Raw genomic sequence first — 57,671 nt, 5'->3', positions numbered from 1 at the left:
GGGTCACGTGGTCGAGCCCGGCGTGATCGACACCTCGCACGGCACGATTCTGTATCTCGAAGACGTGACCGTGAGCTTCGACGGCTTTCGCGCGCTCAACAAGCTCTCGCTCGAGATCGACGCGGGCGAACTGCGCTGCGTGATCGGTCCGAACGGCGCGGGCAAGACCACGATGATGGACGTGATCACCGGCAAGACCTCGCCCGATTCGGGCAAGGTGTTTCTCGGCCAGACGCTCGACCTCACGCGCATGAACGAACCGGCGATCGCGCGCGTGGGCATCGGCCGCAAGTTCCAGAAGCCGACCGTGTTCGAGCAGCATCCCGTGTGGGAAAACCTCGAACTCGCGATGAAGGCCGACAAGGGCTGGTTCGCCACGCTGCGTGCGCGACTCGGGCGCGACGCGCAGGCGAAGATCGAGCAAACGCTCGAAACGATCCGCCTCGAAAGCGACGCGCGCCGGCTCGCGGGCGAGCTGTCGCACGGGCAAAAGCAGCGGCTCGAAATCGGCATGCTGCTGATGCAGAAGCCGCAGTTGCTGCTGCTCGACGAACCCGCCGCGGGCATGACCGACGACGAGACGATGGAACTCGCCGCGCTGCTCAATCGCCTGCGCGGCAGTTGCTCGATGATGGTGGTCGAGCACGACATGGAATTCGTCGCGGCGCTCGCGGGCGCGACCGGACGCGTGACCGTGATGGCCGAAGGCCGCGTGCTCGCGCACGGCACGCTCGACGAGGTCAAGCGCGACGAGACGGTGATCGAATCGTATCTGGGCCGCTGAGCCTCTCCCCACCGGCCCGAGAAGGGATCGACAAAGCCTCGACAAGGCATCGACATGCTCACAATCGAATCGCTGAACCAGTATTACGGCGGCAGCCACATCCTGCGCAACGTCTCGATGACGGTGCCCGAAGGCGAACTCACGGTGCTGCTCGGCCGCAACGGCGTGGGCAAGACCACGCTGCTGCGCTGCCTGATGGGCGTGGTGCCGACGAAGAACGGCAGCATCGCGTGGCGCGACACCGCGCTCACGAAAATGCCCACGCATGCGCGCGTGGCGCACGGCCTCGCCTATGTGCCGCAAGGGCGCGATATCTTTCCGCGTCTCACGGTCGAGGAGAATCTGCTGGTGGGCGCGGCGAGCAAGAAGCGCATGCCCAAGGGCGTGCCCGAGCACATCTACACGCTCTTTCCCGTGCTCAAGGACATGAAGGCGCGGCGCGGCGGCGATCTCTCGGGCGGTCAGCAGCAGCAGCTCGCCATCGGCCGCGCGCTGATGAGCGAACCGCAACTGCTGATACTCGACGAACCGACCGAAGGCATTCAGCCGTCGATCATTCAGGAGATCGGGCGCACGCTGCGCAGGCTCGTCGAGGAAATGAATCTCACCGTGCTGCTGGTCGAGCAGTATTACGACTTCGCGAAGGCCATCGCCGACCGTTACTGGGTGATGAGCCGCGGCGAAATCGTCGCGGGCGGCGCGGGCGCGCAGATGGATGCGGACGGCGTGCGCGAGTTGATCGCCGTTTGAGCGGGAAATCAAGCGGCGAGATCGCGCGGATTGTGGACCGGCCGGAACGCGCGGCCCCGCGTGCTATCCTCCACGCCAACTTCCGCACTGGTCCGCACGAAATCCGCATGTCGCTTCACGAAGATCACGCCGCGCTCGCGAACACCACGCTGCGCCAGGTCGCGCAACCCGAATGGGCCGCGAAGCTCGAACTCGGCTTCGAACTTCAAAAGGCGCGCACGGCGCTCACGCATCGTCTGCACGTGGGACCGTTGCGCGTGCAACGTCCGCTCTATCCCGAAGGCGACGCGATCTGCCACGCGGTGATCGTGCATCCGCCGGCGGGGATCGCGGGCGGCGACCGCCTCGACATCGACGTGAATGTGGGCGACGGCGCGCACGCCGTGCTCACCACGCCGGGCGCGACCAAGTGGTACAAGTCGAACGGCCGCGTCGCGCGCCAGCGCATCAAGGTGCGCGTGGGCGACGGCGCGAAACTCGACTGGCTGCCGCAGAACAATCTCGTCTTCGATCACGCGCACGCGGAACTCGACTTCGCGCTCACGCTCGGCGCGGGCGCGACGGCCATCGGCTGGGACGCGACGCAGCTGGGCCGCCAGGCGGCGGGCGAGCGCTGGTCGGCGGGCATGCTGCGCGCGCTCACGCGCGTCGTGCGCGCGGCCACGCCCGAGGCCGAGGAACAATTGCTCTGGTTCGAGCGCGCGCTGATCGACGCCGCCGATCCGCTGCGCGACGCGCCGCAAGGTCTCGCGGGCTTTCCGGCGTTCGGCGTGCTGTGGGCGATCGGCCCCGCCTGCACCGACGCGCTCGCGCAGGATCTCGCCGCCACTCTGCCTTTCGACGACGCGCTGCGCTCGGGCGCGAGCTGCATCGCGCCGGGCGTGCTGCTCGTGCGCGTGGTGGGCCGCTCGATGGAGCCGCTGCAAACCACGCTCGCGCAGTGCTGGACGCAACTGCGCCCGTTCGTGCATGGCGTGAAGGCCGCGCCACTGCGACTGTGGACGACCTGATCCGCATCGTTCCTGCATCGCTCCTGCTGAATGTCGCACCATCCTGGCGCGCGTTCGCGCGTCCACGCACAAACTCGCGACATCGAAACGCCAACGCGGTGCATGAACACCGCGCAGATGGTGCATCCACGCTGGCCCCTTCATTGGCACACACCTTGCTGTGAGCTTGCAGCGAATCGTGCGCGCCGCGCGCGAGGCAGCAAGCTGTCCGTAACCTGGCTCCCGTAAGCTGGTCCGCGCCCTTCCCGCGCGCCTGGCCGCTTCGGCTGCCACGCGTCCAGACTTGCCCCAACCGAACCAGAACGATGAAGCTCACGCCACGCGAGAAAGACAAGCTCCTGATCTTCACCGCCGCGCTGCTCGCCGAACGGCGCCGCGCGCGCGGCCTCAAGCTCAACTATCCGGAAGCGGTGGCGTTCATCAGCGCCGCGCTGATGGAAGCCGCCCGCGACGGCAAGACCGTCGCCGAGGTCATGCACTACGGCACCACGCTGCTCACGCGCGACGACGTGATGGACGGCGTGCCCGAAATGATCCCCGACATTCAGGTCGAAGCGACCTTCCCCGACGGCACCAAGCTCGTCACCGTCCACCATCCGATTCCCTGAAGGACGCGCCCATGATCCCCGGCGAAATGCTGATCGACGACGGCGAAATCGAACTCAACGTGGGCCGCGAGACGCTCAGCGTGACGGTCGCGAACACGGGCGACCGCCCGGTGCAGATCGGCTCGCACTACCACTTCTACGAAGTGAACGAAGCGCTCGTGTTCGAGCGCGAGGTTACGCGCGGCTTCCGGCTGAACATCGCGGCGGGCACCGCCGTGCGCTTCGAGCCCGGCCAGGAGCGCACCGTCGAACTCGTCGCGCTCGCGGGCGAGCGCGCGGTCTACGGCTTCAACGGCAAGGTGATGGGCCCGCTCTGAGCGGCGCGTCACGCCCCGAATTCATCAGGAATCCGATATGACATTGAAGATCGGCCGCCGCGCCTACGCGGAGATGTTCGGCCCCACGACCGGCGACCGCGTGCGTCTCGCCGACACCGAACTGCTCATCGAGATCGAGCGCGACTACACCGTCTACGGCGACGAAGTGAAGTTCGGCGGCGGCAAGGTGATCCGCGACGGCATGGGCCAGTCGCAGCGCCTGCACGCCGAAGTCGCCGATACCGTCGTGACCAACGCGGTGATCATCGATCACTGGGGCATCGTGAAGGCCGACATCGGCATCAAGGACGGGCGCGTCTGGCGCATCGGCAAGGCGGGCAATCCGGACGTGCAGCCGGGCGTGACGATTCCCATCGGCGCCTCGACCGAAGTGATCGCGGGCGAAGGCCAGATCGTCACGGCGGGCGGCATCGACACGCACATCCACTTCATCAGCCCGCAGCAGATCGACGAGGCGCTCGCGAGCGGCGTGACGACGATGCTCGGCGGCGGCACCGGCCCGGCGACGGGCACCAACGCCACCACCTGCACGCCGGGCCCGTGGCACATGGAACGCATGCTCCAGGCCGCCGACGGCTGGCCGATCAACCTCGGCTTTCTCGGCAAGGGCAACGTGAGCCTGCCCGCGCCCGCCGAGGAACAGATCGCCGCGGGCGCGATCGGCCTGAAGCTGCACGAGGACTGGGGCTCGACGCCCGCGGCCATCGATAACTGCCTGAGCGTGGCCGACGACACCGACACCCAGGTGGCAATCCACACCGACACGCTCAACGAATCGGGCTTCGTGGAAGCGACCGTGGGCGCGTTCAAGGGCCGCACGATCCACACGTATCACACCGAAGGCGCGGGCGGCGGCCACGCGCCCGACATCATCAAGGTCTGCGGCGAGGCGAACGTGCTGCCCTCCTCGACCAATCCCACGCGCCCGTACACCGTCAACACGCTCGACGAACACCTCGACATGCTGATGGTCTGCCATCACCTCGATCCGTCGATTGCCGAAGATATTGCTTTCGCCGAATCGCGCATTCGCCGCGAAACCATCGCTGCCGAAGACATCCTGCACGACCTCGGCGCGCTGTCGATGCTTTCTTCGGATTCCCAGGCAATGGGCCGCGTGGGCGAAGTCATCATCCGCACGTGGCAGACCGCACACAAGATGAAGGTGCAACGCGGCGCGCTGCCCGAGGACAACGCGCGCAACGACAACTTCCGCGTCAAGCGGTATGTGGCGAAGTACACGATCAATCCGGCGCTCACGCACGGCATCGCGCATGAAGTGGGATCGATAGAGCCGGGCAAATGGGCCGATCTGGTGTTCTGGGATCCGGCCTTCTTCGGCATCAAGCCCTCGCTGATTCTCAAGGGCGGCATGATCGCGCTCGCGCAGATGGGCGACCCCAACGCGTCGATTCCCACGCCGCAACCCGTGCATTATCGCGAGATGTTCGGCACGCGCGGACGCGCGCTCACGCAGACCTCGCTCACCTTCGTCTCGCAACTCTCGCTCGACAAAGGCATCGTCGATCGTTATGGTCTGCAAAAGCGCGTGGTCGCGGTGCGCAATTGCCGGAGCGTGACGAAGGCCGACATGATCCACAATGCATGGCAGCCGTCGATCAGCGTCGATCCCGAAACCTACCAGGTGGTCGCGGACGGCCAGTTGCTCACCTGCGAACCCGCCACGGTGCTGCCGATGGCGCAGCGGTATTTTCTGTTCTGATCTGTTCGGTTTACGCGAACAGCAAGTACGAAGTTTGAAGTATTGATATGCGCACGATCGACAAACGACTCAACGCCAAACTCGCGCCCGTGCTGGTCAAGCGCGCGCCCACCCTCACGCTCGCCTACGACGAGCGCTGCAAGAGCCGTCTCGCGGCGAGGCTCGACACGGGCGAGGACGTGGGCGTGGTGCTGCCGCGCGGCACGGTGCTGCGTGACGGCGACATGCTGGTCGCCGACGACGGCGGCCTCGTGCGCGTGATCGCGGCGGCGCAAAGCGTGCTGCGCGTGCGCGCGCACAACCGCCTCACGCTCACGCGCGCGGCGTATCACCTCGGCAATCGCCATACGCCCGTGGAAGTGGGCGTCGACGAACTGAAGCTCGAAGCCGATCCGGTGCTCGAAGACATGCTCAAGCGCCTCGGCGCGCAGGTCGAGCGCGCGGAACTGCCGTTCCAGCCCGAGTCGGGCGCGTATGGCGGCGGGCATCGTCACGGTCATGACGCGACGTTCGCCGAAGACTATGCGCTCGCGCAGCGCGTGTACGACGAGCATCACGGCCATTCGCACGATCACGGCCATTCGCACGATCACGGCCATTCGCACGATCACGGCCACGCACACGATCACGCACACGGCCACGATCATTCGCACGATCACAAACATCCGCACGGCGACGAACACACGCACGACCACGAATGCGGACACGACCACGGTCATTGCGACGGCCACGCGCACGACCACAGCCATGAACATCGCTGAACTCACCGCGCTGCTGCATCTCGCGTCGCCGGCGCTGCCGATCGGCGCGTTCAGCTATTCGCAGGGACTCGAAGCGGCGATCGACGCCAGACTGGTCGAAACCGCCGACGACGCCGCGCACTGGATCGCCCACGGCCTCGCCAACGTGCTCGCGCCCGGCGAGTTGCCGTTCCTCGCGCATCAGCTCGAACGCTGGCGCGCGCACGATACGGATAACGCCGCCGCTGCCACGCAAGCGCTGATCGACGCCAACGCGGAGTTCATCGCGAGCCGCGAATCGGCGGAACTCCGTCGCGAGACCGCGCAGATGGGCTGGTCGCTGCGCCAGCTTTGCGCGCAACTCGAATGGGGCGACGCCGCGCGCCGCGCCACGCTCGATCGCATGACGCCCGTCGCGCAGCCCACGGCGTTCGCCTTCGCGGCTTACGCGCACGATGCGTCCACGGAAGCGACGCTCGCCGCCTATGCGTTCAGCTGGGTCGAGAACCAGACGGCCGCCGCGCTCAAGGCGGTGCCGCTCGGCCAGGTCGCGGGGCAACGCATCGTCGTCGCGCTGCGGCCTGCGATCGCCGATGCCGTGGCGCGCGCGCTCGCCACGCCGCCCGACTCGCTCAACACGTTCGCGCCGCAGCTCGGCATTCTGAGCGCGCGCCATGAATCGCAATACTCGCGGCTGTTTCGTTCCTGAGCGCCGCGCCCTACCTTAATTCGCGCCACTTCGCGTTCGCACTCACTCATGAATTCGCCCAACAATTCGTCCAATAAGCGCACCAAGAAACTGCCGCCGCTGCGCGTCGGCGTCGGCGGCCCGGTTGGCTCCGGCAAGACCACGCTGCTCGAAATGCTCTGCAAGGCGATGCGCGAGCGCTACGACCTCGTCGCCATCACCAACGACATCTACACGAAGGAAGATCAGCGCCTGCTGACCGTCGCGGGCGCCCTGCCCGCCGAGCGCATCATGGGCGTGGAAACGGGCGGCTGCCCGCACACGGCGATCCGCGAGGATGCGTCGATCAACCTCGAAGCCGTCGACCAGATGCTCACGCGCTTTCCCGATGCGGACATCGTGTTCATCGAGTCGGGCGGCGACAATCTCGCGGCCACCTTCAGCCCGGAGTTGTCGGACCTGACGATCTACGTGATCGACGTGGCGGGCGGCGAAAAGATTCCGCGCAAGGGCGGCCCCGGCATCACAAAGTCGGATCTGCTGGTGATCAACAAGACCGATCTCGCGCCGCTCGTGGGCGCGAATCTCGACATCATGGCCTCCGACGCGCAGAAGATGCGCGGCGAGCGGCCGTTCGTGATGTGCAATCTGAAGGCGCTCGACGGCCTCGATCAGGTGATCGGCTTCATCGAGAAGAAGGGATTGCTGGTGGGTTGAGCGCGCGGCTCACGATGCGTGCCGGGCGGCGCGTATCGTGAGAACGCGGTGAGAACGCGGTGAGCACCTGGTGAGTACGTCGTTCAGAGATCGAGCGTCGTCGCCGAGGCGCGCTCGGGCAACAGCGTCGTGAGCACGTCGACCGTGCGCGCGGTCGCACCGCGATGGCGCGAGGCGAAAGCCGACGCCGCCGCGCCCATCGTCACGCGGCGCGACTTGTCCTTGAAGAGTTCGCGCAACACGCGCGCGAGGTCGGCCGGATCCTGCACCTGCAACGCCCCGCCTGCCGCCACGGCATCGGCCGTCGCCTGCGTGAAGTTGAACACGTGCGGGCCGATCAGCACCGGCGTGCCGACGGCGCACGCCTCGATCAGATTCTGCCCGCCGAGCGGCAACAGACTTCCGCCGATAAACGCGACATCGGCGGCCGCGTAGTACGCGCCCATCTCGCCCATCGAATCGCCGAGCAGCACGTTCACGTCCTGCGGCAAGGCCGGCACATCCGCATGCGCGGTGACGGTGGACGCCGGCGCCCACTGCGAGCGCCGTTCGAGCTTCAGATTCCTGCGCGCGACCAGCGCGGCCACTTCGTCGAAACGCTGCGGATGACGCGGCACGAGAATCAGCAAGGCGTCGGGCACGTCGAGCGCCGCGAACGCCTGCAATACCAGTTCCTCTTCGCCCTCGCGCGTGCTCGCCGCCACCCACACGGGACGCGCGCCGATCGCGCGTCGCCAGTCGCGGCCGCGCGCGACGAGCGCGGGCGGGCTCGCCATATCGAACTTCAGATTGCCGAGCACGGCCACGTTGCGCGCGCCGAGCGCGGTCAGACGTTCGGCATCCGACGGGCTTTGCGCGAGCACGCGCGTGAAGCCGCCGAACACCTCGCGCGCGCCCGCGCCGAACTTCGCCGCGCGCTTGAACGAACGCGCCGACATGCGCGCATTCGTGAGCACGAGCGGCACGTCGGCACGCCTGCATTCGTCGATGAGCGTGGGCCACACCTCGGTTTCCATCACGAGGCCGAGCGATGGCCGCCACGTGCGCAGAAAACGCCGCACCGCGTGCGGCATGTCGTACGGCAGATAGCAGCGCAGCACGCGATCGCCGAACAGTTGCTCGCCTTGCGCGCGCCCGCCGGGCGTCATGTGCGTGAGCAGAATGCGCGCGTCGGGACGCGCCGCCAGCAGCGCGTCGATGAGCGGCTGCGCCGCGCGCGTTTCGCCGACCGAAACCGCATGCACCCAGATCAGCGGCGTGTCGTCCTCGGGCAGACGGCCGGCCGCAAAACCGAAACGCTCGCAAACGTGTTCGCGATAGCCGCGCTCGCGACGCGAGCGGATGAACAGGCGCAGCACCGCGAGCGGTGCGATCAGCCACCAGGCCGCGCGATAAACCGCCCTCAGCATCGGGCCTCCGCGATCGCAGCCCGCGCGTCCGGCTCGACGTTGAAGTCAGCGCTCAAATCGACGCTCGAATCGACGCTCAAATCGAAGATCAAACCAGTTCCTTGCCCTTGAGGCGTTCGAGAATGCCGAGCGGCGCCCATTCCGGATGCACCATGTCCTTCGCCGGCAGGAAGAAGGTCTGCTCCATCATGAACTGGCCGGACATCACAGCGTGCGAGGTGTGATCGGAGAAACACACCCAGACGCTGCCCGGCGGAAAGTTGATGGTCTGCTGCGGGCTCGACTTCTGATAGTCGAGATCGGCCTTCATGCCGTCGTGCAGATTGAGCATCAGATGGTCGTACTCGCTGCGCGGCGACTTGGTGATGTGCAGCAGATTCTGCAGCCACGCCGAGCCCGGAAACTGCGGCTTGATGTTCGGCAGGAAGCGTTTGGCCATGTCCTCGAACGGCTCGCCCACGCGCCAGACGCGCGGCACGCCGTTCGGATTCACGTTGGTGAAGACGCGCAGGATGCGCTCGCCGTAGTTCGGGCGCGACGGGAACGCATCGACGTGCAGACGCGAATCGTCCTTGCGCCACGAAGTCTCGCGCGTTTCCACCTGATGCAGACGCAGACTCGTCGGCGCCACGCGCAGCTTGCCCGTGTACTCGGGAAAGAGACCGTCGACGAGCGAACGCGCGCACGCCTGATAACGCGCGATCAGCGCGCGCACGGCCGATTGCGTGACGGTGTCGCCGAGCACGCCGTGCAGCGCACCGCCGTTCGGATCGAGGCTGATGTTCTTGCGCTTCGGATCGGCGATGGCCGGATCGAGCAGCGCGCGCTCGCCGCCTTCGACCGCGAATTCGAGCTTCGGAAAGTACAGCACCTTGCCCTGCTCGACGGCATCGAGCAGCGTCTCTCGCGGCATCGCGAGGCCCTTGCCTTGCCAGTCGGCGGAAGTGATTTCGATGATCTGTGATTCTTTCATGGTCGCCCCTGCAAGCGATTGGATCTGGTTGCCCGGCCTGTGTGTGGTGCGCGGCGTGCGTGATATCGACGCGATCGACGCTCTCGACAATATCGTCGGCACGTTCATGGCCCGGCCCGAGGTGGCGCGCGGTGGGCGTTACCTTGCCGCACGCGCCGCTCCTTATACCCCGCGGGCCGCGCGGCGCGCTTTGATGCGACGCAGTCTGTCAGAGATTGCCCTTCGCGCTTCCGGTGCCCTGGCCGTCACAGCAGCCCGAAACCGGCCAGCGCGCTCTTGACCTGCGCGAGCGTGGGCGGCTGCCCGGCGGTGCCGAGATTGACGACGTTCGGCGACCAATAGCCGCCAGTGCGCCAGGCAGTCGCGAAATTGTACAACTCGACGGTCGGCCGCTTCAGCGCCGCCGCGATGTGCACGAGCCCCGTGTCCACGCCGACCGTGGCCGCCGCGCCGTCGATCAGGCCGACCACGGCGGGCAGCGAGAGCTTCGGCGGCACGATGGCCGCCTCGCCGAACTCGCGCGCGAGGCGCTCGCTGGTCGCGCGCTCGGCGTCGCTGCCCCAGGGCAGCACGAGCGACGCGCCGCGGCGCACCAGCGCCTGACCGAGTTCGATCCAATGGGCGTCGGGCCATTGCTTGTCGGCGCGCGAGGTTGCGTGCACGAACACCACGTAGGGCACCGGCAGATTCAGGCCGACGCCCGCGAGCGCCTGCGCGGCGCGGTAGGTGTCGAGGCCGAAGTCGATCTCGTCGGTGGGCTGCGGCGCGGGCAGATCGAGCGCCGCCGCGACCAGTTGTCGCGTGCGCTCGACGACGTGCGTGCGCGGCTCGATGCGGATCGAGCGGTCGTAGAAGAAGCGCACCGGCCATTCGTAGCCCGCGCCGTCCGTGCGGTTACCGAGCCCGACGAGCGGCCCGCGCGCCCAGCTCGCGACCCACGCGGTCTTGATGAGCCCCTGACAGTCGATCACGAGGTCGTACTTCTCGGCGGCGAGCGCGCGGCGGAACGCGCCGATCTCGCGCCAGTTGGCGCCCGACAGCAGGCGCTTGCGCCAGCGCCGCAGCGAAAACGGGATCGGCCGGCGCACGCCCTGCACGAGCTCGACGAGCGACTGGAAGCTTTCCTCGACGAGCCAGTCGATCTGCGCGTCGGGATACCGCCGCCGGATATCGGCGATGGCGGGCATGTTGTGGACGACGTCGCCAAGCGACGACACGCGCACGATGAGGATCTTTTGCACGCTCAAGGCAGGAAGGGCGGACTGGTTGAAAGGTCCGCAATTTTAGCGCGCCCGCGGGGTTGGGCGAGAGCTGGCGTGAATTGAGGGGGGAAACTGCGTGTTTTCCGAGGGGCGCGGTGGGGGGATGGGTTGTGGTGCCAGATCGGGTGGTGAGTGAGGCGCGGTGCGGTTTCGTCGCGCCTCCAGGGTTCTTAAGGTGCAATTTCGGACGTTTTCAACCACGCATCGAGCGGTGGCTTGCCGGCGCGGGAAAAGCGGATCCGGGTCCAGTCGGGGCCTTCGGTTTCCAGCTCAGCAACGTGGTCGCCCCGAATCAGATATCCGTGGCGGATGCTGCCCACGGATGGCCGTTCATACAGCCACGCCTGATCGACGCGAACGGTCCATGACGGCGCATTCTGGTGCTGCGAGGAATCTGCCGGGGCGCTTCTGGGCGGTAATGGCGGCACTGTGGCGGCATGCACCCCGGGTTGTACTTCGATTTGCGCGTAATACCGCGCGTTTGCGGCGTTGGGCGGGTCGCACGCTTTCAGGTTGTCGAGACCGAGAGCGGTACGCAGGAACGGGCTGATGTCTTGGCTGTGAGCGTTCGAGTATTGCGTCCAGACGTCGCGAGCTGTGGGCTTTGCAACCGACGTCATGGACTGCGAATCGGGACCGGCCGAATCCAATACGCTCTGCCAGATTTCCTGCTTCACATCCCAATGGCCGCCGCAGATCGCGCCGGTGTCGTTCCTCGTTACGCAACCCGTTTGCGTGTCGAGGATTGGGCAGAATTGACGGCTTTCTATTTGCGGCTTCTGGTTGTCGGCTTCAACGGTTCCGTTTCTGATTACATCGAGAACGAGGTATCGGCCTCCGGGGGACAGCGCACGCGCCCCCGGCGTGGAAAAGATAACCCCACCGTCTTGCGTGAGTGCCTCGTCGGATAGCAAAGGAATCGCATGACCGTCGGCTTGCTGAAAAGTCAGGCGCGTCCAACCTGAACCGAACTTTTTGGCAAGCGGCGAGGACACCGGCGCGGAAAAAATCAGGCGAGAATGATTTGAGAAATCAATGACCTGATTTTCCGCGGATGTTGCGTTGAGCGAAAAACCGGTGGTCGCAACGAACGCGATGCTGACGACGAGTTTCTGAATTTTCATCCGCAAGGTGAAGTGAATTCACGGTTACAGCGGGCACGACAGCTTCTTTCCGCCGCTAGAACCTCTGCGCCCTCATGTGTCGGTGCAATTTCTCACATGCGATCAGCTCTACCGCTACCGATCAGTGCGAGCGCTCCAGGGCGCGAGTCGGGACCCGATCAGACTTTCCCAGCTTTTTCATCTGCGATACATATTCGCTGTATTGAAGCTTCGCTGGTTCTTGTTGGTCAGTATTCCAAAGTGCGTCAGCAAGATTGAGCTTGGCGACGACTCGATCCGGATACACCGAAACGATTTTTGCAAGAAGCGGTATCGCATCGCCTGGTCTCTTGGCCTGCACCAGAAAGAAACCTAGATCATTAGCCATTTGCACATCGATCTTCCCGACGAACCCTGCAATTTCCAGCGGATCATAAAATGTAATTCCGGCAAGATAAGTAGTCAGCTTCGCCTTGTCACTCTCCGCGCTTTTCAGTTCTGCAAGTTTCTTATCGATGTCTTTCTTGACGCTTTCATTCGACTCATACGTGTAGGACATATCGCTGCCTATCTTCGGGCAGTTCAAGACACGTGCGACTTCCATAGAACCAACGAAGTCGCCGGACGTCATATCCGGCTTTTCACCCGAAATCTGGCGAACCATACACCAATCCTGCGCGCCAGCGTTCCACCCGAATATCTGTATGAAAACCTGGCCACCCTGGCTCTGGCACGAACCGTCAACCGCGATCTGCGCAGTACCCGGGAGTCGATACATGCCCATCGCGCTGCATTCGTCGAACGGCTGCACACGATAGTTCAAGCGCTTGTGGGTGGCTGCACTCTCAAAAGTGATAGCGAGTCCTTTCCCTGCGGCTGAATACTCGAATGTGCCAATGTTCTCCACAACAATAGCTGTAGTCGAAGGAAACGCATTCAATGCAAACAGAAAGCCTGCAATGCTCACCGCGACGCGCGGCCATCCGCGCAATGCGATTCGGCTCATTGCGCCTTCGATTCCTGCTCCTCGTCGCCCGGCCCCGGCTTCCGGTTCTTGAGGCAGAGCACACGCTGCTTGACCGCCAGATCTGGATCGTCAGCAGATGCCTCGCTCCTTTGCAGATCGACAACAGCACCGAACGCCATAATGGCGAAGTCGCCTGTCCGTGTGGTGAATTTATCGTCATACCGCCAGCCTGCCGGAGCATGGACAATCACGGCGACCGGCTTGAGAACGAGAACGCTCACACCGTGAGAATCCTTTCCCTTGAAGAACTCCTTCAGGATCTCTTCTGAAGGATAGTTCAGTTCAGCTTCGTCCCACTGTCCACCATCGCCCTTGAGATAGGCCACAAGCTGGCCGCCATCTTTCCCGATTCGGAACAAAGGCTGCACGTCGCAGCGTCCCTGCAAATCGGCGCTGTAAAGGCCAATCCAATGGTCGTCGCTTTGGGCTGCACCGGCAGATGGCATCACGTTGAGCATGGCGATTCCGACAAAACATCCGCGCAGTGTGAAAGCTGCACAACGACGAAGAAAGCCTGAGGTCATGTTTCAGTTCTCATATTTCAGTGCAAAGCAGCAAGAGGTCCATCTGTATGTCGTCCAGTTTCAATCTGGTGACAACGACGTAATCAGGCGGGCTCCGCATTCGGTCGGGTCGTTGTGGTGTGCGACCGGCTTCCCGTGATGACTACGCTGACTGTTTTCCGGGATGATTCTGAATTTTCCGTTGCATTTTGGACACCACGTCAAATCATCCTGCAAGGCAACGGGGACACCCATTGCCGTTATCTCATCGCATGCCGTGATCACTTCGCCGCCGTGCGAGGTCTTGTCGTGGAGACGAATGACACCACGACCGTGTTCGTCTTTCATTGGCGGATCTCCAGGTTATGCGTCGGCAATATTCGCCTCTTTGTTCGGAGCGGATTCGAGCATCGCAAGCCTGACGCTGTCCCCTGCGTAACGCGTCCGGTACCGCAAATAGCCACCGTCTTCCCACGGTGCGTTGCGCGACAGGGCTTGCCCTGCCACCGGTGTGTCGAACGGTTTGAAGCCCGCATACGAATCGTGGCAATACGTGCTGAAAAATTTCAGCTCGTGGTCACTGAGTTTGCGCTCGATGACCCGGTCAAAGACTTCGCGGCGCTCCTTCGGCATGTTCGTCGTGGACGTTGGGAGTGGTTCACGCACAGGTTTAGCGCCACCTAGCAGCCGACTGGTGAGCGACTGCCTTCTGGCACTGGCATCACTCAGTGCATTGCTCACTTGAGCCGAATCACTATCGCTTCCAGCTATGTCCTTCAGGAATACCTGATGCGCGCCGAGCAGGTCTTGCTTGTCGTCTCGTACAGCACTTTGCACAAACGGCAGCGTTCCGTAGACGTCCCGGTAGACATAGCGCCATGCGAGTATATCGATCAGACAATCGGTAATTGCGCGCACACCGGTGCCGTTGGCCTGTATGAAGGCGCTGTAGTCCGCTCGAAGCTTTTCACCGACTACGAACGAGTCCCAGTGGTCGCTCGCGCTTGCGATGCCGCTATCGACCGGTACGTGAGCGGCACGGGCCGCCAGATACATCATGCTAAGCGGTAAGCGTGCCAGTTTGTTCTCATCGGCGCCTCCGTTTTTGCCCTGCTCTCCGGGCAGATACCCACCACCCAAATCGGAGTGCATTCCCGGGAAGCGGAACTGGCGACAGCGCGGCGGCATCTTATCCCCGGGAATTTGCACGTCCTCCAAGGGAAACGACTCGCGTTGCTCATGCATGGCGACATAGTGCTCGGTATGTCTGACTCGCGAGGATATCCGCAGATTCTCTGTTGCCCCCAACGCTTCATGACCATTCGTCCAGCGGCTTGCAGCAGGTCCAAGCCCGACTGCGGCCACGGTATCAAAAATGCCGAGAAAGCGGATATGCGTCTTGACGCCCGCCAGTGCGTCGCCGTCGAAGCATTCGTCCAGCCAGTTACAGAACACGCGCGCCTGAGCCGATCCACGGCTGAATCCGAATACGTCGATAAATACCTCGACGAGCTTGGGATGTTGCGTCTCGTTGATCTTTTGCGCGAGCTTCGAAAACTGCTTCTTCAGGAACGTCGTCCGATTGGTGTAACCATCGCGGGTTAGCAGTCCGCCCTGGTCCTTCATGCCCACTGTATCCAGCGCCCTTTGATCGGCAGGCGACAGAGAGTTGAAACTTCCGCCTGCGATGTCAGGCACCGTCGTCTGCCAGTCGTTGCTGCAAAGTGCCTTGACAGTTTGCAGCCCGATCAACGGCACCCCGCCATTATTGATCGACTTGTGCATCGAGTTGAGGACATGCAGAAGTCCGTAGACAATGCGCGCATCTCCCCCCGCTCCGAAGCCCATACCTAATGAACTTGTTCCTTCCTCCCCGATCGCGCTAAACGGCGTGCCAACACCGGGAATGTACATCGGGTAATGGCCCTTCAGGTTATCCGCCGGATACGCCCTGTACAGACGCGCGACGTTGCTGTCCTTTTTGAATGTGAGTTGCGTTCCACGGCCCTTGCCAAACTCCTCCCAGTTCTGGTTATTACCGGTCCCATCGAAGAACACCCCAACGTTGATCGCAAATTCGCACTTTTCCGGGCGGCATCTCACGGTGGGCGTCGTCGCAGTTACGCCTTCGGTATTGCCCGGGTGTGCCGCGGCCTGTAACAGACTAATGTTGTTGCTCATTGGCCAGACGTTCCTGCATCACGTTGGGGCACACTCTTTTTGGTAGCGGAGGATGTGCATTCTGGCAAATTCGGCGCCTCGTGGCAGCGTCGCGTAAAGCGCGCGGCACGCATACTCTGGTCCGCGCTCCTTTTGCATTCGTCGGAACCATATCCGGTCGTTATCGTTGCACATCCTGGCAAATACCGGCGCGCGTCTACGCGTTCGTCGTCGAGGATTTTTCCATTCGCCAGCTTTGCGCAGTTCGCCGGATCGGATGCGCTGGCACACCGCTGTTTGATGATTTGATCATCAAGCAACTGCTCATTCCAGTCACGCCAGTCAATTCGCGGCGGATACATATTCCATGGCTCCTTGCTCGGAATCGGATCGTGAGGACCAGGGTAACCGGCAGCACGAGGCCCAAGTTCGGAGACCACCACCCGCACCGTTCCGTTTGCAAGAAAGTGCACCCAAAGGTTGCCGCCGTCTTCCGAATAGGGATCGACAGCGACATCGGCTTGATGAGTGCTGCCCTTATCGTGCTGCCAGTCCCTGACGTCCCACACCACATGCACCGTGAGCCCGGGATGCCACTTGACTGGTAGAGGCGGTGCCGGCATACCTGCATTGCCGTTGCCGGCTTGCTGCCCAGCCGCGCCGTTGACCCAGAAGTCGGTGACGCTCAGGTTGTCCGCCAGGTGGTCAATTCCGCCCATGGAATAGCCAAACGTCTCTTCCTTGGCAAATGACTGGCTGGCTGCTAACGCAGTAAGCAACACAACGCCGAGCGCGGCAAACCATGTGCGGTATATCCGGAAGTCCATAGTTCTGTATCCAGTCCAGTTCAGTTTTTCGAAGCCACGAGCCAATTCATGAGCTCGCTCCACTGCCCCAACGCTCGTGACTGCTCGACTTGCGTCAGAAGTCGCGAGTCCGTCAATACCGCTCCATCGGTTTCGATTGCAGCCGTTGTGATATTGCGCTGCACATCGAGCGGTTCGATACCGTGCATAAGAACAAAAACGGCGGCGGCCTCGACATGGGGATATTGCTCGGCAGATAACGAGGGATAAGCCGGGTCGCCGCTTCCTGCGCTCAATTCGTCGGCGAGCGCGGCGGCGAGTTGCTGCTCCAGTAACCGGACGCTCTGCTTCCCGGACAGCACGATCACCGGGTGGCGTCGCGAGTCCGCGGGAATGCCCGCTCCAAACTCCCTGCTTTCTCCAAAGCGGTCCATATAGCGCCAATGCCTGACCGGGCCCTTTAGCTGCTGCACCTGATCGGGCGACAACACGCGCGCCAAAGTGTCGAGCGCCCGCGTGTCTGCATAGCGGAGGTAGTAACGGTCGCCCTCCTCCATCTCGATGCTGCGTTGCGATTCCAGGTGCATGGCCAGACTCGCGAGACTCACGTCGGTCAAGAGACGGCTGACGCCATATCTCCATGGCATTTCATTCATCTCGTCGCCGCTGAAGCAAGACGCGAATGCCTCGGCCTCCAGAAGCCACGGTCCAAACCGACTGGCATTCGACGAAGGTAGGTCCGCATACAGCGGGACCGCATTTGCGGTACGCACAAGCGCATCAAACTGCGGTGCCTCTTGCCAGATAGCGGCATCGAGCAACATGAATTCGTTCATCGAGCGTGTTCCGCTTATTGAGGCACGATTGCGCTGCCTGAGCGCGCGGCCAACAGGAAGCAGCGCTCGCAAAAGTTATCGGGAAGCCCAGGGAATACGGCCGGCACACTCTGCGGGCCTACGGTCTGGTGATCCGCTGCATGCATGATGCTCGCGCCGGGCGTAAAGCCCTTAATGCCTTCCTCGCTGATAACCAGTTGACTGGTGCCGGCAGTCAGCCGGATCCCTTGCTTCGCGGTCAAGGTGATCCAGTCAGTCGTGCTCATGAGCGCGAGCACCTTCTTTGCAACGAGATCGATCGCGTCGCTTTGCGCCTGAATCTCGATTTTTCCCTGACCAGCGAACAGCTTCATCCCGGCGTTTCGCACGAACAGACTGAGCTTCTGTCCAATACTCGCGACAAGCGATTTGCCCGTGGCGATCTGCATGCTCTCGCCGCTGACGAAATTGAGCTGCTGCTCGGCAGCAATATGTGTGGATTGCTGCGTCGAAAGCGCGATACCCGACGGGCTCGCCATCAGCATCACCGGATCGGTGAATGCGTTCGCGCTCCCCGTGCCCCCGCCAGCGGTGTTGCCTCCACTACCGCTCGCACCCTGCGTCTTCGATTGCGTGGCGCTCACGAATGTCCGCAGCGATTGGGTGCCATCCTGCAACGATTCGGCCTGGTGTGTTTCGCTCGCTTGCGAGAGCGTGTCGATCGTCTGTTGCGCACTCGTCAGTTGCGCATGGGCTTCGGAGACGTCCAGTTGCTGACTCGTGGCGGTCTTTGCGTGGGTACTCACATACAGGCCCTCGCCCGCATTGATCGCGCCAAACGCATCCGACTTCAGATCGAAGCCGCTGCCCAGATACGCGCCGCGCGAATTCGCGTTTTGCGCGACCAGATAACCCAGATGCAGTTGCGAATTCGCGCTTGTGCTGTACAGTTGCGCGCGATTCTGGCCGGTGGCGTCATCCATCACGAGCTGGTTATAGCCGCTGCCACCGTATTCCTTCGACTTGTAGCCCGAGAGAATGCCGTTCGAGTGCCAGTTTGGCGTGGTCGCGCCGTTATAGACGCGCGCCGTCACCAACGGTCGATCGCAATCGCCATCGATTCAGGCGATCCCAGTGAAAACGCACCTTGATGCGATTGAGCGAATCGGTATACACCTCTTCGTTCGACGGGCCGACCACGATAGCCGTCTGCATGCGCATTTCCGGCTTGTGATGGTCAAGCGGACTGCGATACGGCACCGCCTTGCGCTGCGCCTCGATCTTCACCAAAAGAAAACCTTCGCTGCCGTCCGAGGCTTTCACCATCAGCGCGTCGCTGTCGCCCTGATTTGCGCTCTTGATCGCCGCCAGTTCGCCTTGCAGACTGTGCGGAAACGATTGCGTCTGTGTGGTCGTTGCGGGCAGATTGTTTTCGATGAACCAGCGCGCGTCGATCACCGCAAACTGGCGATCCTGCTGGCTGTCCGCGTCGTGCACCGGATGGCCGTCGAGTTCGAACCAGCGCCCGGCGTCGAGATTGCGCACGGCGCCCGCGCCTTCGAAGCGCTTCGCGCGCGATTCCCACTCCTGCATGCGGATTTCGCTGAGCGTGTCGCCGCGCGACTGCTCGCCGTAGGTGTACGCGCCCGTGTATTCGTAGACTTCGGTCTGTTGGGGCAGATTGCCCTGCGTGGCCAGCGTCGGCACCGACGTGCCTTTGGGATTCACCGACGTGGAAGGCGACTTGTAGTCGAATGTGCGCGTGGCCAGCGTCACACTTTGCAGCGTGCGCGAACCGCTCCATTGCACCAGCGCATTGGTTTCACTATTCACGCCAGATCGGTAAAAATTAACCGATTGCGGATTTAAAGCAGGCAATGCGCCGATATTGTCGGTAATTACGACCGTGTGCGATTTCCCATCAGCCGCCTGTTCGAAATAGCTGAACAGGCCTTCGGATTCCATAATCCGCTGGCAGAAATTCCAGTCACTCTCGTATTGCACGCAAAACGAACGCGAAGGCAATGCATTCTGAATAACAAAGCGGAATGCGCCCTGCGCCTGCGGATGCGCATTGAAGACGTCGGTGAGAATGGCGTCGGCGGTTTTGTCCTGCCAGATGCGGGCGTCCGAGCGGAATTTGAGGAAGTGCTGCCACGAGGCGAATTCCAGCTGATAGCTGGTCAAACTGCCGTCCGCGCCCAGCCGGCGGGCCGTGTGGACGTAGCCGTGGTACGGCAGATACGTCTGGTCGGCCTGCTGCAGCCACAGCGTGACGGGCTGCGCGATCAGCGTCTTAAGCTCGACGTTCTCGTTCGTGGAAACGACATCAAGCGTGAAGCCATAATCGCGACCGATACGCGCATGACCTACCGCACGCTGCGGCAGCAACACATTATCGCCGAGCGGAGTATCGAGTTTGATCAGCCGGTCAGTTTGTACGAGGCCCCCGGTTATGGCCGCAATCAGATCCTGCGCCCCCACTTTCTATTCCTTTATCATCGAGCCATGATTTGCGGCGATATTCTACAGATCTTACTGGCCGATTGAAATTTGAACATCGACGCAACGACCCATCACGCATATCAAATCACAGTGAATAAACAAGTGAACAAAGTGGTGAGTGACGCTTACATCGCAAACAGAAAGCCCATAAACGCGCAATGAATCTAAAGCAGTTCGCATGAGTGTCGTCGTATGCAATATCGCTAAATGCATTTGCACTCGACTGCAACAACCGACCGGGAGGCATCGGCCCAGAGGCCGCACAATCGAATCTGCAATGCGCTGAACAGGAGCGCGCTGCCGCCGATCATGCGCTCAACGACGCATACAAAAAATTGCTCGCGAACCTCAAAAACGATCCGGAGCAGCAGCGCTTGTCGAAAACCCAGATTGTGGCCGCACAGCGTGCGTGGGTCGTGTTCAGAGACGCAGAATGCGAGTTTCGTACGAGTTTGAGCGGCTCGGCACCGCAATGGGTGCCGGTCAACCGCGCGCAGTGCCTGACGGAATTGACAACGGCTCGCGTCAAGGTGCTTGAAGAATATTTCGACGAGGCGCAATCGCGATAGCCGCACGCGCCCCGAACATGCATCCGTTGCGGCGTCACCCAACCGCAACGGACCTCAACCCAAAACTCAAAACGGCAACTTCGCATCCGGCTTCTCAGCCAGAATCACGCGTTTAAAATCCGCCTGAATACGCGCGAGCGCGGCATCGTTATCGGCTTCGAAACGCATCACGACGACCGGCGTCGTATTCGACGAACGCGCGAGACCGAACCCATCCGGATACTCCACACGCAGACCGTCGATCTTGATCACCTCATCGGCGCCCGTGAACGTCGCGTTCTCCTGCAGCTTCGCGATCAGCGCGAAATTCTCGCCTTCCTCGAGCTTCAGTTGCAGTTCCGGCGTGGCGTGCGAGTTCGGCAGATCGTTGAGCAGCTTGCTCGGATCGGCGACGCGCGCGAGGATTTCAAGCAGACGCGCGCCCGTATACAAACCGTCGTCGAAACCATACCAGCGGTCCTTGAAGAACACGTGGCCGCTCATTTCGCCCGCCAGCGGCGCGCCGGTTTCACGCAGCTTCGCCTTCACGAGCGAGTGGCCCGTCTTCCACATCAGCGGCTCGCCGCCCTTTTCCTTCACCCACTTCGCCAGGTTGCGCGTGCACTTGACGTCGTAAATGATCTGCTTGCCCGGATTGCGCGACAGCACTTCCTCGGCGAACAGCATGAGCTGACGATCCGGATAGATGATCTCGCCGTCCTTCGTGACCACGCCCAGACGGTCGCCGTCACCGTCGAACGCGAAGCCCACTTCGGCATCGGTTTCCTTGAGCGCGCGGATCACGTCCTGGAGGTTTTCCGGGTGCGCCGGATCCGGATGGTGATTCGGGAAGGTGCCGTCGACTTCGGTGAACAGTTCGACCAGTTCGCAGCCGAGCGCCTTGAACAGACGCGGCGCGAGACCACCCGCCACGCCATTGCCGGTATCGACGACGATCTTCAGCGGACGCGCCAGCTTGATGTCGCCGACGATGCGGTCGATATATTCATCGCGGATATCGTAATCGGCATAGGTGCCCGCGCCGCTTTCGAAACGCTTGTCGACGATGCGCTGATAGAGCGCCTGGATCTGGTCGCCGTAAATGGCCTTGCCGCGCAGGACCATCTTGAAGCCGTTGTAGTCGGGCGGATTGTGGCTGCCCGTCACGACGATGCACGAGTCGATGCTGCGTTCGCCCGTGGCGAGCTTGAGCGGCACGCTCGCCGCGAAATAGCCGACCGGCGTGGGCACCATGCCCACGTTGACGACGTCGACGCCCGCCGAGCGCAGGCCGTCGGCGAGCGCGGCGGACAGGTCGGGGCCCGAGAGGCGGCCGTCGCGCGCGATTACCACCGCGTCGCCGCCCTGCGCACGCACCTCGCTGCCGAAGGCCTGGCCGATGGCGCGTGCCGTGTCGGTATCGAGCGTCTTGCCGATCACGCCGCGAATGTCATAGGCCTTGAAAATCGATTGAGAAATCATGATGAGGCTCACCGTGCGATGGAAAGTCGGGGGGATTATTCGTAACACGTTTCGGCGGGCTGCCGCGACCCCGCGTTACGAAAAGTCGGAACCGTTACAAACTATAATTGCCGTTTTTCGGCGACCGCCGAAGGTTATGCACCCATTTTAATGCCTCGCCGTTTCCTCCTGACGACAAAATCCGCGCCGGGTCTGGCGCCTCGCGCCAGCAAGCGCCATGCCCATGCGTGCCCGATGCGTCCGCGTCGTCAGGACGGTCCGGCATGCTGAGCCTCAAGCGCCCCGCCAACCCCGACGTCACGCGCGCGTTCACGAACATCGTGTGGCTCGGCCTCGAACGCGTCACGCAGATCGCCGTCGCCATCGCGATCAGCGGCGTGCTGGCGCGCTATTTCGGTCCCGACGTGTTTGGGAAATGGCAGTACGCCAACACGCTGCTGCTCGTGCTCTCGCCCATCACCTGGGTGTGCGGCGCCGAAATTCTCGTGCCGACAATCGTCAACAAACCGCGCGAGGCCGTCGGCACGGTGCTCGGCAGCGCGTTCGCGCTGCGCATCGGCGTGTCGGCGGCGGCGCTCGTCGTCACGTGGATCGGCATCGGGCTCGGCGCGACCGATCCGATGGTCGGCGCGATGCTCGCCGGGCTCGCCGTCACCATGCTGTTTCGCGAGCCGTTCGTCGGCGTGATCAACGCGTGGCTGCAGAGCATGACGTACAGCAAGCCACAGCTTATCGCGAGTATGAGCACGGCGATCGTCAAGGCGCTGCTCGTGTTTCTGCTCGCGCGCGCGGCGTTCGCGCCCGCCACCTTCGGCTGGCTGTGGGCGCTCGAATCGGCGGCGATCGGCGCGGCGCTGGTGCTCTATTTCCGCAAGCGTCACGGCGGCAAGCTCGGCTGGCACGTCGACCGCGCGCTCTTCAAGCATTTCGCGACGGCGGGCACGGTGTTCTGGCTCGGCCTGATCTGCATGTATCTGTTCCTGAAGCTCGACCGGCTGATGCTCGAACGCACCATTTCGTTCGCCGATCTCGGCCGCTATTCGGCCGCGCAGCAGCTCAACGAAAACTGGATCACGCTCGCGCTGATGCTCTCGCAGACCATCGCGCCCGCCTTCGTCTATCGCGTGCAGCAGGCCGCGCAGTTGCGCCGCAACCTCGTGCGCCTGTTCGCGATGACGGGCGTCATCATGATCGCGGGCGCGCTGGTGCTCGACGCGCTCGCGGGCTTCATCATCCATCGCGTGTTCGGCCCGGACTACGCGGGCGCCGTGAATATTTTCCGCTGGGCCGTGTGGCTCTCGGTGCCCGCGGGCATCGAGGCGATCGGCAATCTCGTGGTGCTCAAATATCAGGCGAAGTTCGTCTTGCTCGCCAAGTGGCTGCTCGCGCTCGCGGTGGCGTTCGCCGTGAATCTCGTGGCGATCCCGCGCCTCGGCGCGTACGGTGCGCTCGTCGGGTTGGCGTGCGGCTACCTCGCGGCGGCCTGCGTGAACTTCTATTACATCCGCTTCAAACTGACCTGAACCTCGCTGCCCGCCTCATGACGCCATCCCCCGCCGCCGCGCGCGCTCGAACCGGCGCTCTCGCCGATGTCGCCCTGCTCATGCCCGCCTACAACGGCCAGGCCGACGTCGAGCGCACGCTCGCCTCGTTCGCGGAAGACGCGCCGATCTATGCGCTCGTCGTCGACGACGGCAGCACGCCGCCCATCGTCGCGCCGAGCGTGCCCGGCATGGAAATCGAAGTATTGCGCATGCCAAAAAACGGCGGCATCGAACGCGCTTTGCAGGCCGGTATCGAGGCGCTGGCCGCGCGCGATTTCCGCTACGCGGCGCGCATCGACGCGGGCGATCTGGCCGTGCCGCAACGCCTCGCGAAGCAGCGCGCGCGCATGGAAGCCGAGCCTGAACTCGCCGCGCTCGGCACGTGGACGCAGGTCGTCAATCGCGCGGGCGAGCCGCTCTTCATGCTGCGCCCGCCCGCCGACGCGCGCGCGCTGCGCCGCACGCGCATGCTGCGCTCGCCGCTCGTGCATCCGTCGGTGATGCTGCGCGTCGACGCGGTGCTCGCCGTCGGCAACTATCGCGTGCAGTATCCGGCTGCGGAAGACCTCGATCTGTTCCTGCGTCTGATGGAGCGTTACGACTGCGCGAATCTGCCCGAGCTCGGGCTCTATTACGAGCTGAACGAAGGCGGCATCAGCGCGACCAAACGGCGTCGGCAGATCGTCTCGACCTTGCGTTTGCAGGCGCGTTATCTGAACGTGCTGAACTGGCGCGACTGGGCCGGGCTCGCCAAGAACACGCTGCATCTCGTCACGCCTTACAAGTTGCTTCACCGGCTGAAAACGCGGCTCGGCGCATAACGCGAAGTCCGGGCTCGCGCGGTCCCTGAAAGCTACGGTCCGGCCCCACATGCGGTCCCACGTCCGCCCCGCGTGCAACCGTGCGCCGACGCACAAACTGCCATCCGTCTCCCGGCGCAGAATAGGACGTTCGCATTCGGACGCAGCCGGACGGCGCTTCACGCGTCGCCGCAGAGGCGCAGTCATAGCGCCGCGCGGGTCCGCGCGCGTCACGAGTCCGTCACGGCGCGCTGCGGCGCGGCCAAAGTGGCGCATCGAATGCACGCACCGGACCACACCATGACCGCCAAACCCAGCCTGAAACGCAGCGCCCTGTTCAACCTGATCGGCAGCCTGCTGCCGATGATCATTGCGTTAGTGACCACGCCGATCTATCTGCACTACATCGGGACGGCGCGGTACGGCGTGCTGGCCATCGTCTGGATGATTCAGGGCTATTTCGGCTTTCTCGACATGGGGCTGTCGTCCGCGACGGCCAATCGCATTGCCCAGCTCGCCGACGCCACGCATCAGGAGCGCGAATCCGTGCTGTGGACGGCGCTGATCCTCAACGTCGGGCTCGGCGTGGCGAGCGGCGCGGTGCTGTTCGTGGCGATGCATCTGCTGCTGCCGTACTTCAATCTCGGTCCGGCGCTGCGCGCCGAGTTGCAGCCCGCGCTGCCTTTCGTGGCGTGTCTGATGCCGCTCGCGAATCTGATCGGCGTGCTCAGCGGCTCGCTTTCCGCGCGCGAGCGCTTCGGCATCCTCACGCTGGTGCAGATTCCCGTCACGCTGATGTATCAGCTCACGCCGCTGATCGTGGCGTACGTGATGGGCCCGCGCCTGAACTACATCGTGTACGGCACGTTGGGCGCGGGGCTCGGCACGCTCGGCATCTACGCAATCGTGGTGTGGCGCGTCTTTCCGCTGCGCTTTTGCGCGGGTCCGCGCCGCGCGCTGATTCCCAAACTGTTTTCGTTCGGCGCGTGGATGAGCGTGCAGAACCTGACCTCCGCGCTCCACGAAACCGCCGATCGCATCATGATCGGCCACATCCTCGGGCCGCAGGCGGTCGCGTACTATCAGGTGCCGTTCAATCTCGCCGTGCGCGTGCGATTTCTGCCCAACGTGATCGCGCGCACGCTGTTTCCGCGCCTCTCGTCGCTCGAAATCACGAGCGCGACGGCGCTTTCCGCGACCACGCTGCGCGGTTTCCTGGCCGCACTCACGCCGATGATCGTGTTCGGCATGTTCCTCATGCATCCGTTTCTTTCGCTGTGGGTCGGACAGGATTTCGCCGCGCGCTCGGACTCCGTCGGCGAAACGATACTCGTGGGCGTCTGGTTCAATTGCCTCGCGCTGATCGCGGGCTGCCATCTGCAGGCAACGGGCCGCCCCGGCATCGTCGCGCGTCTCCTGATCTATGAACTCGTGCCGTTCTTCGCGTTTCTCTGGTGGGCGATGCAGACCTTCGGCGTGCTCGGCGCGGCGCTCGCGTGGAGCGCGCGCTGCGTGATCGACGGCTTTCTGCTGTATCGCGCGGCGCGCCTCGAAATCCGCCCGCTGCGCATGCTCGCCGCGCCGACGCTGATCATCGGCATCGCCTATGTCGGCACGCTGATTCTCGCGCCGCTGAGCCTGCCGTCGATCACTATGTGGATCGCCACGACCGGCGTCGCGCTCGCGTGGAGCGCACGCGCGCAACCGGCGCTGTTCGCGCGCGTGCTCGGCGTGTTCGCATCGATGCGAAGCCGCTGGGCGTGATGAAGCCTGGGAAGTGAGATTGCGCGGCGCGAACGGCGGGTCGGCCGGCGAGGAAAACGTCCTGCAACAGAACGCAAAGCAGAACGCGAAGCACAATGCAAAGCGGCGGCAGGCCGGGCACATTAAAGCCCAACGCCTGCCGCCGCCCAAACCGCTATTCCGCCACTACTCGTTCGGCAAACTTCCGGCATCGATCGCCCGAAGCTGATTGGCGATTTTCCGCTTCGCGCGCAGCGTGAGGTCGATCTCGCGCCAGATCTGCCGCGCGAGACCCGGAGGCTTCGGACGCGTCGCCATCGTCGTGCGCTCGCTCTGGATGCTTGAAGCGCTCAAATCGGTCGGATGCTTAACGATGCTGGAAAAATAAAAATCGCCGACCTGAACGTGATTGCGGACGTGCGAAAAATCGTCGATCACGAAGATGTCGCGCTCCATCAGGCTCAGGACTTCCTTCGCGAACGACGCCGAAATCACATAGCCGACGGTGCGATAAAGATGGCCGAGATCGCCGTCGTGAACCCGGAACACCGGCGGAATCTCGCAGCAGATCGTGCCGCCCACGCGCTCGAAACTGCGCAGCAGGCCGTCCATGCCGCCCAGATGCAGATAGCCGTCGAACTGGCCCATCTTTTCCATGATCTGGCGAATGTTCGCGCACGCGTCGGCGTCGAGAATCACGTCGTCTTCGAGAATCAGCGCGTGCGATTCGCCCGTGCGCAAGAGCGCTTCGTAGGCTTTTTTATGGCTCAGCGCGCAGCCCAGTTCCGAAGGCGTGATGAGCCGGTTGCGAAAGCTCAGGTAATGCTGGATCGCCGAAAAATAATCTTTCGCATTCAGTTCCGGGCCATACACCGCGTCGATCACGCGCACCGCGAAGCGCTCGTTTTCGAGCATCGACGCGAGTTTCCGGTTGCTCTCAGACTGACTTCCTTTTAATGAAATGACAAAAACCTGCATGGGCGGCTCCTGGCTGCAAAACCATTCCGGACAGAAATTCGCGGACACGGAATTTTTGCAGTTTGCAGGAAGAACTCCAATCAAAAGGGCGTCGTGGATGCGGGGTTAACCTCATAACGCGCCGCACAAGACGCCTGCAATCGCGACGTTTTATAACCAGCCGAGCAGCGTCGGCAACAGCAGCGGCACGACGAACGCGGTGAAAACCCCATTGAGCCCCATGCCGAGCCCCGCGAACGCGCCCATCTCCTCGCTGACCTGAAACGCCCGCGCAGTGCCGATGCCGTGCGACGCCACGCCGATCGCAAAACCGCGCACTTCGGTCTCGCGCACGCGCAGCAGATTGAGGATCCAGCGCGCCGTCACGGCGCCGAACACGCCGGTCGAAATCACCAGCACGGCGGTGAGCGAGGGAATGCCGCCGACCTTGTCGGCGACCGCCATCGCGATGGGCGTGGTCGCCGACTTGGGCGCGATCGACGCGAGCGTCTGATGCGTCGCGCCGAACAGTTTTGCGATGCCGACCGCCGACACGATCGCGGTGAGCGAACCGGCCACGAGCCCGCCGATGAGCGGCAGCGCCGTGCGCCGCAGCTTGTTCCATTGGCGATAGAGCGGCAGCGCGAGCGCGACCGTCGCCGGTCCGAGCAGGAAGTGCACGAACTGCGCGCCTTCGAAATAGGTGCGATACGGCGTGTCGGTGATCTTGAGCGCGACGACCACGATCGCCACCGCGATCAGCACCGGATTCGCCAGCGGGTTGTGTTTCGCGCGCGCGTAGACGTTCAGCGCGATCAGATACGCGACCAGTGTGAGCGTGAGTCCGAGCAGCGGCGAAGCGGCGAGATAGACCCAGATGGCGTCGAGTTTCGCGAACGGCAGAGTCGTATTCACGCTGCGCCCTCCTCGCCGATTTCGTGGCGGCGCTGGCGACGCAGCAGCGCGCGCGTCACGAGCGCGGTGACGGCGATGCCGAGCGTCGTGCTCACGACGAGGCTCGCGATCACGGCGAACGCTTCGCCGCGCACGGCCTGCGCCGACACCATGATGCCGACGCCCGCCGGAATGAAGAGCAGCGACAGGTGGCGCAACAATTCGAGCGCGGTCGGCTCGATGGCTTCGGCGGCGGCGGGCCGCATCATCGCGAAGGCGAACAGCAGGAGCATGCCGATCACGGGACCGGGCACGGGCAGCGAGAACACGTAGGAAACGCTCTCGCCGAGACACTGGAAGATCAGCAGAGCGGCTAGGGAACGGAGCATGGCGGAAGAAGCGGCGCGCTTGTTGGAATGGGTCTGAGTGAGTCTGGACCCGGCAAGGTCCGGCGCGCGGTGTGTGGCCAATACAAGGCCGATGCAAAGGCGATACAAGGCCGGTGCAATGCGATGCCAGCCGACGCCCGCGCGCTGGCCTGGAGTGTAGCCCACGTGTAAGCCGCCTGCACCCTCGCGCCCATCGGTCGCGCCCTGGCTCCGCCACAATCGCCGCGACATTCGCTCCTGCGCGCCCGAAGCGCCCGGCGGCCCACCCCGCCTCGGCTAAAATGTGGCCCCTTGCCGGGCTTGTACCCGGCCCATCGACGCTCTCGACGATCCGGCCTTCGTGAATTCCACCGCTGTTCCCGCCGCCCAACCCTCGCCCGCCCGCCGCCTGCCGCTGCACGTGGTGCTCGTCTGCAATACGGCCTGGGCCATCTACACCTATCGACGGGGCCTGCTGCGCGCGCTCAACGAAGCCGGCGCGCAGGTCACGGTGATCGCGCCGCGCGACCGCACCTTCGAACCGCTGGAGCAGATGGGTTGCCGCTGCATCGACCTGCACGTGGCGTCGAAAGGCACCAATCCGCTCGACGATCTGCGCACGCTGCTCGCGCTGCGCCGCCACTATCGCGCGCTCAAGCCCGACGTCGTGTTCCACTACACGATCAAGCCGAACATCTACGGCTCGGTGGCGGCGTGGCTCGCGCGCGTGCCGTCGGTGGCGGTGACGACGGGGCTCGGGTACGTCTTCATCCAGAAAAGCCGCGCGGCGCAGGTCGCCAAACGGCTCTATCGCTTCGCGTTCCGCTTCCCGCGCGAAGTCTGGTTCCTCAATCGCGATGACGAAACCGCCTTCCGCGAGCAGAATTTGCTGGTTCATCCTGAGCGCGCGCGACTGCTGCACGGCGAAGGCGTCGATCTCGACGACTTCGCGTTCACGCCGCTGCCCGAGCGCAGCGAATTTTCGTTCGTGCTGATCGGCCGCCTGCTGTGGGACAAGGGCGTCGGCGAATACGTCGAAGCCGCGCGCGCGCTGCGCGCGCGGTATCCGCAGGCGCGCTTCTGCCTGCTCGGCCCGGTCGGCGTCGACAACCCGAGCGCGATCACGCGCGACGAAGTAGCCGCGTGGGAACGCGAAGGCGTGATCGCTTATCTGGGCGAAACGGCGGACGTTCGCCCCTATATTGCCGACGCCGATTGCGTGGTGCTGCCCTCGTACCGCGAAGGCGTGCCGCGCACGCTGATGGAAGCGAGCGCGATGGGCCGCCCGATCGTGGCGACCGACGTGCCCGGCTGCCGCGAAGTGGTCGCGGACGGCGAAAACGGCCTGCTCTGCGCCGCCCGCGACGCGGCTTCGCTCGCGCAGGCGATGGCGTGCATGCTCGATATGTCCCCATCGGACCGAACAAAAATGGCCGAGCGCGGCCGGAAAAAAATTGCGAAAGAATTCGACGAACGCGTTGTGGTACAACGCTACCGGGAAACGATCCGGGAGTTGACCGGATCGACGTTTTGAACGCAGTCTGACGATACGGAACCAGAGCATGGCAGCGACGAACTCAAAAGGCACGATCCTCGTCACGGGCGGCGCGGGCTTTATCGGCTCGCACACTTGCGTCGAACTGCTCAACGGCGGCTACGACGTCGTCGCCGTCGACAATCTCGTCAACAGCCGTCAGGAATCGCTCAAGCGCGTCACGCAGATCACCGGCAAGCCGGTCGCCTTCTACGAGGCCGACGTGCGCGATGCGCAGGCGCTCGAGCGCATTTTCAAGGCGCATCCGATCACGGGCGTGATCCATTTCGCGGCGCTCAAGGCGGTCGGCGAATCGGTCGCGAAGCCGATCGAGTACTACCGCAACAACCTCGACGGCCTGCTCGTGGTGCTCGACGTGATGCGCCAGCACGGTGTGAAGGAGTTCGTGTTCAGCTCGTCGGCGACCGTCTACGGCGTGCCGGAGCGCTCGCCCATCGACGAGACGTTCCCGCTGTCGGCGACGAACCCGTACGGCCAGTCCAAGCTGATCGCCGAGCAGATTCTGCGCGACGTCGCGATCTCCGATCCGTCGTGGCGCATCGCCGTGCTGCGCTATTTCAACCCGGTGGGCGCGCACGAAAGCGGCCTGATCGGCGAAGATCCGGCCGGGATTCCGAACAATCTGATGCCGTATGTCGCGCAGGTGGCGGTGGGCAAGCTGGAGCGCCTGCGCGTGTTCGGCGGCGATTACCCGACGCCGGACGGCACGGGCGTGCGCGATTACATCCACGTGGTCGATCTCGCGCAGGGGCATCTGAAGGCGCTCGACGCGCTGGCCGCGCGCGGCGAAGGCTTTGTCGTGAATCTCGGGACCGGTCAGGGTTATAGCGTGCTCGACGTGGTGAAGGCGTTCGAAAAGGCGTCGGGCCGACCGGTGCCGTATGAGATCGTCGCGCGCCGGCCGGGCGACATCGCCGAGTGCTATGCGAACCCGGCCACGGCGGAAAAGCTGATTGGCTGGAAAGCGCAATTCGGCATCGAGCGCATGTGCGTGGACCACTGGCGCTGGCAGGAAAATAATCCGCACGGGTTTGAGTAAAGAAAAATAAGGGGCAGCCTGCCAAGCCCCGCCGGAGCGCACTTAGGGTCGAAGTGAAAAAAAATCCGCCCGCTGATTTTTTATTGCACTTTATTACGTCGACGTTACAGCGCCCGTAATGAAGTTAGAATATCCACTCAATTAAACCAATCTTTACTTGAGTGGGGCGCAAAGGGGTGGAAACAGCAACATCGACGGGTGCCGTCGTCTGGCTCACCGGCATGTCCGGGGCCGGCAAATCGACAATCGCGCGTGCGCTGGTCGAACGACTCAAAGCGCTCGGCATTCGCTCTACCGTGCTCGACGGCGACGTGTTGCGCACCGGCCTCAACTCCGATCTGGGCTTCAGCGAAGCCGACCGCACCGAAAACCTCCGCCGCGTGGCTCACGTGGCGGATTTGTTTTGTCGGGAAGGTTTTGTCGCCATCACCGCGACGATCTCGCCGGAACCGGAACACCGCGACAATGCGCGACGCATCGTGGGCGACGAACGGTTCGTGGAAGTGTTCATCGACACGCCGTTCGAGATCTGCGAAGAACGCGACCCAAAGGGGCTGTACAAGCGCGCGCGGCGTGGTGAGATTCCGCAGTTCACGGGCATCGGCTCGCCGTATCATGCGCCGGCTCACCCCGACCTCACCTTGCGAACGCACAGCGCCTCGGTCGAACGTTGCGTCGACGACATCGTCGAGCATCTCGCGCGCAAGCATCACGTTGGCGCCGGCGTCATCGGCTAAAGGATCGCGCGGCACGGTTGCGTCCACGCTTCATGCGCTTGCTTCAGACGCCCAACAAAAAAGGCGAAACACACAGGTGTTTCGCCTTTTTCTTTTAGCTCGCCGCCCGCACAGAACTCGTGCCGACTGACTGAAGCTGAGGCGCAACCGCAGGCTGATATTCCGGCACCCACCGCCGCAAATCGCGCCGCACTTCGTCGTCGGAGGGCACGCGATGCTGCATGAGCCACGGCAGCAGTTCATCGAGCAAGTTGTTCGGCACCTCGCGCGCACGCGCGATACGCAGCTTCGGATGCGGCGTGCGCGTCGTGGCTTCGTCGTCGGCGAGCAGTTCTTCGTAGAGCTTCTCGCCCGGCCGCAGTCCCGTGAACACCACGCGAATCTGCTCCTCCGAGTAGCCATACAGACGAATCAGATCGCGCGCGAGATCGACGATCTTGACGGGCTTGCCCATGTCGAGAATGAAGATCTCACCGCCGTGCCCCATGCTCGACGCCTGCAGCACGAGCTGCGACGCTTCCGGAATCGTCATGAAAAAGCGGGTGATCTCGGGGTGCGTGACCGTTACCGGGCCGCCCTTCGCGATCTGCTGCTGGAACTTCGGAATCACGCTGCCCGCGCTGCCGAGCACGTTGCCGAAACGCACGGTTTCGAACTGCGTGCGCTCGCTGATCTGCTGCAAGGCCTGACACGACATTTCCGCGAGCCGCTTGCTCGCGCCCATCACGTTGGTGGGATTGACAGCCTTGTCGGTCGAAATGAGCACGAAGTGGCGGACCTGATGCTTGATCGCCGCACGCGCCACGCGATAGGTGCCAAGCACGTTATTGCGGATCGCCTGCCACGAGTTCAGTTCCTCCATCAGCGGCACGTGCTTGTACGCCGCCGCATGGAAGACGATGTGCGGCGTGTAACGCGCCATCACCTGGTCGAGCAGCAAGGAATCCTTGGCATCGCCGACGATCGGCACCACCGAGAGTTCGGGGAAGCGTTCGCGGATCTCCTCGGTCAGCTTGTACATCGCGAATTCGGAGAGATCCAGCGCGACGAGTTGCGCCGGCGCGAAGCGCAGAATCTGGCGGCAGAGTTCGGAGCCGATCGAGCCGCCCGCGCCCGTCACCATCACGACGCGGCCGCTCAGGAGCGCTTCGACATGCGGCGTGTCGATCTTGACCGCGTCGCGGCCGAGCAGATCCTCGAGGTCGATGTTGCGGACCTGCGAGAGGAAGCCGCGCCCCGGCGTGAGTTCGGTCAGCGACGGCAGCATCAGCGCCTTCACGCCCGTGCGCACGCATTGCGTGGCTGCACGCCGCTGCACTTCCGCCGATGCCGAGGGAATCGCGATGATCGCGAACTCGCAGCGCAGTTCTTCGGCCCAGCGCGAGATGTCGCTGATCGGACCGAGCACCTTGTAGCCGTAGATTTCGCGGCCCTGCTTGGCCGGATCGTCGTCGAGCAGACCGACGAGACGCCACTCCGCCGAACGCGACAGTTCGCGCGCGAGGCTCGCGCCCGCGCCGCCTGCGCCCACCACGATCACCGGCTTGCCTTGGGCGACGAGACCACCGTACAGGTAGAACTCCTTGGTTGCGCGATAGAGCGCGCGCGCGCCGCCCATGACGAAGAACAGCAACAGCGGCGAGACAATCAGCACCGAGCGCGGGATGATCGGCATCGGCTGCAACAGGACCGAGACGATCATGACGATCAGCCCGGCCGAGATGATGGCCTTCGAGATGCGCAACAGGTCGGGCAGGCTCGCGAACACCCACATGCCGCGGTAGAGCCCGAAGATGCGGAACATGATCGCGTAGATCGGCAGCACCCAGACGAGGGTGTTCACCGCGCCGTGCCAGAACTCGGACGGCACGGACGCATTGAAGCGTAGAAGATAGGCCGTCAGCCAGGCGGCGGCCACGGCGCCGATATCGAACAGAAAGGCGCTGAACGAGAGCCAGGTGGCTTTATTGCGGAGCATCAGCGTCGACCTCAGATTGACTGGTTAGGGACTGGAAACTACGCCAGCGCACGTCGATTGCCGCACCCATCAGAACAAGAACGACAGCCCAGCCTGCAACGATCCCCCACTGCTGGGCCGGGGAGCGCCCCAAAGCCCATAAAGCAATTACTATGCCCACGCATATTACCAGATACCATGACAGCGCCGTGACAGCGTGGCCGGTACCGAGTCGAACCATCCGTTGATAATAGTGTTCGCGATGCGCCTGCCAAAATTTTTCGCCGCGCAGCAGGCGGCGAATCAGCGTGACCGACGCGTCGCCGATAAACGGCGCGAAAACCAGCGCCGGGAACCAGATCGGCCACGCGCCGCCGCGCCAACCCCAGTAGCCTAGCGCACCGGCCAGAAAGCCGGTCGGAATCGAGCCGGCGTCGCCGAGAAAGATTTTGGCCGGGTGGAAGTTGAAGAGCAAAAAGCCCGCCGCCGCGCCCGCGACGGCCACGCACGCCCAGCTCAACGGGAGCATCGGCTGCGGTCCGGCGAACGCCGCCAGCGCGTAGCCGCCGAAACCGAACAGCGCCATGCCGCCGGCGAGGCCGTCCGCGCCGTCCATGAAATTGTAGAGATTGACCAGCCACAGCAGCAAAAACGCCAGTATGGCCGCGCACCACCAGGGAATCGGGGCCGGATAGCCGACGATCAGCGCCAGCACGGCGACGAAGTGCGCCGCAAAGCGCACGCGCGCGGGCAGGCCGCGCCGGTCGTCGATCTGCGAGACGGCAGCGAGGAACGCCGCGCCGAGCGCGATCAGCCAGAGCGACGGCGCAACCAGCAGGATCGCCACGACCGCGACCGGAATCACGCCCCAGCCGCCTACGCGCGGCGTCGGGCGCACGTGGAGCGAGCGCTCATTGGGGATGTCGGTCGCGAGCCGCCAGGCGAGGCCGGTCTTGAGCAGAAACGCGAGGACGGCGGCGCACGCGACGGCGCACACCAGCGCGATCGACACGAGCGTCAAGATCGACGAAGAAAACAACAGCGAATTCGGTGCGTGCAGCATGTAGATATACGGTCTCCGCGTGATCAGTGCGTCGCACGAAACCAGCGTGCGGTGGCCTCGAGCCCGGCATCCAGGCTCACCGGCGGATACCAGCCGAGCTGCGCGCGGATGCGCGAGGCGTCGACCTGAAGGCTCGTCGTCAACCGCTCGATCTGGGCTGCGCGCCCCGCGAGCGCACCGGCCGCGCGCAGCAGACGCGGCGGCACGGGCAGCAGGCGCGCAGGCTTGCCGAGGTGGCGGCCGAGCGTGCGCAGCAACTGCGCGACCGACGGATCGTCGCCATCGGTGACATGGAAGCAGGTGTTGGCGGCGCGCGGGTCGGTGGCGCAATGCATCAGCGCATCGGCCAGATTATCGGAGTAGACGAGACTGCGGCGCGCATCGACGAGTCCGAGCGGCAACGGAATGCCGCGCGACACCGCATTCATCATCTGCAAGAAATTGGCGCCGACGCCGGGACCATAGACGAGCGGCGGCCGCACCACCACGATCTCCATGCCCGTTTCTTCGCTCAAGCGCCACAGCGCCTCTTCCGCCGCGCGCTTCGAGCGTCCGTAAGGATCGAGCGGCTGAGGCGGCGTCGATTCGGCGAGGGGCACGCCGCCGTCGGTTTCCGCGATGGCCTTGATGCTGCTGACGTACACCATGCGCCGCGCGCCCTGCTCCCGCGCGGCACGCGCCACCCGCAGCGTGCCTTCGACATTAGTCGCCATGAACGCCGCGAGCGGGTCCGGCGCTTCATCGTGCATGACGTGGACGCGCGCCGCCAGATGCACGACGCAATCGGGCGCATAGCCTTGCGGCCAGGCTTGCTCGAGTCCAGCGAAATCCGCCGTGGCGTGACGCCATTCGCGCACGCCATCCGCGCGATCGGTACCGCCTTGCCGCACCAGCGCGGTCACCTCGTGACCCGCGTGTGCGAGCGTGCAGCACAGCGCGCGCCCGACGAAACCGTTGGCTCCTGTCACCAGTACGCTGCTCAAAGCCACTTCCATCCGAACCGGTTGTAGAACTTGAACGCCGACGCCGCGAACATGCGGATGTGCGCCATGCCCTTGCGCGACGCGCCGCCGCCGTGGTGCAGCACGCGCACGGCGGGCGCGTAGACCACGCGCGCGACTTCGTGCGTGCGCAGGCTCAGGTCGTAGTCCTCGAAATAGAGGAAGTAGCGCGCGTCGAAACCCGCGAGCTTTTTCAGCACGTCGGTGCGGAACAGCATGAAGCAGCCGCTGACGATGGGCGGATCCCAGAGCGTGTCGCGCTCGTTGATCTGCGCGCGCATTTCGTAGCGCGCGAGACGCGACTCGAACGGCCGGCGCGCCGCGCGCGGCAGGAAACCACGCACGAACAGATCGACGAGCGTGGGGAACTGGCGGCAGAGGTATTGCAGCTGCCCCGAGTCGTCGACGATTGCGGGCGTCAGCAGGCCGGCGTCCGGATGGGCGTCCATGAACTCCAGCGCTTTCAGCAGCGCGCTGGGCTCGATGTCGACGTCGGGATTCAGGATCAGGTGGTAGCGGCTCGATGCCTGCGCAATCGCGAGATTGTGGCCGCAGCCGTAGCCGACGTTGCCGTGGCCGCTGATGACCGTGCTCTCGATGCCTGCCTGCGACAGCGCGGCGAGACTCGCGCGCATGTCGGGCATGCCGCCGTTGTCGACGAGGAACAGATGAATCGACATCCCCGGTTTGACGCGTGCCAGTGCCGCGCCCGCTTCAGCGAGGCTGTCGAACGTTCTGGCTAGAAGTTGCCGGTCGGGATGAAACACGACCACCGATACGGACACCACGCCGTGATCCTTGCTGGATACCGCACTCACTGTCATCTGAAAATGCAACGATAGGGCGCATGGCGCGTCTCGTCAGCTTAAACGGGGTCGGTAAAAAATGGCTAGTTTGCTAAAAATGGCGCGTTCCAGCAACCCGCTTTTCCTTTTGTTACGGGGGTCGGAGGTCGCCAGACCTTTCAAAAAATTCCCTGGCCTTTCAATACATCGGTGTCAACCGTTATTAGCGGGACGCGCGAGTCTATCGAAAATATCGTATTGGCCCGTTATTCTTTGCAGATGCACAACAAATGAAATGACATATTTGTAACAGCGACACAATATCCAGTTAAACTCTGCCGTTTTGGCGGACGGTGCCAGACCGGCACGCGCACTCAGGCAGGCGCAAGCTCGATATGCCGCCCAAATAGATAAACTGCCCACTGGCCAACCGTATGAGCAGCAGACCACTCGTTGTTGACCTTGATGGCACGTTGATTCGATCCGATGTTCTGATCGAATCGGGCTTCGCCTACCTGACCTCCGCCCCGCACCGCTTTTATCGCCCGCTCCTGTGGCTGCTGAGCGGCGGCAAACCGGCACTCAAAGCCGGGCTCGCAGAAAACACCAACGTCGACGTCACGGTCCTGCCGTACGATCCGCAGGTACTCGACTGGCTTCGCCAGGAACGCGAGGCGGGCCGCCCTCTCGTGCTCGCCACCGCCAGCCACGAGCGCTACGCGCACGCGATCGCCGACCACCTCGGCCTGTTCGACCAGACCTTCGCGACCGCCGACGGCGTCAATCTCTCGTCGCACCGCAAGCGCGACAAACTGGTCGCCGAGTTCGGCGAAAAGAATTTCGACTACGCCGGCAATTCGCACGACGACATCGCCGTGTGGCAATCGGCCGAGCGCGCCTATGTCGTCAATCCGTCGAGCGGCGTCGAACGCGCCGCGCGCAAGATCGGCAACGTCGAGCGCGTGATCGAGTCGCGTCCGCCCACGCTCAAAACGTGGAGCAAATCGCTGCGCCTGCATCAGTGGCTGAAAAACCTGCTGATCTTCGTGCCGCTGCTCGCCGCGCACAAGCTTGGCAACATCGACCTCGTCTTCGCGGCGCTACTCGCGTTTTTCGCGTTCGGCCTGTGCGCCTCGAGCGTGTATCTGCTCAACGACCTGCTCGATCTCGAAGACGACCGCCATCACCCCACCAAGCGCAAACGCCCGCTCGCCTCGGGCGCGCTGCCGCTCACCTGGGGGATCGGGCTCTTTCCTGTTCTGCTAATCGCGGCGTTCGCGCTCACGGCGCTGTTCCTGCCATGGCGCTTCGCCGTCGTGTTGCTCGGCTACTACGCGCTCACGCTCGCGTATTCGATGTATCTGAAACGGCAGGTGATGGTCGACGTCGTCGTGCTGGCGATGCTCTACACCATCCGCATCGTGGCGGGTACCGCAGCCATCGGCGCGCATCTGACGTTCTGGCTGCTCGCGTTCTCGATGTTCATCTTCCTGAGCCTCGCGCTCGTGAAGCGTTACGCCGAGCTGCATTCGATGCAGGCGCGCGGCCTCGTCAAGACGCGCGGACGCGGCTACGTATCGAGCGATCTGCCGCTGATCTCGTCGTTGGGCACGGCCTCGGGCTACCTCTCCGTGCTCGTGCTGGCGATGTATATTCAGGACGGCAACACTGCGCGCCTCTATCACCATGCGCAGATCATCTGGCTCGCGTGTCCGCTACTGCTCTACTGGATCAGCCGCACGTGGATCATCGCGCATCGCGGTCTGATGCACGACGACCCCATCGTGTTCGCCGCGCGCGACCGCGTGAGCCTCGCCGTCGTGCTGCTCTGCGGCCTCGTCTTCTGGGCGGCGACCTGAACGATGAGCACGGTGCTGTCCTGGGGACGCTATCCCGACTATCCGCAAGAAGCCCACGCGCTCGCCTGGCGTGACGGCGCGGCGCGTGCGTGGCGCGCTCTGCGCGAGGCGCACGGCAGCGCGCTCGCGTTCGGCAATGGCCGCAGCTACGGCGACAGTTGCCTCGCCGCTTCCGGACACGTGCTGCAGACGCTGCCGCTCGATCGCCTGATCGCGGCCGACTGGGGCACGGGCGTACTGCGCGCCGAACCGGGCGTGACGCTCGAACAGATTCTCGACGTGGCGATTCCGCGCGGCTGGATGCTGCCGGTCACGCCGGGCACCAAATATGCGACGCTCGGCGGCGCAATCGCCAACGACGTCCACGGCAAGAACCATCACGTGCGCGGCACCTTCGGGCGTCACGTGCGCCGCTTCGGCCTTGCGCGCAGCGACGGCAGCGTGCTCGACTGCTCGCCGGACCAGCACGCGGAGTTCTATGCGGCGACCATCGGCGGACTCGGACTCACGGGCCTGATTCTGTGGGCCGAAATCCAGCTGATGCCGATCCGCTCGAGCCAGATCGACGTGACGACGCTGCGCTTCGACAATGTCGACGAATTTTTCGCGCTCTCGGAACGTCTCGATCCGCTGCACGAATACAGCGTCGCGTGGGTCGATTGCCAGAGCCGCGGATCGGCGCTGGGACGCGGCATTTTCATGGTGGGCGATCACGCTGAAGACGGCCCGCTCGAAGTCGACCGGCGCAAGAAGCGCACGGTGCCGATGACGCTGCCGGTGCCCATCTTCAATCCGCTTACGCTGCGCGCCTTCAACGGCATGTACTATCACCGCCAGGCGCGCGGCGAGACCCGTAGCAAAGTCAGCTACGATGCGTACTTTTATCCGCTCGACAGCCTGCTCGAATGGAACCGCATCTACGGACGGCGCGGGTTTCAGCAGTATCAGTGCGTCGTGCCGCCCGAGGCCGCACGCGAAGCGACGCGCGAGATTCTCGATGCGATCGCCGCAAGCGGCACCGGTTCATTTCTCGCGGTGCTCAAGCGTTGCGGTGACATTCGCTCGCCGGGCCTGCTGTCGTTTCCGCGCGAAGGCACCTCGCTCGCGCTGGATTTTCCGCAGCGAGACGCGCAGAATGCGCGGCTTTTCGCGCGACTCGACGCGATCGTCAGCGCTGCACGCGGCCGCCTGTATCCGGCCAAGGACGCTCACATGTCCGGCGCCGATTTCCGCGCGGCCTATCCGCAATGGCAGCAACTGGAAAACCTGCGAGATCCCGCGATGCTGTCGCGGTTCTGGGAACGAACGACTCGAACATGAAGAACATTCTGATCATCGGCGCCACCTCGGCCATCGCCAACGCCTGCGCCCGCCGCTGGGCCGCACAGGGCGCGCGTCTTTTCCTCGTGGCCCGCAACGGTGAGCGGCTTCAGCAGGTCGCCGACGACCTCGTCACGCGCGGCGCGAAGCTCGCGGCGTGCTACGAACTCGACGTCAACGACCTCGATCGCCACGCCGCCATGCTCGCGCAGTGCCAGACCGAACTCGGCTCGCTCGACATCGTGCTCGTTGCGCCCGGCACCCTGCCCGACCAGGCGCAGTGCCAGGCCGACGCCGCCGTCGCGATCCGCGAATTCAACACCAACGTCACGTCGATCATCGGCCTGCTCACGCCGATCGCGAATCTGATCGAGGCGCAAAAGCGCGGCACGATTGCGGTGATCTCGTCGGTGGCGGGCGATCGTGGCCGCCCGTCGAATTATCTGTACGGCTGCGCGAAGGCTGCACTTTCGGCGTTCTGCGAAGGCCTGAATGCCCGTCTGTTCAAGGCGGGCGCCCATGTCGTGACGATCAAGCCCGGCTTCGTCGCCACGCCGATGACCGCCGGCCTGCCGTTGCCCGGCCCGCTCGTCGCGACGCCCGACAAGGTCGCTGCCGACATCACGCGCGCCATCGAGAAGAACAAGGACGTGCTCTACACACCGTGGTTCTGGTCGCTGATCATGCTGATCATCCGGTCGGTGCCGAAGTTTCTTTTTAAACGCGCCTCGCTGTGAACGTGACGAGTATGGTGAAATATAAAAAGCAAATCGCGGGACTCGCGCTCGTAATCGGCCTGCTCACAGTCGCGACGACGATATTCGGCGTCTGGCGAAACTTCACGCCGGTACCGCTGGGTGATTCATGGGACGGTACAGTTGGGTTCTATGTGCGAGCACTGGTTGAACCGTGGCGAGCTTTCTTCGAGCAGCACAATGAGCATCGTCTCGCGTTTTCACGTCTGATTTTCTTCGCCGACGTCCGATATTTTGGTGGGAGAAATGTTCTCTCTCTGTTCTCCAATCTGGTTCTCGCAGCATTGCTGTGCCTGACCTTCTACAGAGTCGCCCTCCACAATCGGCCTGCACTTAGCCGGTGGAACAAAATTGGCCTCGCAGGCGTGACGATGGCGCTCACTTTTTCCTGGCTCCAGCAGGAGAACTTTACTTGGGGCTTCCAGAGTCAGTGGTACGCCGTCTACCTGTTCGGGCTGCTCGCATTCCACTCACTTGAGCGTGCTGGACAAGCTCGCTCGAACAGCGTGGTCTGGCTCGGCATCGCGATTGTCAGCGCGGCAACTGCGGCATATAGCATGTCGAGCGGCTTGCTTGTCTTCCCCGTCCTGCTCATTCAGGCCATCTACCTGCGGCTGAGTCTGCGGCAGGTGTTCGCGGTTGCCGTGGCCGGAGCCGCGGTCTGGTACGCCTATTTGCATGGCTGGACGCCGATTACGAGTAATGGCGGAATCAAGTCGCTGCTGCTTCACCCCGTCGACGCCTGCCGCTATGTTCTGCTCTATCTCGGCTCGCCTGCGGACGGCACGCGACTCGGCATCGCGGGCGCATATGCATGCGGATTCGTCATGCTTGCGACAGTCGCGCTATGGACCGTGCGCGCCCTCTGCCTGCGCAAGACGCCACCGGCTGCCATCGCGTTGCTCGCATTTTCGCTGTTCATTGTGCTCAATGCCGCGGCAACAACGTCCGGACGCCTCTGGATGGGCCTCGAAACGGCGCTCGCTTCGCGCTACACAACCGCTTCGCTGACCGGTTGGCTCGCGATGCTCATATTTACGGCGCTGAACACGAGGACCGAGAACCGACGACGTCTCGTTTTCGCAGGCGCGGTGTGTGCAATGCTGATTGTCGCGGTGGCGCAAAGACTCGCCGTACGCGGTGACTATGATCTTACCTGGCAACGCATGGTTGGCGGCCTCGCCACGCGCGAGCATGTTTTCGACCTGTCTGTCACGCGTCCGGTCTATCCGTTCCCGGACAGGCTGGCGAAGATCGTTCCGGTAATCGAGGCGGCTCACATTTCCATTTTCGCCGACAACCAGCCCGACTATGTCGCTCCACCGGCCAAGGTGACTACGAGCTCGACTTGCGAAGGCTATGTCGATCAATTGTCGCGTTCGGAAACCTCCGACATGTACATTGCACACGGCTGGATTTACGACGCGCCGACCCACCATGTACCCCGTAACATCGTTATCACGGCGCCTGACGGACGCACCGTGGGTATCGGTCTCGCAGGCGGTCAACGTGACGACGTTAGCGCCCAGTTGGGTCACAATGCACGCTTCAGCGGCTGGACTGCGTTCATTCATCGTCCACCGGAAGGGCAGATCCACGTCACCGCCGCCACGTCGGGCGACACCTGGTGTTCGTTGCGCGGTTCGTACCCCGTTCCATCCAACTGACAACCGCTCGCAGGCGGACACGCTAAACACGCGATCCGCCTTCGCTGAGCCTGAGTTATGAATCCGGTAGCCCGCGCCCCTTCCGGGGCCAGGCTGCTCATCGAGTGAATCCGCATGAATCAGACTCGCATTCTTCTTCCCGGCGGCGCCGGACTCGTCGGACAGAATCTGGTGGCCCGCCTCAAGGCGCGCGGCTACACCAACATCGTCGTGCTCGACAAGTTCAAGGCGAACCTAGACATCCTGCGCAGCGTGCATCCGGACGTCACGGCGATTTACGCCGACCTGGCCGAGCCGGGCGACTGGGCGCAACATTTCGAAGGCGCGGACGTCGTGGTGATGCTGCAAGCACAGATCGGCGCGCCGACCCGCGACCCGTTCGTGCGCAACAACATCACGGCGACGCGCCACGTGCTCGACGCCATCAAGCAGTACAAGATTCCGTACACGGTGCACATCAGCTCGTCCGTGGTGAATTCCGTGGCCGACGACTGGTACACCGAAACCAAGCGCGAGCAGGAAGAGATCGTGGTCGCCTCGGGCATCGACTGTGTCGTGCTGCGCCCGACGCTGATGTTCGGATGGTTCGACCGCAAACACCTGGGCTGGCTCTCGCGTTTCATGCATCGCGTGCCGGTGTTTCCGATTCCGGGCAGCGGCAAATACATGCGCCAGCCGCTCTACGTGGGCGACTTCTGCAATGTGATCATCAGCAGCATCGAGTCGCGGATCAAGGGCAAGGCGTACAACATCAGCGGCCTCGAGCGTGTCGATTACATCGACATCATTCGCCAGATCAAGCGCGCGACGAAGGCGCGCTGCGCGATCGTGCGGATTCCTTACGGCCTCTTTTATGTGCTGTTGAAGATCTACGCGCTGTTCGACAAGAACCCGCCGTTTACGGCCGATCAGCTCAAGGCGCTGACGGCCGGCGACGAGTTCGAGGTGATCGACTGGGAAGGCATTTTCGGCATTCGTGCTACGCCGTTCGCCAAGGCCATGGACGAAACGTTCAACGATCCCACCTATAGCCACATCGCCCTGGAGTTCTGAAGAAAGATGAGTGCAGATCGCATTGCCGTCCTCGGCGCGGGACCGATGGGCCTGGGCGCCGCTTACCAGCTGGTCAAGGATGGCCGCAAGCCGATTATTTTCGAAGCCGACGACCGCGTCGGCGGCATGGCCGCGTGTTTCGATTTCGGCGGCCTGTCGATCGAACGCTACTACCACTTCCACGCGATTTCGGATCACGCTTTCTTCGAGGTGCTGCGCGAGCTCGGCATCGAAGACAAGATGAAGTGGTGCGAAACGAAGATGGGCTACTTCTACCAGGGCCAGGTGCAGCCGTGGGGCAACCCCGTCGCGCTGCTCAAGTTCAAGGGTCTGAGTTTCGCGGCGAAGTTCCGTTACGGCCTGCATGCGTTTCTTTCGACTAAGCGCAACGACTGGAAGCCACTCGACCACGTCGAAGCAACGAGCTGGATTCGCCGCTGGATCGGCGACGAGGCGTGGGAAGTGCTGTGGCGTCGTCTGTTCGACTACAAGTTTTACGACTATGCGGACAACCTCTCGGCCGCGTGGATCTGGAGCCGTATCCGCCGTATTGGGCGCTCGCGCTACGACCTGTTCCGCGAGAAGCTGGGCTATCTCGAAGGCGGCTCCGATACGCTGCTCAACGGCATGCGAGCCTATATCGAGGCGAATGGCGGCGAGTTCCGTCTCGGCACGCCAGTGCAGAAAGTGGTGATGGAAAATGGCGCGGTCAAGGGTATCGAGGCTGGCGGCGCGTTCCATGCGTTCGACAAGGTGATCAGCACGATTCCGCTGCCCTACGTGCCGCGCGTGATGCCCGATCTGCCCGCCGATATTCGCGATGCGTTCAGCAGCAAGAAGAACGTCGCAGTCGTATGCGTGATCGCGAAGCTCAAGAAGCGCGTGACCGAAAACTTCTGGCTCAACACCAACGATCCCGAGATGGACATTCCGGGCATCGTCGAGTACACGAACCTGCGCCCGCTCGACGATCACATCGTCTACGTGCCGTTCTATGTGCCCGGCGAGCATCCGAAGTATCAGGAGCCGGATTCGGCGTTCATCGACAAGGTGAAGCGCTACCTCATGAAGATCAATCCCGCGCTCACGCCGGACGACTTCATCGACGTGCGCGCGAGCCGCTATCGCTTCGCGCAGCCGATCTGCGAGCCGGGGTACCTCGATCGCCTGCCGCCGATTCAACTGCCCATCAAGGGCCTGCTGGTGGCGGACACGTCCTATTACTATCCGGAAGACCGCGGTATTTCCGAGAGTATCGGGCTGTCGCGCAAGATGGCGAGAATGGTATGACCGAAGTGAAACAGTCGGTGCGCTCTGCTTTTTTCTCGCGCAGCTTCTTGTTATTTCTGCTGACAGGGGGATTCGCGGCGGCCGTCAACTGGAGCAGCCGCATCCTCTATAACATCTGGATGCCCTTCTCCGCCGCGATCGTCGTCGCCTACATCACGGGCATGATCGTGGCGTATGTCCTGGCGAAGATCTTTGTCTTCAAGGACAGCACTCAGTCGACACATCGTTCGATTTTCTTTTTTATCGTCGTCAATCTGATCGCCGTCCTGCAAACGTGGGGCGTCAGCATCGTGCTGACCTATTACGTTTTCCCTGCTATTGGCTGGCAATGGCACGCACGCGAAATCGCTCATGCATTCGGCGTCGCCCTGCCGGTTTTCACGAGCTATCTAGGCCACAAGCACTGGACGTTTCGACGTCACTGACGCCCGCTTGAACCGCTCACGCCAGCGCGCTTTCGCGCTGGCACGGCGAGATTCACGACCACACTCCATGCGCGGCCGTGAATCCAATCCTCAGCGGACAATCCTGCACACGACCGTTATTTCCGGCCCAGCAGGCGTCGAATGGCCGCTGCCGCACGCCAGGCAAACGAGCGCTCGACCATGACCAGTTGATCGTTGGAGGCGTCCAGCCGGTCACTCAGATCATTGACGATGCGGCGCTGAATTTCCGCATCCTTTTCGCGGTCATGCTGCACGTTTTCAACGACCTTTCGTTGCGCGTCCAGCTTCGCTGTAAGACTCAGGATCTCGTTCTTCAACGCAACATTCATTTCGCGATCCCGGCGCACGGCCTCTTCCAGCGCGCGGCTATGTTTCTTCGCCGATTCGGCCGCGCTTTTCGCGCGCTTCAACTCGCGAAACAGCGTGGTTCGATCGATGGTCTCATGGCTGGGAAAGCCGATCGGCGCCGCGACCTGATTCTGGCCGGTCGCAGCGCTTCCCAACTCGGCCCCGACACGTACGAGATCGACACGCGCGAGTGCGCGATGCGCAGCGAGTGCGGTTTCGCGCGAAACACCATCGCCCAGCACCGATCTCAGCTGATCGTAAAGATAATCACCGTCTTCGATGAAACGCGGGAAGTCGAGAAACACGATAGGAATGTCGTGCTTCACTAGCGCATGAATGACTTGATGAAACCCGAGCGCGAGAATGCGCGCCTGATCAACCGGATTCAGCGAGTAGACAAGCCCACCGGGCGTCGTTCCCCACGTTTCCCATCGCGTATGTTCCTCGGCGAGCGCGTCGTTGCCGAGACGGGCCCGCATCTCCAGCATCACGCGGCTCGTCGCGGCTTCGACGATGTCGCGCATTGTGATGATCACAGCGTCGATCACGACGTCTTCCTGCGCGATCAGCCGATCGATGAACTCATAGAGCCAAGGAGTCTTGATCAGATAGGGAAGATTCGCGCCGTCACCGATCGGCATATCCTCAAGCCCTGCATTGGCATGCTCTTCCGGTTGCGCATCGGGGTGCCGGGAACTGTGCGTATCCAGTCCACACGCGGTCAGATACTGGACCATGAACGTCGTGCCGGCGCGGCCCGTGCCGCCGAGCAGCAAATGATGTCTCACAGGGCGGTCGCCGGCTTCCTGCACAGCCTCCGGCTCGGTCTCCGGGACATCGGCGGGCGGTATGAGCGGATCTGCCGACACGACATCTCCCATCTTCGCCAGGTAGGCCGTTTGATTCGGATATCGCCCTTCGCGGAATCCGTGGTCGCGATAGTGGTTCTTTGCCTGATCGGCCGACATATTCGCGAGGTCTGGATAGAAGGCGCGATAAAAGTCGGGATCGAGATTGTCGTTGTGGGGAGTTTGCATCTTTGAAATCCGCGCCAACCAGGTTGCTGACGCAATTAGCCTTATAGAAACTTTTCGGCGTGCATGCCGCTCGCAACACCCGGGCATGCGGGAAAACCTCGCATTCTGCCGCCAATTTTGAGATTACACATCAAAAACATTCGGTAAGACCTGACCGCGCTCGTCAAAGCACCGCCTTCGACACGGGAAAACGAGCCCGCGCCTCTGCTGCAGCCCGATCCGGCACCCCGTAAGTGGCGTGCTGAGGATAGAATGCCTTCCAGCGAAAAACTGCCGGTGCCGGGCAGAACAAAAAAGCATCGTACCCTCTGCCCAGAGGCCGCGCGGCAATCCCAGAGTGCCGTGCACGCCCAACACGCATAAAGACCATCCATACCGCCTCGCCTTGATGCCTCTGAACTCACCTGAAATCGCACTCGGTTCGCTCTTTGCCATTGGAGTCGCGCTTGCCATCGCGCAGATCGTCTATCGCTCCTTTGGCTTCTACAAGAAAACTATCGATCTGGGAGTCGTGTCTTCGCGATATCACGCCATTGACGGCCTGCGTGGCTTTCTGGCGATCGGCGTCGTGCTTCATCACATCCATATCAATCACCACTTCTACCTGACAGGCGGATGGGAATTGACACCCTCCCGGCTGTCGACGCTTCTCGGCCGTGGCTCGGTTGCCATGTTTTTCATGATCACGGCATTTCTGTTTTGGGGCCGTGTCATCGATAGCAAAACGCGATTCGAAGCGATCCGCTTCTATCAGAACCGCGTACTGCGTCTTGTCCCGATGTACTTCCTGAGCGCAGCCCTCGTGGTCGTGACGGCGATGGCCTTGACCCATTTCCGGCTCAATGTGCCTCTCGTCGACCTCGCGACGCAAATCGGCGCGTGGTTGCTGTTTACTTTCCCCGGCGTTCCGCCGATCAACGGATTCGCTCAGACTCCGTTGATCAACACCGTCTTCTGGTCGCTCATCTACGAGTGGAAGTTTTACCTGGTGCTGCCGTTGATCGGCGCCCTCGCCATTCGGTGGGGAATCTGGTTGGTCGCACTGGGTGTGTGCGCGTGCATCGCCCTGTTCTCGCCCACGCAGGTGGAATGGTATTTCGTCGCGGGTTGCGGGGCGGCGATGGCAGTGCGCGTTCCAATAGTTCCACGCCTTTGCCAGAGCGTCGTCGCCGCGGCACTGGTCCCGGCCTGCATGGCAGCGGTCATGTACTGGCAACCGCTGGTCTACACCCCCGCCGGCGCGGCGCTGCTGTTCGTGCCATTCCTGATCATCGCGGGTGGCAATACCTTGTTTGGCCTGCTGACAAACAAAGCGGCCCGTCTGCTCGGCCTGCTCAGCTACAGCATTTACTTGCTGCACAATTGGGTGCTTTACCTCGCCTCGCGACTGGTCAACCACTATGTACCTGTCGCATCCCTGCAGCACACGACATATGTGGGATTCGGCGCATGCGTCGTTGGTATCACCGTACTGCTTGCGACGCTGACCTATCGCTTCGTTGAGTTCCCTGCAATCCGGCCAGCGAGCGCCCCCGCCACGAAGCGCTAGTTCCGGCGCCCGGTGCGAGGAGGCAATCCCCGCCTCGACGGCAGGTGCGCCGCGACATAACGCTAGCTCGCATTCACGGCTGGCAGCATCGAAAAGAAGTCCTGGAGCGCAAGCTCGTCAACGATGTAACCGGTGCAGTAATCGCGCTCCGGATACGCCACGCAGGTCAGCGAGTTGCACGGCGAGCAATTGACAATAGGTCCGAGATTCAGACACGGACTCTGTTGGCTGCGGAACCAGCGCTTGGAATTCACGTGATCCGGATGCGTCGAGCCATACATACAGATTTGCGGGATGTCCAGAATCGCTGCGAAGTGCGATGTCCACGAATCCACGCAAATCAGCGCACGGCCGAGCGCGAGAATCTCTTTCCATTGCGACGGCATGAAATTCTCGAGTATCGCGCCATCGGTGTGCGGCACGCGTCGATCGCCAGCGCCACCGATCTGGATGAGTTTGAAGCCTGCTCGATGAACTTCCTCGGCCAGTCCGGCCATGATATGCGGCGGGATGGACTTCAGGCTCCATCCACCCAGCGGGTGCACAAAGACGATGTCTTCGCCGATTCCCGCCACAATCTCCTGCGCAAGCTGTTGCTGAGCGTCGGTGCTGATCGGTTGCAGATTGGGCAACCGCGTTTCCAGCGGAAGGCCTGCCTCTTCAAGCATATATTCGACGAGGTTGCGCCCGGTTTCCGACAAGCTGCGGCTCGGATGACAGCGCGCGATGCGCGGCACCGCGTCGGCCCGTAACGAAACGTACTGGAAGGCGTCCAGCAGCACCGGATAGGTATCCTCTGCCGCCGCGACCGGAACAGGCACGGACTCGACCTGGATGCCCGCACCGAACTCCCTGGCCCAGGAGACAAGTGGCTCGGCAACATGCAGCCGGACGCGCTTGCCGGACTCGGCCACACTCGCAGCGACCTGCACGGCGAGTATCATGTCGCCGCGATGAAACGGACACACGATTTCGATCACTTCGTTTTCGCCCGACCGTGCTGCGCCAGAGCTCGCCGCGATTCGGCGCAAATCGTAGGTAGCCTCCCAGGGGGGGCCGCCATCGGTGATATTTGCCAGAGTCGAACGCGAGTACGCACAGCCGCTACGCACGATCGGCACACCCTTCGCCGACAATCGGCGGGAGAGCGCAGTTACAGCGAGATTGCTGAGCAGGCGCCTGTCGAACAACTCGCCAGCGTCGTCCGCCAGCAACGCACGCCGCCCGCCGAAAATGCCCTCGGAAAAGCTCACTACCGGCTCACCCGGCGGCAATTTCACGACTTTAAGCTTGCTTTCGGTTATCGCACGCGCGAGCAAGGCGGCACTCTCCTCCAGCTCGAGAATCGCAGGCTCCTGTTCGCACACCGGTTGCGGGTCGACGGTGACCGAGCGCAGGCTCGCATCGGGCGCAACCGCTCCGGAAACGATGACCGCATTGCCCTTCTGCTCGAGTTGAGTCTTGAGCAAATAGGTAAAACAGCAATCGAGCGGGACGTCGTAACGCCCCACGACCCAGACATCCTCCTGCCCGGCGGCGTGCCACCCTAGCGAGAGCGCATCGGCGTAGCGAATATCTTGCGGCGAATACGTCACCACCTTGAAGCGGGTGAGCGGCAAGCGCCGCCGCCATGACGCAACGTGATCACGAATTGCAACAAGGCGCGGAATCTCCGCAGTCACATCGACGACCACAATCTCCGCAACATCCAGCTTTTCCTTGCGCAGTTCGTCGACAAAAACCGAGACGTTGTCGAACGGCGCGGCGCCCGCCACGATAATCGACGACCGGGCCGCAAGGGCTGCGACCGCCTCGTCGTCGATACGGACGCGCCCGTCGAAAGCGTTCTGGCTTTCCTGAATGTGCGCCATCAGGTTTCCGAACCTGGCCGCATTGCGCACCGCCGCGCCGCGCGCGGCACGCAAGGCCACGCTCAGGCGATCTGCGATTCCTGGCGCCGCACGTCTGATCATGCGCTTCAATTCGCGCTTTGCACTTGCTTTCATGTCTGTCCCACCTGCGTATCAGCCGATTTCCAGCGCTTGTTGGCGCGCGGAGGAAAGGCAAGACCGTAGTTCTCGCCGGCAATCGTGAGGTTCGGGCTATAGAACGGATCGTGCGCGATGACGTCACCCCAACGCGACATCATGTATGCACGCTCGCGAGCGTCACGCTCGATCTGCGCGGCCGAGAGATTGGCGCCGCGCGAAATCGATTCAAGGTGATACAGCTCCGCAAACGGCGTGTAAACGATGTCATAGCCGGCCTCGCGAATCTTCAGGCACAGATCCACGTCGTTGTAACCGACAGTCAGATTGACTTCGTCGTAGCCGCCAACGCGGTCGAATACGTCCTTGCGGACGAGCATGCACGCCGCTGTCACGGCAGTCATGTTCTGCACCAGCATCGGACGGCCAAAATAGCCAATCGTATTGCGCGGGAAATGTCGATGTCCGTGCGCGGCCACACCATACAGACCGAGCACCACGCCGGCGTGCTGGATCGTGTCGTTGGCGTAATAAAGCTTCGCACCAACCGCGCCAACGTTTGGCTGACTCAACTGCGTCACCATCTCGAGGAGCCAATCGGGATGAATGATCTCGATATCGTTGTTGATGAATCCGATGACCGAGCCAGTCGCAATGGCAACTGCCGCATTGTTGAGCGCCGAAAAATTGAACGCGCCGGGAACGCGCAGCACTTTCACGCGCGGGTCGCGTTGAATCTGCTCGAAGTATTCGAGCGTCTCGGCTTCCTCGCTGTCGTTATCGACAACAATGATTTCGAGGTTGTCGTAATGCGTATCCTGCATCAAGCCGTCGACCGCTGCGCGCAGCACGCCAACCCGGTCACGGGTGGGTACGATCAGCGACACGCGGGGCAACTCGGCGGGTTGTCGACGCTTGATACGCCACCAGCCAGGGAAGCTGTCGATACCGACCACTTCGGAGGTGGGTTCGACATCGGCGAAATACTCCACCATCGCACGACGCGCGGTGTCCACCGAGGCATCCGGATTGTCCGTCGAGAAGCTCGTCACACCCGGGAAAATGCGCCAGTGATAGAGGACATGCGGAATATGACGAATACGGCTGCCATCGGTATGCTTGAGGAAGCGCAGCGCAAAATCGTAGTCCTGACTACCTTCGAAGCCGACCCGGAAGCCGCCGATCTGACGCGCGATCGACGTTCTATACACGCCAAGGTGAGCAATGAAATTCTGCGAATAGAACAATTCGCGATTCCAGTCGGTCTTGAAGTGCGGATCGTGACGCTGGTCGTTTTCGTCGACCTTGTCCTCGTCGGTATAAATCAGGTCGACATGGGGATGACGATTGATTTCGTCCGCCACCATGAACAGCGTATGGGCCGGAATGGCGTCGTCGTGGTCCATCAGTGCAACGAACTCACCCTTGACGATCTCGAGAGCCGAGTTGCTCGAAGCAGAGATATGCCCGTTCTTCTCACGGAAAACGACACGGATTCGCGGGTCCTTGCGCATGTATTCTTCGAGCACCGTGCGCACTTCGGGATTCGGCGAGGCGTCGTCGGCTATGCACAGTTCCCAATTCGGATACGTTTGCGCAATGACGCTGTCGAGCGCCTTGCGCAGGTATTTCGGGCGTGTGTTGTAGACCGGCATCACGACGGAAATGAGTGGCTTGTTCGGCAACTCATCACCAAGTTGACGCAAACGCACCAGATCCTCCGGCGTGAGCGTATCGTAGGTTTCCACCCACGCGCGATACTCACCCTTGTCGTATTTACCGACGATGCCCGAGCGCACCAGCGTCTTCACGAGCTGCAGCTTGCCGCTGAACAGGGCACGCCAGACTCCGGCTCGTTGGGCCGGTGAGAGCGCCGCGTACCCCTCGCGCACGAGACCGAGCTTGCCGACGTTGCGAACCGAAACGTCTTTCAGATGAAAACGGACATCGCGACGATCAGTAGGATCGAAACGCAGTGAGCGCACATCCGGAGGCAACACGATCAGGCGCTTCTCGCGCCCTTTTCCATATCCCGGCATGGCATACGACGCAACCTGACCGCCGTCTGCGCCATGAAAGGCGTAGAGCACAGGATTCAGGCTTGCCTCGCTTGAGTCCATATCGACGGTAAGTACCGCCCAGCCGGGACGCAATCCCGTCCAATGCGGCGCAACGGCGACTTGTGGGTCGGCACCCGTGGAAACGAAACTATCGCCGCCCGTCGATTCCATCTCGTGGACAGGGGTAAACGCCGGCGTACCCGCCGAAGTCACCAGCCTCTTCAGCGCGCGAACGACGTTGCTCCCGCGTCGTGCCACGCGGCTCGCAATGCGCACCGGTGCGGTCACGCGCCAGCTGAACGACGATCGATATGCATGCACGGACGCATTGAGTTGCGCAACCGATGCGCCGAGCCGGTTGAGCGAGGCTTCGAGCTCCTGCTTCTCGGCCTGCAAACGCGTCAATTCCGTTCGCTGCGCGCGTGCCGTGCTACGCAGCGTGTTGGCCGTGGAGTTGGCACTATCCAGTTGCGCGGCTTGTCCTTCGATACGTGCATTGGCGCCTTGCAACGCTTCCTCGGCTCGAGCCTGTGCGAGTTGCGCGCGCGCATGCGCCGCGCGGGCCTCTTCTTCGGCACTGCGCACCTGCTGGAACGCGGCTTCGAGCACGGTGCGCCCTTCGCGGAACTCGACGATCTCGTGGTCGCGCGCGGCAAGCATCGACTTGAGGCTGGCCACTGCATCGGATTCGCCGATATCGGTTTCGAAAACACCGGACGCGAGGCCAGGCAAATCACCGTCGGACGCCACCGCGACGAGATACATCGGCGCCACGAGCCCGGTGCTGCGCTCGACATTGTCCGGCGCCTTGCGGAAGCTCTCGACGCGCCCACCCTGCTCCGCCAGCAACGCGGAGGCATAAACCACACGCTGGCCGTACATCGCGACGTGCTTGAACGACTTGCGCAGCAACCCCTCGAACTCCTCGCGAGTCAGTTCCTTAACGTGATAGGGATTGTGAAAATCCGGCAGCTCGGAGTAAACCTCGCGATCCGGGCTCGACATGATGAGCACGCCGCCGGGGCGCAAGACGCGCCGGATCTCGGCCATCATTTCATTATGCTGATCGTGGTGCTCGATCGTTTCAAAACTCACCACGACGTCAATGGACGCGTCCGCGACAGGTATTTGCGCCGCAGAGCCCAGCCGGTACTCGAGGCCGGGGCCGGCGTGATGACGCGACGCATGATCGATCGCTTCCTGTGCAATATCGACGCCAATCACCGAAGCCGCCTTTCGAGCGAGCAGGGACGAGCCGTAGCCCTCGCCACAGGCGATATCGAGGACGGCCTTACCTTCGCATAGCTCAGCGGCACAAAGATACCGGTGCACGTGTTCGAGCTCGATGTTGCCTGTCTGGTCTGGCACAAAGCGTTCGCCGGTGAATTTCATGATTCCTTCGTTGTCTTTCCGCTAATTAGATGCTAATCGAACTGGCCTATACGCGGCGATGCGGCTAACCGGAAGAATTGCCCGCCATCGATTTCGAGATTCGGGTTGTACGCGGGGTCACGCACCAGGCTGTTCTCCCAACGCTGCCTCATCCACGCTGCCTCGCGGTTCAGCCGCGCGGCACGCTCGCCATCCTGGTCTGTGCCGCGAGACGCAGACTCGTGATGATAAAGGCCCGCGTAAGGTACATAAACGTTACGATAGCCTTCCATATTTAATTTCAGGCAAAAATCGACGTCGTTGTAAGCGACGCCAAGGTTCTCGGCATCGAGACCACCGACCTGATCGAATAGCGCCTTTCTGACCACCAGACATGCGCCCGTTACCGCCGCGACCCGCTGCGCGAGTAGCGCACGCCCGAAATAGCCGGCTTCGTCACGGCCAAGCATGTGATGAAAATGACCAGCGACCGCCTCGCCCGCCAACGCAACACCACCATGCTGCAGCCGTTCATTCGGATACCAGAGCGCCGCGCCAACGGCACCGACACCCGGCTGCAAAGCGTAGCCGCACAGGATCGAAAGCCACTCCGGCTCGCGCGCGTCGATATCGTTGTTCAGCAGGCAAAGCAGGCTGCCACGAGCCAGCGCCGCAGCCTTGTTGTTGAGCGCGGAGTAGTTGAACGGCGAGTCGTCGCGTATCACGCGGCAGTTTCCCAGCGCAGCGTAGCCCGCCAGCAATGCCAGTGCGCGCGCGTCAGTTGAGCCGTTGTCGACGATCAGGATCTCGATATTGGTATAGCGTGTGCGCTGCAAAAGACCTTCGATACACTGCGCCAGCAGTTCCGGCTTATCGCGCGTCGGGATGATGATCGACACGAGAGGCTCCGGCTGCGGGACCGGAAAAATCACGCGCAGCATCGACGACGACGGGCGCAGCCAGTCGAGATCCGCAACGCGCCCGGTCCTCTGCAAATGCTCACTGACCGCGCGCTTCGCCGCCTCGCGAACGTACGGCTTGGCCGCCACCTCGCGCGCCGTGCTTTGCTCGCTGATGCGCCAGTGATAAAGCACGTGAGGAATATGAACGATTGTGGCGGCCGGTACTTTTTCCGCGCATCGCAGTACGAGATCGTGATCCTGACTACCTTCAAACCCCGCGCGGAACCCCCCGACCTCACGTATCAAGGCCGTATCGAACACACCAAGGTGCGAAAACATGTTCTGGCCGAACATGAGCACCGGATCCCAGTCCGGCTTGAAATACGGCTCGATCCGTTCGCCGTCCGGCGTCAGTTTGTCTTCGTCGCTGTAGAGCAGCTTTGCATCGGGATGCAATCGCAGATAGTGCGCGACCATGTAGAGCGCGTGCTCGGCGAGCCGGTCGTCGTGGTCCACAAGCGCAACGTATTCACCTGTTGCCAGCGCGAGCGCGTCGTTGCTGGCCGCGCAAATGTGCCCGTTATGCGCCCGGCGCACGGTCTTGATCCGCGCATCGGCAGCCGCATAGCGAGCGAGAATCTCCGCGACGTGAGGCTCGGTCGACGCGTCGTCGCAAAGACACAGCTCCCAGTCGGGATAGATCTGCGCCAGGACGGAATCGAGCATGCCGCGCAGATGGTCGGCCTGCGGGTTGAACACCGGTACGACAATAGAGATGCGCGGGCGATTCGCCAGCAAAGCGACCTTCTCGCGAAGCGACGCGCGCCTGACTTCGTCGATCGTGTCGAAGCGCGCAATCCACGCGCCGTAGTCGTCGGTGCTGGCTGCCCGCGCAAGAAGACTGCGCAGACCACCCGGGCCTTGACGGCGGATCACCGCCATCGCGGCCCGCGCAACCGGCAGGACGCCGCCGCGCGAGCGTACGGCCTGACGCGCTGCGCGCCAGGCACGACATGCGGAACCTGGCACCGAACTCCAGCGCATCTCAGCCGACCTGCTGCTCGTATGCAGCGACGACTTCTTCCACGGGGCCAAAAGCGCGCACGCGGCCCCCATCCATCCACAATGCCTTGTTGCACACGCGGCGAATTTCCGAATTCGCATGCATGGCCAGCACGACAATCTCGGCGCGGCTATGGAGGTCGCGCAGGCGCTCCTGCGCTTTGTGCATGAACGATGCGTCACCGACACCCATGACTTCGTCCAGCAGAAGAATCTGCGCATCGACCGCCGTCGACACCGCAAACGCGAGACGCACGCGCATGCCGCTCGAATACGTCCGCAGCGGCAGATCGAGGTAATCGCCCAATTCGCAGAATTCGACAATGCTCTGAGTCTTTTCCTTGATTTCGGCGTCGGTCATGCCGAGAAGCAGTCCGCGCAGACGAATGTTCTGAATTCCGGTCGAATTGTCATCCATACCGAGACTGATATCGAGCAGCGGCACGATCTTTCCGTCGCTCTCGACCGAACCGCGAGTCGGCGAGTAGATGCCCGCCATGGTACGCAGCAAGGTGGACTTGCCCGCGCCATTACGGCCAATCAGGCCAATTCGGTCACCCGCCTCGAAGCGCAAGTCGACGCTGTCGAGCGCACGCACGACGACGACGCCATCGCTGTCCTCGGCAATCGTGTTGCGGCGCCCCATGCGAAGCACCTGTTTCTTGAGCGAACGCCCCTGAACGTCGTAGATCGGCAGGTCCAGACACGCACCTTTCAGTTCAATAAATGCCACAGTGCTCTCCTAGACCCAGTACGGAATGCGTTTGAGATATCGGCCTGTCATGGCCAGTGCAACAGTCCAGCCAACCACGGCCAGGCCCAGTGCAACCAGCCATGTCGTGAGCGACGGAACCTGCCCGATCAGCGGCGCGCGGACCAGCTCGATCAGGTGCGCAAGCGGATTCAATTCGACGATGAACGAAAACCGCTTCAACGAATCGGGTCGATAGATGATCGGCGTGACGTAGAACGCGATCTGAATCAGTGCAGAGATGATCTGCGGGAGATCGCGGAAACGCGCCGAGAGCAGACCGGCCAGCATCGCAATCCAGAGCGCATTCGCGAGATAGAGCAGCAACGCGGGCAGGAAGATGGGCAGCGCAGTCCAGCTCTTCACGCCATAGATCACCAGCAGCACGAGCACGATGATGAAGTTGTGCGCCAGAATGACGAGGTTGCGCCACATGACCTGGAAGATATAAATCAGCTTCGGTGTGGCCGCCTGACGAATGTACGTCGCGCTATTGATATAGGCGATGCTGCCTTCCTGCACCGTCTGCGCAAACATCGTCCACATCACGAGGCTGATCGAGAGGAAGGGCAGATAGTCGCTCATTTTCTGGCCGAACAGCGACCCGTACACCACGCCGATCGAGCCGATCATGACGCCCATGCTGATGGTCAGCCAAAAAGGCCCCACTCGCGAGCGCGCATAACGCTGCCGGATTTCGAGCCAGCCGAGCAGCGTCCACAACCGGTAGGACGCGACACTCTGCTTCAAGTCTGTAAATATCAATTTGAACATAGCGGTAGTCGAGGGATTACATTGCTCGCGAAATCACTTTGGCTTCGCGATGCTTGTTTCATTGCACGGAATCGAGCGGGCCGTTGCGCCCTTTCAACCCGTGCCATAGGCCCAAAAAGGCCATTTCCAGATGACGTCGGCGCGGCTTGAGCCAGATGCCATAAATGACAATCCGGAACGGCATTTTCACCAATTCGTTCGCCTTCCACTTCCAGGGCACATATCGCCTCTTCATCAGCGCGACAGCATTCCTGAACATGTAGTAGTGCCGAGTCGGTGAATGGCTGGGGTAGCTTCGCCCCAAGATGTTCACCGGCTCACCACCCAGTTCGTGTGCAAGACGCAACCATGGGGCACCGGCCACACGATAACCTGCCGCGCGTGCGCGAATGCACCATTCGAGATCGACGAAATCGATGAATAGCGAATCGTCCATGGCGCCGATCTCCGGCCACGCATCGAGATTGACACACGACCCCGACGTGATCAGAAAGTCCACGTCGATCAACTGCGTGCCATCGGCTTCGACACGGCGCAAAGCGGGGAACCCGAAGCGCACGAAGGGCGCGATACCGCCGAGACGAACGTCTTCGTAAGCTGGCCCAATCAAGGCGACACGGCGACCCGCCTCAACTTCGCGCGAAAGCGCGACGGGTAGCTCGCGCAACAACTGCTCCGAGGGCTCGCTATCCTGATCGAACAGCAACACGAAACGGCCGCCCGCACGACGTACGCGTTCTACGCCTTGATTGAGCGCAGTCGCTATGCCGAGGTTCGCGCCATTCGAAATCAACGCGATGTCCGGCTTGAGCCCCAACTCCGAGGCAGTGCGTGCCTGCTCGGTATTGTCGACCACGACACACTGGCCAAATTCAGCAAGACGGTTGGCTCGTGCGATACACGCTTCGTCGGGGCGATACAGCACTACGACGATACCCAATTGCAACTGCGTCGACACGTTACTGCGCCAGCCAACGTACGTAACGATCGACACCCTCTTGCACCGTCAGGAACGGCGCGTCGTAGCCCGCTGCGCGCAGCTTCG

At 62.7% G+C, this 57,671-nt stretch carries 49 protein-coding genes and 1 pseudogene (1 of these 50 running past the window's edge); 24 read left to right on the top strand and 26 right to left on the bottom strand.

All coding sequences use genetic code 11. From position 1 onward, the window contains the following. The 9 genes from urtD to ureG form a co-directional block, all read left to right on the top strand. Nucleotides 1-784 carry the 3' portion of an urea ABC transporter ATP-binding protein UrtD gene (gene urtD, locus SB764_RS14910; RefSeq protein WP_241030491.1) on the top strand. The gene continues 2 nt to the left of window position 1, outside the view, so only the last 784 of its 786 coding nucleotides appear in the window; the start codon is cut by the window's left edge — 1 of its three bases falls inside, at nucleotide 1; the stop codon is at nucleotides 782-784. Nucleotides 785-838: 54 nt separating this feature from the next. Next, nucleotides 839-1,534 (top strand): urea ABC transporter ATP-binding subunit UrtE, encoded by a 696-nt coding sequence (gene urtE, locus SB764_RS14905; protein ID WP_124262383.1) that lies wholly within the window; start codon nucleotides 839-841, stop codon nucleotides 1,532-1,534. 107 nt (nucleotides 1,535-1,641) lie between these two features. Further along, nucleotides 1,642-2,544: an urease accessory protein UreD gene (locus SB764_RS14900; protein ID WP_124262384.1), complete on the top strand. Its 903-nt coding sequence runs from the start codon at nucleotides 1,642-1,644 to the stop codon at nucleotides 2,542-2,544. Between the two features lie 305 nt (nucleotides 2,545-2,849). Then, a complete protein-coding gene (ureA, locus tag SB764_RS14895) occupies nucleotides 2,850-3,152 on the top strand; it encodes an urease subunit gamma (RefSeq protein ID WP_065057295.1) in 303 nt (100 codons plus the stop codon). A gap of 11 nt (nucleotides 3,153-3,163) precedes the next feature. Further along, a complete protein-coding gene (locus SB764_RS14890) occupies nucleotides 3,164-3,469 on the top strand; it encodes an urease subunit beta (RefSeq protein WP_110327549.1) in 306 nt (101 codons plus the stop codon). 37 nt (nucleotides 3,470-3,506) lie between these two features. Next, nucleotides 3,507-5,213 (top strand): urease subunit alpha, encoded by a 1,707-nt coding sequence (gene ureC, locus SB764_RS14885; protein ID WP_065057293.1) that lies wholly within the window; start codon nucleotides 3,507-3,509, stop codon nucleotides 5,211-5,213. 47 nt (nucleotides 5,214-5,260) lie between these two features. Next, on the top strand, nucleotides 5,261-5,974 hold the full coding sequence (gene ureE / locus SB764_RS14880) for an urease accessory protein UreE (protein WP_410863938.1): 714 nt from the start codon (nucleotides 5,261-5,263) through the stop codon (nucleotides 5,972-5,974). After that, nucleotides 5,961-6,662, top strand: a complete 702-nt coding sequence (locus SB764_RS14875) for an urease accessory protein UreF (protein WP_074984635.1) — start codon at nucleotides 5,961-5,963, stop codon at nucleotides 6,660-6,662. Before ureE ends, SB764_RS14875 begins: the two co-directional genes overlap by 14 nt. Before the next feature lie 48 nt (nucleotides 6,663-6,710). Beyond that, the gene (gene ureG / locus SB764_RS14870) at nucleotides 6,711-7,358 is read left to right on the top strand and encodes an urease accessory protein UreG (protein WP_065057290.1); all 648 of its coding nucleotides are present in this window, start codon (nucleotides 6,711-6,713) and stop codon (nucleotides 7,356-7,358) included. An 83-nt stretch (nucleotides 7,359-7,441) separates the two neighbouring features. On the opposite strand, the gene waaA is transcribed toward ureG, so the two are convergent. The 11 genes and pseudogenes from waaA to SB764_RS14815 form a co-directional block, all read right to left on the bottom strand. Continuing rightward, complete coding sequence (gene waaA / locus SB764_RS14865) at nucleotides 7,442-8,767, bottom strand: lipid IV(A) 3-deoxy-D-manno-octulosonic acid transferase (RefSeq protein WP_183715243.1); 1,326 nt, start codon at nucleotides 8,765-8,767, stop codon at nucleotides 7,442-7,444. Nucleotides 8,768-8,855: 88 nt separating this feature from the next. After that, on the bottom strand, nucleotides 8,856-9,740 hold the full coding sequence (locus SB764_RS14860; protein ID WP_065057288.1) for a Kdo hydroxylase family protein: 885 nt from the start codon (nucleotides 9,738-9,740) through the stop codon (nucleotides 8,856-8,858). A 245-nt stretch (nucleotides 9,741-9,985) separates the two neighbouring features. Beyond that, a complete protein-coding gene (gene waaC, locus SB764_RS14855) occupies nucleotides 9,986-10,981 on the bottom strand; it encodes a lipopolysaccharide heptosyltransferase I (protein ID WP_173816900.1) in 996 nt (331 codons plus the stop codon). A 191-nt stretch (nucleotides 10,982-11,172) separates the two neighbouring features. Then, nucleotides 11,173-12,126, bottom strand: a complete 954-nt coding sequence (locus tag SB764_RS14850; RefSeq protein ID WP_410863934.1) for a hypothetical protein — start codon at nucleotides 12,124-12,126, stop codon at nucleotides 11,173-11,175. 121 nt (nucleotides 12,127-12,247) lie between these two features. Beyond that, the gene (locus tag SB764_RS14845) at nucleotides 12,248-13,111 is read right to left on the bottom strand and encodes a tetratricopeptide repeat protein (RefSeq protein WP_410863933.1); all 864 of its coding nucleotides are present in this window, start codon (nucleotides 13,109-13,111) and stop codon (nucleotides 12,248-12,250) included. Then, nucleotides 13,108-13,590, bottom strand: a complete 483-nt coding sequence (locus SB764_RS14840) for a hypothetical protein (RefSeq protein WP_410863931.1) — start codon at nucleotides 13,588-13,590, stop codon at nucleotides 13,108-13,110. Before SB764_RS14840 ends, SB764_RS14845 begins: the two co-directional genes overlap by 4 nt. 126 nt (nucleotides 13,591-13,716) lie before the next feature. After that, entirely contained in the window at nucleotides 13,717-13,983 is a 267-nt protein-coding gene (locus tag SB764_RS14835) for a PAAR domain-containing protein (protein ID WP_205991904.1), read from the bottom strand. 15 nt (nucleotides 13,984-13,998) lie between these two features. Further along, nucleotides 13,999-15,816 carry a T6SS phospholipase effector Tle1-like catalytic domain-containing protein gene (locus tag SB764_RS14830; protein WP_410863929.1) on the bottom strand — a complete coding sequence of 606 codons (1,818 nt, stop codon included), beginning with the start codon at nucleotides 15,814-15,816 and terminating at the stop codon, nucleotides 13,999-14,001. After that, complete coding sequence (locus tag SB764_RS14825) at nucleotides 15,813-16,622, bottom strand: DUF3304 domain-containing protein (RefSeq protein WP_321891816.1); 810 nt, start codon at nucleotides 16,620-16,622, stop codon at nucleotides 15,813-15,815. The genes SB764_RS14830 and SB764_RS14825 overlap by 4 nt, the downstream gene beginning before the upstream one ends. Nucleotides 16,623-16,642: 20 nt before the next feature. After that, nucleotides 16,643-17,437, bottom strand: coding sequence for a DUF4123 domain-containing protein (locus tag SB764_RS14820; RefSeq protein WP_321891818.1), 795 nt, complete (start codon nucleotides 17,435-17,437; stop codon nucleotides 16,643-16,645). Between the two features lie 14 nt (nucleotides 17,438-17,451). Next, nucleotides 17,452-19,900 (bottom strand): annotated as a pseudogene (locus SB764_RS14815) (type VI secretion system Vgr family protein). Between the two features lie 203 nt (nucleotides 19,901-20,103). Here SB764_RS14815 and SB764_RS14810 point away from each other — a divergent pair. Continuing rightward, the gene (locus tag SB764_RS14810) at nucleotides 20,104-20,490 is read left to right on the top strand and encodes a lysozyme inhibitor LprI family protein (RefSeq protein WP_321854098.1); all 387 of its coding nucleotides are present in this window, start codon (nucleotides 20,104-20,106) and stop codon (nucleotides 20,488-20,490) included. Between the two features lie 66 nt (nucleotides 20,491-20,556). Here SB764_RS14810 and SB764_RS14805 read toward each other — a convergent pair whose 3' ends face one another. Then, complete coding sequence (locus SB764_RS14805; RefSeq protein ID WP_065057284.1) at nucleotides 20,557-21,951, bottom strand: phosphomannomutase/phosphoglucomutase; 1,395 nt, start codon at nucleotides 21,949-21,951, stop codon at nucleotides 20,557-20,559. Nucleotides 21,952-22,214: 263 nt separating this feature from the next. Between SB764_RS14805 and SB764_RS14800 the strand changes: the two genes are divergently transcribed. The 3 genes from SB764_RS14800 (at nucleotide 22,215) to SB764_RS14790 (ending at nucleotide 26,059) form a co-directional block, all read left to right on the top strand. Next, entirely contained in the window at nucleotides 22,215-23,474 is a 1,260-nt protein-coding gene (locus tag SB764_RS14800) for an oligosaccharide flippase family protein (RefSeq protein ID WP_074984629.1), read from the top strand. A 17-nt stretch (nucleotides 23,475-23,491) separates the two neighbouring features. After that, nucleotides 23,492-24,316, top strand: coding sequence for a glycosyltransferase (locus SB764_RS14795; protein ID WP_110327542.1), 825 nt, complete (start codon nucleotides 23,492-23,494; stop codon nucleotides 24,314-24,316). Nucleotides 24,317-24,595: 279 nt separating this feature from the next. Then, the gene (locus SB764_RS14790; protein WP_065057281.1) at nucleotides 24,596-26,059 is read left to right on the top strand and encodes a flippase; all 1,464 of its coding nucleotides are present in this window, start codon (nucleotides 24,596-24,598) and stop codon (nucleotides 26,057-26,059) included. Nucleotides 26,060-26,224: 165 nt separating this feature from the next. Here the strand turns inward: SB764_RS14790 and SB764_RS14785 are convergent, their stop codons facing one another. The 3 genes from SB764_RS14785 to SB764_RS14775 form a co-directional block, all read right to left on the bottom strand. Beyond that, on the bottom strand, nucleotides 26,225-27,016 hold the full coding sequence (locus SB764_RS14785; protein ID WP_322007398.1) for a glycosyltransferase family 25 protein: 792 nt from the start codon (nucleotides 27,014-27,016) through the stop codon (nucleotides 26,225-26,227). A gap of 150 nt (nucleotides 27,017-27,166) precedes the next feature. Continuing rightward, complete coding sequence (locus SB764_RS14780) at nucleotides 27,167-27,910, bottom strand: LrgB family protein (RefSeq protein ID WP_234774824.1); 744 nt, start codon at nucleotides 27,908-27,910, stop codon at nucleotides 27,167-27,169. After that, nucleotides 27,907-28,278, bottom strand: coding sequence for a CidA/LrgA family protein (locus SB764_RS14775; protein WP_065057279.1), 372 nt, complete (start codon nucleotides 28,276-28,278; stop codon nucleotides 27,907-27,909). The genes SB764_RS14780 and SB764_RS14775 overlap by 4 nt, the downstream gene beginning before the upstream one ends. A 388-nt stretch (nucleotides 28,279-28,666) precedes the next feature. Between SB764_RS14775 and SB764_RS14770 the strand changes: the two genes are divergently transcribed. The 3 genes from SB764_RS14770 (at nucleotide 28,667) to cysC (ending at nucleotide 31,588) form a co-directional block, all read left to right on the top strand. After that, the gene (locus SB764_RS14770) at nucleotides 28,667-29,791 is read left to right on the top strand and encodes a glycosyltransferase family 4 protein (RefSeq protein WP_410864059.1); all 1,125 of its coding nucleotides are present in this window, start codon (nucleotides 28,667-28,669) and stop codon (nucleotides 29,789-29,791) included. A 28-nt stretch (nucleotides 29,792-29,819) separates the two neighbouring features. Then, a complete protein-coding gene (gene galE / locus SB764_RS14765; RefSeq protein ID WP_124262391.1) occupies nucleotides 29,820-30,851 on the top strand; it encodes a UDP-glucose 4-epimerase GalE in 1,032 nt (343 codons plus the stop codon). 161 nt (nucleotides 30,852-31,012) lie between these two features. After that, the gene (gene cysC / locus SB764_RS14760) at nucleotides 31,013-31,588 is read left to right on the top strand and encodes an adenylyl-sulfate kinase (protein WP_341809872.1); all 576 of its coding nucleotides are present in this window, start codon (nucleotides 31,013-31,015) and stop codon (nucleotides 31,586-31,588) included. Nucleotides 31,589-31,682: 94 nt separating this feature from the next. On the opposite strand, the gene SB764_RS14755 is transcribed toward cysC, so the two are convergent. From SB764_RS14755 to SB764_RS14740, 4 genes are read right to left on the bottom strand one after another with little or no spacing between them, the layout of a single operon-like run. Continuing rightward, nucleotides 31,683-33,566: a polysaccharide biosynthesis protein gene (locus SB764_RS14755; protein ID WP_074984621.1), complete on the bottom strand. Its 1,884-nt coding sequence runs from the start codon at nucleotides 33,564-33,566 to the stop codon at nucleotides 31,683-31,685. Then, nucleotides 33,553-34,608 carry an MraY family glycosyltransferase gene (locus SB764_RS14750; RefSeq protein ID WP_176082077.1) on the bottom strand — a complete coding sequence of 352 codons (1,056 nt, stop codon included), beginning with the start codon at nucleotides 34,606-34,608 and terminating at the stop codon, nucleotides 33,553-33,555. Before SB764_RS14750 ends, SB764_RS14755 begins: the two co-directional genes overlap by 14 nt. Nucleotides 34,609-34,631: 23 nt before the next feature. Then, nucleotides 34,632-35,591: a UDP-glucose 4-epimerase family protein gene (locus SB764_RS14745; protein ID WP_124262392.1), complete on the bottom strand. Its 960-nt coding sequence runs from the start codon at nucleotides 35,589-35,591 to the stop codon at nucleotides 34,632-34,634. Next, nucleotides 35,588-36,433 carry a glycosyltransferase family 2 protein gene (locus SB764_RS14740; protein WP_065057274.1) on the bottom strand — a complete coding sequence of 282 codons (846 nt, stop codon included), beginning with the start codon at nucleotides 36,431-36,433 and terminating at the stop codon, nucleotides 35,588-35,590. Before SB764_RS14740 ends, SB764_RS14745 begins: the two co-directional genes overlap by 4 nt. 395 nt (nucleotides 36,434-36,828) lie before the next feature. Here SB764_RS14740 and SB764_RS14735 point away from each other — a divergent pair, with 395 nt between their 5' ends. The 7 genes from SB764_RS14735 (at nucleotide 36,829) to SB764_RS14705 (ending at nucleotide 44,763) form a co-directional block, all read left to right on the top strand. After that, on the top strand, nucleotides 36,829-38,253 hold the full coding sequence (locus SB764_RS14735) for a UbiA family prenyltransferase (protein WP_176082075.1): 1,425 nt from the start codon (nucleotides 36,829-36,831) through the stop codon (nucleotides 38,251-38,253). A 3-nt stretch (nucleotides 38,254-38,256) separates the two neighbouring features. Continuing rightward, nucleotides 38,257-39,573, top strand: coding sequence for an FAD-dependent oxidoreductase (locus tag SB764_RS14730; RefSeq protein ID WP_410863923.1), 1,317 nt, complete (start codon nucleotides 38,257-38,259; stop codon nucleotides 39,571-39,573). Beyond that, nucleotides 39,570-40,310 carry an SDR family oxidoreductase gene (locus SB764_RS14725; RefSeq protein WP_321906036.1) on the top strand — a complete coding sequence of 247 codons (741 nt, stop codon included), beginning with the start codon at nucleotides 39,570-39,572 and terminating at the stop codon, nucleotides 40,308-40,310. Before SB764_RS14730 ends, SB764_RS14725 begins: the two co-directional genes overlap by 4 nt. An 11-nt stretch (nucleotides 40,311-40,321) precedes the next feature. Next, nucleotides 40,322-41,995 (top strand): hypothetical protein, encoded by a 1,674-nt coding sequence (locus tag SB764_RS14720; RefSeq protein WP_410863921.1) that lies wholly within the window; start codon nucleotides 40,322-40,324, stop codon nucleotides 41,993-41,995. 114 nt (nucleotides 41,996-42,109) lie between these two features. Further along, nucleotides 42,110-43,048: an NAD-dependent epimerase/dehydratase family protein gene (locus SB764_RS14715; RefSeq protein ID WP_410863919.1), complete on the top strand. Its 939-nt coding sequence runs from the start codon at nucleotides 42,110-42,112 to the stop codon at nucleotides 43,046-43,048. Nucleotides 43,049-43,054: 6 nt separating this feature from the next. Further along, complete coding sequence (locus SB764_RS14710; RefSeq protein WP_065057269.1) at nucleotides 43,055-44,338, top strand: NAD(P)/FAD-dependent oxidoreductase; 1,284 nt, start codon at nucleotides 43,055-43,057, stop codon at nucleotides 44,336-44,338. Continuing rightward, the gene (locus SB764_RS14705; RefSeq protein ID WP_321906040.1) at nucleotides 44,335-44,763 is read left to right on the top strand and encodes a GtrA family protein; all 429 of its coding nucleotides are present in this window, start codon (nucleotides 44,335-44,337) and stop codon (nucleotides 44,761-44,763) included. Before SB764_RS14710 ends, SB764_RS14705 begins: the two co-directional genes overlap by 4 nt. Before the next feature lie 116 nt (nucleotides 44,764-44,879). Here the strand turns inward: SB764_RS14705 and SB764_RS14700 are convergent, their stop codons facing one another. Further along, nucleotides 44,880-46,169, bottom strand: a complete 1,290-nt coding sequence (locus SB764_RS14700) for a hypothetical protein (protein WP_321906041.1) — start codon at nucleotides 46,167-46,169, stop codon at nucleotides 44,880-44,882. A gap of 388 nt (nucleotides 46,170-46,557) precedes the next feature. On the opposite strand from SB764_RS14700, the gene SB764_RS14695 reads away from it, so the two are divergent. Further along, the gene (locus SB764_RS14695) at nucleotides 46,558-47,718 is read left to right on the top strand and encodes an acyltransferase family protein (protein WP_410863917.1); all 1,161 of its coding nucleotides are present in this window, start codon (nucleotides 46,558-46,560) and stop codon (nucleotides 47,716-47,718) included. A 62-nt stretch (nucleotides 47,719-47,780) separates the two neighbouring features. Here the strand turns inward: SB764_RS14695 and SB764_RS14690 are convergent, their stop codons facing one another. The 6 genes from SB764_RS14690 to SB764_RS14665 all read right to left on the bottom strand — a co-directional run bounded on the left by SB764_RS14690 (nucleotide 47,781) and on the right by SB764_RS14665 (nucleotide 57,584). Further along, nucleotides 47,781-49,724 carry a glycosyltransferase family 9 protein gene (locus SB764_RS14690; protein ID WP_410863915.1) on the bottom strand — a complete coding sequence of 648 codons (1,944 nt, stop codon included), beginning with the start codon at nucleotides 49,722-49,724 and terminating at the stop codon, nucleotides 47,781-47,783. After that, nucleotides 49,721-53,158 carry a glycosyltransferase gene (locus SB764_RS14685; protein ID WP_410863913.1) on the bottom strand — a complete coding sequence of 1,146 codons (3,438 nt, stop codon included), beginning with the start codon at nucleotides 53,156-53,158 and terminating at the stop codon, nucleotides 49,721-49,723. The genes SB764_RS14690 and SB764_RS14685 overlap by 4 nt, the downstream gene beginning before the upstream one ends. Nucleotides 53,159-53,190: 32 nt before the next feature. After that, a complete protein-coding gene (locus SB764_RS14680; RefSeq protein ID WP_410863911.1) occupies nucleotides 53,191-54,981 on the bottom strand; it encodes a glycosyltransferase family 2 protein in 1,791 nt (596 codons plus the stop codon). Nucleotides 54,982-55,084: 103 nt separating this feature from the next. Continuing rightward, nucleotides 55,085-55,834, bottom strand: coding sequence for an ABC transporter ATP-binding protein (locus tag SB764_RS14675; protein ID WP_321854121.1), 750 nt, complete (start codon nucleotides 55,832-55,834; stop codon nucleotides 55,085-55,087). Between the two features lie 9 nt (nucleotides 55,835-55,843). Continuing rightward, complete coding sequence (locus SB764_RS14670) at nucleotides 55,844-56,626, bottom strand: ABC transporter permease (RefSeq protein WP_321854122.1); 783 nt, start codon at nucleotides 56,624-56,626, stop codon at nucleotides 55,844-55,846. 58 nt (nucleotides 56,627-56,684) lie between these two features. Further along, entirely contained in the window at nucleotides 56,685-57,584 is a 900-nt protein-coding gene (locus SB764_RS14665) for a glycosyltransferase family 2 protein (RefSeq protein WP_321906047.1), read from the bottom strand. Nucleotides 57,585-57,671: the final 87 nt, after the last annotated feature.

Origin of the sequence: Paraburkholderia sp. SIMBA_027 (genome assembly GCF_046535315.1) — a bacterium.
GTDB lineage: Bacteria > Pseudomonadota > Gammaproteobacteria > Burkholderiales > Burkholderiaceae > Paraburkholderia > Paraburkholderia tropica.
The sequence above is the reverse complement of the archived record's forward strand: the minus strand, read 5'-3'. Positions and strand labels throughout refer to the sequence as shown.

Excerpts from the sequence above, each read along its gene's own strand:
- urtE (WP_124262383.1), top strand. The coding sequence starts at position 839 with ATGCTCACAATCGAATCGCTGAACCAGTATTACGGCGGCAGCCACATC.
- SB764_RS14900 (WP_124262384.1), top strand. The coding sequence starts at position 1,642 with ATGTCGCTTCACGAAGATCACGCCGCGCTCGCGAACACCACGCTGCGC.
- ureA (WP_065057295.1), top strand. The coding sequence starts at position 2,850 with ATGAAGCTCACGCCACGCGAGAAAGACAAGCTCCTGATCTTCACCGCC.
- SB764_RS14890 (WP_110327549.1), top strand. The coding sequence starts at position 3,164 with ATGATCCCCGGCGAAATGCTGATCGACGACGGCGAAATCGAACTCAAC.
- ureC (WP_065057293.1), top strand. The coding sequence starts at position 3,507 with ATGACATTGAAGATCGGCCGCCGCGCCTACGCGGAGATGTTCGGCCCC.
- ureE (WP_410863938.1), top strand. The coding sequence starts at position 5,261 with ATGCGCACGATCGACAAACGACTCAACGCCAAACTCGCGCCCGTGCTG.
- SB764_RS14875 (WP_074984635.1), top strand. The coding sequence starts at position 5,961 with ATGAACATCGCTGAACTCACCGCGCTGCTGCATCTCGCGTCGCCGGCG.
- ureG (WP_065057290.1), top strand. The coding sequence starts at position 6,711 with ATGAATTCGCCCAACAATTCGTCCAATAAGCGCACCAAGAAACTGCCG.
- waaA (WP_183715243.1), bottom strand. The coding sequence starts at position 8,767 with ATGCTGAGGGCGGTTTATCGCGCGGCCTGGTGGCTGATCGCACCGCTC.
- SB764_RS14860 (WP_065057288.1), bottom strand. The coding sequence starts at position 9,740 with ATGAAAGAATCACAGATCATCGAAATCACTTCCGCCGACTGGCAAGGC.
- SB764_RS14850 (WP_410863934.1), bottom strand. The coding sequence starts at position 12,126 with ATGAAAATTCAGAAACTCGTCGTCAGCATCGCGTTCGTTGCGACCACC.
- SB764_RS14845 (WP_410863933.1), bottom strand. The coding sequence starts at position 13,111 with ATGAGCCGAATCGCATTGCGCGGATGGCCGCGCGTCGCGGTGAGCATT.
- SB764_RS14840 (WP_410863931.1), bottom strand. The coding sequence starts at position 13,590 with ATGCTCAACGTGATGCCATCTGCCGGTGCAGCCCAAAGCGACGACCAT.
- SB764_RS14835 (WP_205991904.1), bottom strand. The coding sequence starts at position 13,983 with ATGAAAGACGAACACGGTCGTGGTGTCATTCGTCTCCACGACAAGACC.
- SB764_RS14830 (WP_410863929.1), bottom strand. The coding sequence starts at position 15,816 with ATGAGCAACAACATTAGTCTGTTACAGGCCGCGGCACACCCGGGCAAT.
- SB764_RS14825 (WP_321891816.1), bottom strand. The coding sequence starts at position 16,622 with ATGGACTTCCGGATATACCGCACATGGTTTGCCGCGCTCGGCGTTGTG.
- SB764_RS14820 (WP_321891818.1), bottom strand. The coding sequence starts at position 17,437 with ATGAACGAATTCATGTTGCTCGATGCCGCTATCTGGCAAGAGGCACCG.
- SB764_RS14805 (WP_065057284.1), bottom strand. The coding sequence starts at position 21,951 with ATGATTTCTCAATCGATTTTCAAGGCCTATGACATTCGCGGCGTGATC.
- SB764_RS14800 (WP_074984629.1), top strand. The coding sequence starts at position 22,215 with ATGCTGAGCCTCAAGCGCCCCGCCAACCCCGACGTCACGCGCGCGTTC.
- SB764_RS14795 (WP_110327542.1), top strand. The coding sequence starts at position 23,492 with ATGACGCCATCCCCCGCCGCCGCGCGCGCTCGAACCGGCGCTCTCGCC.
- SB764_RS14790 (WP_065057281.1), top strand. The coding sequence starts at position 24,596 with ATGACCGCCAAACCCAGCCTGAAACGCAGCGCCCTGTTCAACCTGATC.
- SB764_RS14785 (WP_322007398.1), bottom strand. The coding sequence starts at position 27,016 with ATGCAGGTTTTTGTCATTTCATTAAAAGGAAGTCAGTCTGAGAGCAAC.
- SB764_RS14775 (WP_065057279.1), bottom strand. The coding sequence starts at position 28,278 with ATGCTCCGTTCCCTAGCCGCTCTGCTGATCTTCCAGTGTCTCGGCGAG.
- galE (WP_124262391.1), top strand. The coding sequence starts at position 29,820 with ATGGCAGCGACGAACTCAAAAGGCACGATCCTCGTCACGGGCGGCGCG.
- SB764_RS14755 (WP_074984621.1), bottom strand. The coding sequence starts at position 33,566 with ATGCTCCGCAATAAAGCCACCTGGCTCTCGTTCAGCGCCTTTCTGTTC.
- SB764_RS14750 (WP_176082077.1), bottom strand. The coding sequence starts at position 34,608 with ATGCTGCACGCACCGAATTCGCTGTTGTTTTCTTCGTCGATCTTGACG.
- SB764_RS14740 (WP_065057274.1), bottom strand. The coding sequence starts at position 36,433 with ATGACAGTGAGTGCGGTATCCAGCAAGGATCACGGCGTGGTGTCCGTA.
- SB764_RS14735 (WP_176082075.1), top strand. The coding sequence starts at position 36,829 with ATGAGCAGCAGACCACTCGTTGTTGACCTTGATGGCACGTTGATTCGA.
- SB764_RS14730 (WP_410863923.1), top strand. The coding sequence starts at position 38,257 with ATGAGCACGGTGCTGTCCTGGGGACGCTATCCCGACTATCCGCAAGAA.
- SB764_RS14725 (WP_321906036.1), top strand. The coding sequence starts at position 39,570 with ATGAAGAACATTCTGATCATCGGCGCCACCTCGGCCATCGCCAACGCC.
- SB764_RS14720 (WP_410863921.1), top strand. The coding sequence starts at position 40,322 with ATGGTGAAATATAAAAAGCAAATCGCGGGACTCGCGCTCGTAATCGGC.
- SB764_RS14715 (WP_410863919.1), top strand. The coding sequence starts at position 42,110 with ATGAATCAGACTCGCATTCTTCTTCCCGGCGGCGCCGGACTCGTCGGA.
- SB764_RS14710 (WP_065057269.1), top strand. The coding sequence starts at position 43,055 with ATGAGTGCAGATCGCATTGCCGTCCTCGGCGCGGGACCGATGGGCCTG.
- SB764_RS14705 (WP_321906040.1), top strand. The coding sequence starts at position 44,335 with ATGACCGAAGTGAAACAGTCGGTGCGCTCTGCTTTTTTCTCGCGCAGC.
- SB764_RS14700 (WP_321906041.1), bottom strand. The coding sequence starts at position 46,169 with ATGCAAACTCCCCACAACGACAATCTCGATCCCGACTTTTATCGCGCC.
- SB764_RS14695 (WP_410863917.1), top strand. The coding sequence starts at position 46,558 with ATGCCTCTGAACTCACCTGAAATCGCACTCGGTTCGCTCTTTGCCATT.
- SB764_RS14690 (WP_410863915.1), bottom strand. The coding sequence starts at position 49,724 with ATGAAAGCAAGTGCAAAGCGCGAATTGAAGCGCATGATCAGACGTGCG.
- SB764_RS14685 (WP_410863913.1), bottom strand. The coding sequence starts at position 53,158 with ATGAAATTCACCGGCGAACGCTTTGTGCCAGACCAGACAGGCAACATC.
- SB764_RS14680 (WP_410863911.1), bottom strand. The coding sequence starts at position 54,981 with ATGGCGGTGATCCGCCGTCAAGGCCCGGGTGGTCTGCGCAGTCTTCTT.
- SB764_RS14670 (WP_321854122.1), bottom strand. The coding sequence starts at position 56,626 with ATGTTCAAATTGATATTTACAGACTTGAAGCAGAGTGTCGCGTCCTAC.